This is a genomic window from Gillisella vitis, assembly GCF_001541345.2.
GTDB classification, from domain to species: domain Bacteria; phylum Pseudomonadota; class Alphaproteobacteria; order Rhizobiales; family Rhizobiaceae; genus Allorhizobium; species Allorhizobium vitis.
In genome coordinates this window covers 115,343-173,013 of record NZ_LMVL02000006.1, presented here as the reverse complement: position 1 = coordinate 173,013, position 57,671 = coordinate 115,343, and the positions used below count along the sequence as shown (strand labels likewise).

The following is a 57,671-nucleotide window of genomic DNA, read 5'->3' as shown; positions in this document are numbered from 1 at the left end:
GTTCTGGCGTTCCACAATGGCGTTGCCCGTTACATGTACGTTGCCGGGCGTGAAGGCCTCCTGCCCAAATCCGTCGGCACCACGCACCCGATTTTCCAGAGCCCGCACGTTGGCTCGGTGATTCAGACGGTGATTACCGTGCTGGTCGTGGCGGTGTTTGCCCTCACCGGACAAGACCCGGTGCTGGCGATGTTCTCATGGCTCACCAATGTTGGCACGCTGGCCATTATTCTGCTGATGGCTTTCACCGCCTTTTCGATTGTCGCCTTCTTCAGCCGCAATCCCGGGCTTGAAAACAATCTGCTGGTCACCAAGGTTCTGCCCATCATCACCGGCGTCATTCTGGCGTGGCTGGTCTTCTATATTTCCACCAATTTCGGCAGCATTGCTGGTGCAAGCGGTGTGCTGGCGGTGGTCCTGCCGGGCCTTGTGCTGATTGCTGCCATCATTGGGTTGATCTGCGCCGCACGGTTGAAATCGACTGATCCGGCCCGATTTGCCCGTTTGGGTGCTGGACAGGATGTGTAGCGGATTAAAACGCGCCCAATGGCAGGCACCACGCCTGCCATTGGGGTTTGCAAAACAGTGATTTGCGAGGAATGACATGCAGGATAAAATCAATCAGCTTCGGACGCTTCAAATTCCACCTCAGTCGCTGTTTATCAATGGCGCTTGGCACGCTCCCCTGAGCGATGCCTCAATGGACGTGATCTCGCCCATCGACGGCAGCAAGCTGACGACCATCGCCGATGCGGGCGCACAAGATGTTGATCGCGCCGTCAAGGCAGCCCGCGCCGCCTTTGACAAGGGACATTGGTCAAAAGCAGCGCCCGCCGAGCGCAAAAAAGTGCTGCTGCGCATTGCCGAGCTGATCGAGCGCGATGCACTGGAACTGGCTGTTCTGGGCGTGCGCGACAACGGTACGGAAATCAGCATGGCACTGAAAGCCGAACCGGGCAGCGCCAGCGGCACGTTTCGCTATTACGCCGAAGCGATCGATAAAATATATGGCGAAATTGCCCCCACAGCCGAGGGCGTGTTGGGCCTGATTCACCGCGAACCTGTTGGCGTTGTGGCGGCCATTGTGCCGTGGAATTTCCCGATGATGATTGGTGCATGGAAGATCGCACCCGCCTTGGCAGCAGGCAATTCCGTGGTGTTGAAACCGGCGGAGGGTGCATCGCTGAATCTTCTGAAACTCGCCAGCCTCTGTGCGGAAGCAGGCTTGCCGGAGGGTGTGCTGAATGTCGTAACCGGACGCGGCGCAATCACCGGTGAAGCCATTGGCATGCACGGGGATATCGACGTGCTGGTCTTCACCGGCTCCGGCGGTGTGGGCCGTCGCCTGCTGGAATATTCGGCACGCTCCAACCTGAAACGGGTCTATCTTGAGCTTGGCGGCAAATCTCCCAATATCGTGTTTGCTGATGCACCAGACCTCGACAAGGCCGCCAAAACATCGGCTTTCGGCATTTTCAGAAATTCGGGACAGGTCTGTGTGGCGGGTTCGCGCCTGCTGGTGGAAAAATCCATTCATGAAGAATTTGCGGAAAAACTCGCCCGGATTGCCACATCGATTAAAGTGGGTGACCCCCTGTTGTTGAGCACAGAATCCGGTGCCATCTCCAGTGAAATTCAGCTTGAGAAGGATCTCGGTTTTGCAAAACAGGCCCTTGCGGAAGGGGCGCAACTGAGAGCGGGTGGCGGACGGATTTTGGAAAAAACCGGCGGGTTTTACATGCAGCCAACCGTGCTGGATGTGACGCCGGACATGACCCTTGCGCGAGAAGAGGTTTTTGGCCCCCTTCTCGCCATCATCCCGTTTGAGACCGAAGCAGAGGCCCTGCACATCGCCAATGCAACAGATTATGGCCTTGCCTCTGCCGTGTGGACATCCAACCTTTCGCGCGCCCATAAAATGGTGCGCGGCATCAAGGCTGGTGTCGTGCATGTCAACACCTATGGCGGGGCCGACAACACAGTGCCTCTGGGTGGCGTCAAGCAATCGGGCAATGGCCACGATAAATCACTGCATGCGCTGGACAAATATTTAGACCTGAAAACCGCCTGGTTTCAGCTCTGAGCGCGGAAAATCTCAAGCGAGATAGGCCTTGTGCAAAATCTCCGGGTCCCGCTCCAGAATGGCGGGATCACCACTGTAGACCAGACGCCCGCGTGACATGACATGGGCCACATCGGCAAGCTTGAGCGCAACAGCCGTGAATTGCTCAATCAACAAAACGCCTGTTCCCTCCTGCGCCAGCCGTGTCACCACGCCCATCAGGCGTTTGACAATCAACGGTGCCAGTCCAAGCGACATTTCGTCGGCCAGAATGAATTTGGGTCTGCAAATCAGCGCTTGTCCAAGCGCCAGCATCTGTTGCTGGCCGCCGGACATTGAGCCAGCCCGTTGGGATTTCCGCTCTGCAAGTTCTCCAAAAATCGCGTAGATTTCATCAAGAGCGCGGGCAAGCTCGACCTTCGAATGGACGTGGCCCGCCGCCCGCAGATTGTCGTCTACTGAGAGGCCCGCCAGAACCCGATGCCCTTCCGGGACAGCGGCAATACCGGCGGCCCGCACCAGATTGGGCGATGCGCCAACCAATGGGCGACCGTCGATTTCGATATGCCCGCCCTCCACTGGCAAAACACCCGCCAGCGCCAGGACAAGCGAGCTTTTGCCTGCCCCATTGGGGCCAAGAAGGGCCGTAACCTTGCCCGGCTCCAGCGACAGCGAGAGATCATCGACAGCGAGTTTTACCCCACGACGGATTTTAAGATTGCGAATATGGAGCAGACTCATGCGGCATCCTCCACACCCAGATAAACCGCCCGGACACGATCATCTTTCAGCACCGCAGCCGTCTCCCCATACATCACCAGTGCACCAAAATCGAGAACCATGGTTTTGGTGCAGGTTGCTTGAATGAGGTCAACGTCATGGTCGATCAGCAGTGTCATTGCGCCAGTGTGGTCTGCAATGCCCGTGATCACATCGCGCAGCTTGGCGACCTCGTTCTGGGCAAAACCTGCACCGGGCTCATCCAGCAGCAGGAGGCGCGGTTTTCCGGCCACGCAACGCGCAAGCTCAACCATGCGCCGCTCGAAAGCATTCAGGCTTTCAGCCCGCACGTGTCGCTGCGCCAGAATACCGGTATAATCCAGTGCCGCCGATACCGCCTGCTCGGTTTGGGCACGGCTGAGGCGGAGCGGGTCAAGCACCACCCGCACGTTCTCTTCAACCGTCAGGTCATCCACCACCTGCTCCTTCTGGAACGATCGCCGCAGCCCCCATTGGGCGCGCTGATGCGGCAAAAGCGGTGTTATCGACTGACCAAAGGCCATGATCGTGCCCTGTATGGGACGAACGATGCCGGAGAGAACATTGAGAAACGTGGTTTTGCCCGCACCATTCGGCCCGATAATGCCAACCACGGGAGCGTCCAACTCCACCGTGACGTGGTTGAGGGCAGTCACACCACCAAATTTGACCGTCAGGTCATCGATTTTAATCATGCGCGTCCCCTCATTCTGGAGGCCAGTGCAGCACTCAGATCCTGCAACTGCCCAGCGAGACCACGCGGTGCGGTCATCAAGGCATGGATCAACGCCGCACCAAAGATGATATAGGCGGCATCACCATTGACGCCGAGATCATTGAGAATGGCAGGCACGAAGCGATAGAGAGCGGCGGCGAGAATGGCACCAAACCAGCTCCACGACCCGCCAACGATGGTGAGCGCGAACATCATGATGGACTCTGCTGCCGGAAAAGAACGCGCATCAAGGAGTTGCAGATTGCCAGCCAGCAACACGCCAGCAACTCCGGCCAGAAAGCCCGACAAGGCAAAGCCCCAGATCTTGTAAAACGTGACATTGACGCCAACCGACATGGCAACCGCCTCGGACCGGCGGATCATCGCCCAGGCCCGCCCCGGCTTCGACCGCTCATGCCAGCGGATCAACAAAAAGCCGAGCACCACAACCAGCACACAATAGCTGAAATAGGCGCTGTCAGACTGAGCAAGCATCGGGCGTGGCATGTATTTGACCGATTGGACCGCAAAACCCGAAAACCCGGAGCCGCCATTGGGAAATTGCACCACATTGATCACAATGGCAAAGCCACCAGCCACCATCAATGTAACCAGAGCCAGATAAAGCCCGCGCATGCGCAGTGCCGGATAAGCGAAGATCATCCCGATCAGCGCCGTTGCGACACCACCCAGCACCATATTGATTTCAAACAGCAGGCCCGTGCCATGCGCCAGCCGTAGACCAACCCAGCCCCCGCACCCCATCAGCGCCACTTGGGCCAGAGACACAAGGCCCAGACGGCGATAGAGCAGTGCAATGCTGGCCGAGGTGAGGGTGAAAACAGCAACCGAGGTCAACACTTTCAGCCACAAGGCACCGATCAACAGCGGCAGGCCAAAGGCGACAATGGCCACAAGCAGCCCAAGGGCAAGTGCTGTGCGATTGACGTTTGATCCCGCCGCAACACCGGGCGTGGACATGGATGTTTGCACCATTGTCATCAATCCTCTCCTGAGAACGTCAACTGGCGTCCGCGCTGGAGCCACATGAGGGCGAGAATTGCGATCACAAACGGGGCCGCGACCCGCAACGGTGCCAGTGGTTTGACAAGCGTGAGCATGCTTTCGATCACGCCGATGATCAGGCCTGCGCAAAAGGTCACTGGGATGGATTGCAACCGTCCGACCACGGTGGTGGCAATCATTGGAATGACCAGAAAGGTCAAAACGGCGGGATCAAGGCGCACCAGATCGCCAAACATCAGGCCTGTGAAACCTGCCAGCAGGCCCGACAGCCCCCATGCAACCGCTTCAACACGCTGTATCGGTATGCCCAAGACACTTGCCACTTCCCGATTGTCGGCCAGAGAGCGCATCAACAGGCCCATGCGGGTGCGTGCCAGATAGATCCCCATTCCAAGAGTGACGACCAGCCCTGTCACCAGCGCGATCAGGCGGGTGCCATTGACCCTCATGCCCAACAGATCAACGCTCAACATATCCGAAAACAGGGAGAGCTTTCTGGGTGTGACAACCCACAGCAGGTTCATCACCCCCAAAAGGCAAAGCGCAAAACCAAGTGTCGCAACAGCCTTGACCACTGGCTCGCGCTTGGAAAGTCCCGGTGCAACCAACAGGCCAAACCCCAGCGACAGCAGCAGGCTGACCGCGAGGCAGCCGCCCCAAGCCAGCGGCTCCGGTAGTTTCCACGCCAGAAGCTGCCAAGCGCTCATGGCTCCCACGGCACCAATGGCACCGTAGGCAAAATTCAGCACGCCCGTGGCGCGGTTGAGAATAACAAGTCCAACCCCGCCCAGCGCGTAAAGAGCGCCCACGGCAAGACCGGAAACCAGGAACATTCCGTAGGCACCCATGATCTGCCATCCACTCAGTTGGTGATGCCGAGCGCTTTTTCCTGAGCCCGATAAGGCTCAAGATAGGCGCTATCGACATCAGTACAGGGGCCGACAACCTTGTAACCACCATTGACAAACTGCACCATCATATTGGCGTGGTTGGGCATATGGCGATCCCCATCGCCGACATAATAGGGTCCGCACAGAAGATCCGATTTTTCGTTCTTGATGGCCCGGATCGCGTCCGTCACGGTGGCGCGATTGATCTTGCCGGGATCAAGCTTCAATATGGCATCGGTGAAAAACCGTGCCGAGAGATAGCCCGCCTGACTAAACGTATCGCGTGGATCGCTCTTGGCACCATATTGATCAAGGATTGCCCGCCAATTGTTGGCATCTGGCCCAGTGCCATCAATCGGTGTCAGCTCGGTATTGACATACATCACCCCGGACCATGCATCTCCGAGAAGAGCTGGCACATCCCGATCATAAAGCGGCGTTGAGGAGATCCATTTGAAGGAATCCCGCTGGCCGGATTGCAATGCGACCGACAGAAACGCCGCTGCCATGCCCGCTGGCAGATTGACCAGAATGGTGTCAGGACTATTGGCCACCGCTTCCAGAAAGGCGGAATTCATATCCGCCGTACTGGGATCGATCAGAACGCTGGAGCCTTTGAGTCCCTTGGACGTCATGTATTTTTCCGTCCAGCCGCAAGAATATTGACCAACGGTTGGAATGGTCAGACCAATGCAGGTGACATGTTTGGATTGCAGATTGGCAACCGCCCATTGCGCGGCTCCGACACTGGAGGGCATAGGCCCTTCATTGGTCGAAACGATATTTTTCGATTCAAAGCATTCGGCAACAGCACAGCCGGATGCCATCGACATCACGCCTTCCTGCTCATACAATTTGGCGTTCACACCCATTTCCACAAAGGATGCGGAGCCCACCAGAGCGACGACCTTTTCATCCTTCACCAGTTTGGTGGCGACTTGCGCTGCGGTTTCGGGGTTCCACTGATCATCCTTGACGAGATAATTGATGGGTCGCCCGTTGATGCCGCCATTTTCGTTGACGCAGTTAAAATAGGCCTGAGCAGCCTTGGATGCGGACGAAAAATCATCCGGTCCCGTCTGGCCGATCACAGCGCCAACCTTGATCGGCTCGCCCGTGGCTTTTTTGCCATTGTTGAGACCGCAGGTTGCTGCCGCCGATGCGGTTCCTGCCATGAAAAACAGCGCACCGATAACGGCGGCTCCGGTGAGATAATGCTTGCTCATGCTTTCCTCCCAAAAAGCTGTACGATGATTGCCTCAGGCGGCGTGGTCCTTGCCCAGAATGAAGCGACTGACTCTTTCGCCAATCATGATGGTCGGCGCATTGGTGTTGCCCGAAACCAGCGTTGGCATGATGGATGCGTCTGCCACCCTTAGCTTATCGACCCCGCGCACCTTCAGGTCTTCACTCACCACCGCCATTCGGTCATCTGCTGCGCCCATTTTGCAGGTGCAGGACGGGTGGAAGACGGTTTTGGAGACCGTCCGGATATAGTCGCGCAGCGCCGCCGGGTCCTTTTCAATGCCGGGGGCTGGCAAGACCCGGCGCTTGATCAGCTTGGCAAGCGAGGGCGCTTCAGTGATCTTGATGGCCAGTTCAACCCCGCGCACCAGCGTTTCGAGATCCGCCGGATTGGAAAAGGAATTGGCATTGAACAGCGCCGAATCCTTGGGATTGGCCGAGCGCAGCTTGACCGTGCCGCGCGACTGCGGGCGCAAGAAGCAAGGCCCGATCGAAATACCATGGCCGGGCACGGTTTCACGCTCGGCGAAACCGTTGAACGATGGCAGAACGTGGAATTGAACGTCCGGCTGACCCGTGCCGCTGGTATCCACGAAGCCACCCGATTCCACCACGGTGGAGGTCAGCAAGCCGGTCTTCGTCAGCAGATATTGCAGCATGTGTGAGGCAGCGGCCAAGCCCTTGTCCTGACCGAACATCGAAATCGGGTCTTTAACCTCGGCCTGCACCGTGGCTTCCAGATGGTCCTGATAGTTCTCGCCCACACCCGGCAAATCCACAAGAACCTCAATGCCGTGCGACTTCAAATGAGACGCCTCACCAATGCCGGAAAGCTGCAAAATCTTGGGAGAGGCAATGGCACCGGCGGACAGCACAATCTCGCCCTTGGCAAGAATTGTTTCGCCCGTGGACAGCAAAACACCCTTGGCGGTTCGCCCGTCAAACAGGATCTTATCGACCTTGGTTTTGGTCATAATGGTAAGATTGGCGCGGTTTTCGGCATCGCGCAAAAACGCCTGGGCAGCGCTCCAGCGGCGGCCGTTATAGGTTGTCGCCTGATAAAAACCGACGCCGTCCTGATCTTCACCATTGAAGTCTTCGTTGTATTTCAGCCCCACTTCCTGAGCGGCGCGAATGAACGCCCAGGAAAGCGGATGGCCAAAGCGACGATCCGAGACCTTCAACGGGCCATCCGCTCCATGATAGTCACCGGACAGCCGTTGATTGCCTTCCAGATCGCGGAAAACCGGCAGAACGTGATCATAAGACCATGAACGGCACCCCATCTGCGCCCAGCTATCATAATCCTGCTTTTGGCCGCGCACATAAATCATGGCATTCAGTGAGCTGCTGCCACCAATTACATTGCCTTGCGGCACAACATTGACACGGCCATTCAAGCCCTTGTCCGGCTCGGACGTATAGAAATTCACATCCCGGCCCTTCTCCAGCACCTTGAAGAAGGTGGCTGGAATGTGAATGAATTTTTCCGTGTCCTGCTGACCGCCTTCGATCAGCAGCACCCTGTTTTTGGGGTTTTCCGACAGTCTGGCAGCGGCCACACAGCCCGCCGAGCCACCGCCAATGACAATATAGTCAAATTCGCGCATAATCACCTCCCGCACGGCAGTTTTCAGCCGTCGCGCACACCGTCAAATTCTTGTGAAATCAGCAGAAAACCGATTGAATCGTGGTCAGTTCCTTGAGGCCATCCGCCCCGAACTCCACGCCAATACCCGATTGCTTGACGCCGCCAAACGGCGCATTCGGCTGAATGGCTCCATGCTTGTTGATCCACACCGAGCCACATTCCAACCGTGCCGCCACCGCCTTGGCGGCCACGGGATCACTCGACCAGACAGAGCCTCCCAACCCGGCTGGATTATCGTTGGCCTTGGCAATGACCTGATCAAGATCCGTGTAGCGAATGATGGGCAATGCCGGGCCGAACTGCTCATGGTCAACCAGCTTGGCACCGTGATCGATATCAGCCACCAGAGTGATAGGATAGAAATAGCCCTTGCCATCCTTTGGCGCACCGCCGATCAGCACACGGCCACCTCTATCAACGGCATCCTGCACATAGGAGGATACGATGTCATATTGCATCTTGTTCTGGACCGGCCCCAGAATGCTGTCTTCGGCCAGTCCGTCGCCCAGCTTGACGCTGGCGGCATAGGCAGACAAGGCGTCGCACACCTGATCATAAAGGCTGTCATGCACATACAGGCGCTTCAGGCAGGCACAGGTCTGGCCGCTGTTGATGAACGCGCCCCAGAAGAGACCCTCGGCAATGGCGTTCGGATCGGCATCGGGCAGGACAATCCCGGCATCATTGCCGCCAAGCTCAAGGGTCAGACGCTTCAATGTATCGGCAGCCGAAGCCATGACCTTGCGGCCCGTGGCTGTTGATCCGGTGAAGGTAATCTTGGCGATGTCCTGATGGGTTGTCAGCAGCGCACCAAGTTCATTGCCGCCGGTTACCACATTCAGCACACCCGCAGGCAAGACTTCGTTGATGAGTTGGACCATGCGAATGGTTGACAGAGGCGTATAGGGCGATGGCTTGATGATCACCGTATTGCCCACGCGGATTGCCGGAATGATATGCCAGATGGCAATCATCACAGGCCAGTTCCAAGGCGTGATTGAAGCGACCACGCCGATTGGCTTGCGGTGCAATTCCACCCGCCCTTCCGGGCCATTCTGAAGAACTTCCACTGGCAGATCCAGCGATGCCGTATGACGGGCCCACGCGACGGCTCCACCGATTTCAAAGCGCGAACCCAGACCATTCAGCGGCTTGCCCTGCTCCAGCGTCAAGAGATGGGCAAGCTCATCCGCATGGGCTTCCAGCGTGTCGGCAATCGCCACACAGGCTTGCGCGCGCTCATCCGATGTCTTGGCAGACCACAGCGGAAATGCAGCCTTGGCGGCGGCAATGGCCTGTTCAAGCTGCTCGGGTGAAGCAAGCGGCATAAGACCGGCCACGTCGCCGGTCGATGGATTGGTAACTTCGGCATAGCCTGCCGTCTCGACGGCCTTGCCGCTAATGATCAGCGAATAATGCGACATGACTTCCTCCCATGCACGTTTTCTGTCTCCAGAGTAATCAGCAGAGAGGTTCACGTCTTGGATGCGGGCGCAGCGTGAATTGGACAAAAACGCGGAAATATACGCCCCAGTGCTGTCAGCTTCTGGAGATTACATCCTTTGGAGAGCAATCGAAAAGCTTGCGAAAGCAGCGGTTGAAATAGGAGATATCATTGAAACCCACGGAGTAGGCAATACCGGCAATGGTGTTGTTATCTTCGTTCCCTTTCAGCCGTTGCAATCGCGCACGCGCCAGATTCAGCCGTCTGAGCTTGATCATGCCAGTCACCGTCATGCCTTGCGCGTTCAGATCATCTTGCAGGGTTCGCAATGACACGCCAACGCGATCAGCCAACCATTGCGGCGACAGCCATTCCTCGGTCAGGTGTTCATCGATCAGCACCTGAACAACCTCAAGGCGGCCCATGGTGCTATCCGCCTGAATGAACAGCGCTTCATCCGTATTGCAGGAAAAGGCTTGCCGGGTGGCATTGAAGAACAGCTCCCGCAGATGCGGTGCGCGGGCATCATTGTGGTCGGTTTTCATCATCTTGGCCACGAGGGCCGCCAGCATCACCGACATCGGATCATCCGAGCCAATTTTGCGGGTCACGGACATTCGGCTGGACTTGTCCGACAGAAGCAGTTGGCGTGGCAAATGCACGGACAGATGATTGGAAAACAAACCGCCGAAATAAAAGGTGGATGGCCGGGCGGAATCCACCAAAACACAATCACCTGGGTCCAGCCGCTCCTGCCGCCCCGCTTGTGCTATTCCGCAAGAGCCTTCGAGCTGTAGCAACAGAAAAAGATTGTCGCCACTATCGGCCCGGATATCATCGGGATCACGGTGGATCAGGTCGAGATCATTGGCAACCTGCGCCAGTTCAAGCCCAGCCACGTCACAGACCGTGGCCCCTCCCCTCACCCTGTCGCCGTTCTGCACTGGACGCGGATTGAAACTACCGCATATGGACTTCAGCTTGGCCGACCAGTCCTCAAAATCAAGTGCAGGCCATTGATGTGGAATAAACCCGGATAGGTTTGCCGTTTGCATGTCCGTCTCCTCCCAAAGCCGGTCGTATTTTTAGTATACATGTTAATAATCTGGCAAATCTGGAAAATGTCAATTCTAACTTTCTGGCGTCAGTTCCGATGTTGGACCAGTGGGCAAATCCAGACCGAACCATGGGACGCGCTTCCTCTCCGGTGTCTGCCTGCGATCAGTGTGAGGTTTTGCCCGCCGGAAATACACCGTCGGAACCAGATAGGCTCAAATCTTTTTGTTGCCATTTGTCTTTTCGGAAAAACCGGGCTCTGCGGTTCCCTGATAAACTCTAGGCGCGCTCAGCCTCCGGTGTCGCAACCAGTTTTGCGGCCTCAATATTTGCCAGTGAAAGTGCATCGCGCATCGATTTTCCCGTGGCCAGGGCTGCGGCCATCACGCCGATGAACATATCGCCGGCTCCGTGCGTGCTTTCCACTTTCACCTTCACGGCAGGCAGGACAATTTCGTCTCCGCCTCGGCTTGCATATGCGACACCCGCGCCGCCTGCGGTGACCACAACGTCCGGGAAGTTCGCCAACAGCCTCCTTGCCGCTTCCAATGCACCATCGAGCGTTTCGACAACCGGGACACCCGCCAGTATTTCAGCCTCGATGGCGTTGACGACGATGATGTCGACCAGGTTTTGAAGGTCGGCTGATAAGGCGCGTGCTGGGGCGGCATTGATCAGGACGCGGCCCCCAGCCTGCCGGACGGCCTTTGCCGCGGCGACATTGGCGGCGTCGGGGATCTCGTTCTGAAGCACAAGAACCGTTGTCCGGCTCAGCAGTTCGGCTGCGGCTGCAACATCCTGATTGCCAAGTGTCAGGTTGGCGCCAGATACAATAACGGCACCGTAATCGCCCTGCGCATCGAAAATCGCCACGCTCATGCCGGTGGCGTGGCCGGTAGACGCCGTGGCATTGCGCCTCACGAAGCGATCATCCACCTGTCGGCGCTTGAGATTTGCCAACAGAAACTGTCCGAAGTCGTCGTCTGCAACTGCGCCGATCATGAAGGTCGAGACGCCGGCCTGTGCTGCCGAGACAGCCTGATTGCCTCCTTTGCCGCCGCTTTTGGGGTGCCAGGACGTGCCTGTAACCGTTTCTCCCTGACGTGGACGGTCTGGTCCGAAGACCGCGATATCATAATGCAGGCTGCCAAAAACGGTGACGATAGGCGAGGATGTCATGGAAGGCGATCTTTCCGTTTGGAGGTGACGGCGGACATGGTGCGATCGAGATTGCGCTCGGCGGCCTGATAGTCGCGCTGGGCGACGGCAACGAAAATGGCGTCGAGAATATTGAGCTGTGCGATGCGTGCCGCGGCATTTTCCCCCATCAGAGGTGAGCCTTGTGCGGTGGAACACAGGACCACGTCGGCGGATTGGGCGAGCGCGGAGGAACCGTAATTGGTCACGGCAATGGTGCGGGCGCCGTTCTTGCGGGCAAGTTGCAGGGCCTCGATCACGGCAATCGTATTGCCTGAATGCGAAAAGCCGATGGCGACATCGGTATCGGCAAGAAGCGCCGCCGACATCAGCATCATGTGTGAATCATCGAAGACGCTGGCGCGCACGCCAATTCTCAAAAACTTGTGGGCCACGTCCCGGGCGATCTGCGCCGAACCGCCGACGCCGTAGAAATCCCGGTGTCGAGCCTTGTGCAGCATGTCCGCCGCCTGGTCGAAGGCTGCCATGTCCAGAATGGCGAGTGTTTCCTCAAGGGCGTGGATCGAGGTGCGAAAGACTTTCTGGACGATTTCCAGCGAGGTATCGTCAACCGACAATTCCTGATGCATTTCGGTTGTCGGCTGGCGGTTATACTGGCTGACGGAAGAGCGGAAATCCCGAAAGCCGGAAAAACCAAGCTTCTTGGTGATCTTCACCACCATGGCTTCCGAAACACCGGCATTTTCGGCGATCTGCTTCAGCGAGGTCTCCTCGCTGAAATCTCGCATGCCGAAAACCGTATCCACGACCTTTGCTTCCAGCGGCGTCAGCATTGGCATCATCATGCGAATGCGCGGCCCTACCGCCTTCATATCAAAGCCATCAGCGTTCATTCCCGTCCCCTTGTCGCGCGATCAATCATCATTGCGACGAGGATTATAAGGCCGGTGGCGAGCAGTTGATAGAAGGCCTGGACATTCATCAGCGTCAATCCATTGCGCATGGCGCCAAGGATGATGGCACCGAGAATGGTGCCGACAATACTGCCCTTGCCACCCATCAGCGATGCACCGCCAATCGCGGCTGCCGCAATTGCATCCAGTTCCCAGAGATTGCCGAGAATGGGTTCGGCAGCCCCAAGACGGCCAATCAGGATGAGAGAGGCGAGTGCGGCCAGGCCGCCGGAAATCACATAGGCGGTAATCTTGGTGCGGGCGATTGGAACACCTGCCACGTAAGCGGCCTCTTCATTGCCGCCGACGGCCATCAGGTATTCGCCAATTGGTGTCTTCTTGAGCAGCACCCAGGCGGCGACAGACACACCGGCAACGATCAACACCGGGATTGGCAGGCCGATCAGCGTACCATTGAACAGCGCCCGAAAGCCGGGCGGAATGCCCAGCACCGGATTGCCACCGGTGAAAATCAGCGCAATGGCTCGGTAGGTGCTGAGTGTCCCCAGCGTGACGATAAAGGGTTGCAGGCCGACATAGGCAACGAGCACGCCATTGATAAAGCCACATACCGCGCCGACACCAAGTCCGGCGAGGATAGCCAGCGGGATGGGCGTACCACCCAGCAGCAGCGTCGCGGTCATCACGGCTGCGATGGCGGCGGTCGGCCCGACCGACAGATCGATGCCGCCCGAAATGATCACCAGCGTCATGCCCAGCGCCAGGCAAGCGTTGATGCTGGATTGCTGGAGGATGTTTGTCAGGTTGCGCTCCGACAGGAAGCCGGGAACGAGCGTTGCAAATACCGCCATGATGACGATGAGGCCGATCAGCGTTCCGGCGTCACGCAGCGAGACGGAAAAGCGGCGAAAGGCCGGGGTGGCCGGGGCCGATTGGCTGGTGGCGGATGAAGAGGCGGTCATGGAGAAAAATCCTCTCTGTTTAAGCAGGATGTGCGGCGGCAGATGCGACACCGGCAATCGCTCCTGGAATGGCATGGGCGACAATGGCGCTTTCCGTCAGCTGGTCGCGCCCGATCTCAGCGGCAATCTGCCCTTCCCGCATCACCAGCACCCGGTCGGAGAGCCGGATGACCTCGGGAAGCTCGGAGGACACGACGATGATCGAATGGCCTTCTTGGGCCAGGGTTTCGATCAATTGGTAAATTTCGGATTTTGCCCCGACATCGATACCGCGCGTCGGTTCATCGAACAGCAGGATTTGCGATTTGGCTGCCAGCCAGCGGGCAATAATAGCCTTTTGCTGGTTGCCACCGCTGAACAGGCGGATAGGACGATCCAGCTGAAACGGTCGCAGATTGACCCGCTTCAGCAAATCCTGCGCGCTGGCACGCAGTTTTCCGGCGCGGATCAGACCGGCAGAGGAAAAGCTGGGAAGCGAGGCGAGCGCCATGTTCAGACTGACCGGACGTAGGGGGATGATGCCTTCGCGCTTGCGCTCTTCCGGTACAAGGCCAATACCTGCGGCAATCGCGTCACGAGGATTGCGCAGGCGCACAGTCTTGCCATCGATGGCCATCGACCCCTCGCTCAGACGATCGACCCCGGCGATCAGCCGCAGCAATTCCGTGCGTCCGGAACCGACCAGTCCAGCAATGCCCAGCACTTCACCTTTCTTCAGCGTGAAGGAGACATTTTTAATCTTGGTGCCTGAAGACAGGTTACTGGCTTTCAGCCTGACCTGATCAGTTACGAAGGAATGATGGGTTTCCTGCATCAGTTCACGCCCGACCATCATGGCAATGACCTGTTTTTCCGATGTGGCTTTCATGTCGACGATGCCAACGAGCTTGCCATCCCGCATGACGCTGGCGCGCTGGCAGATACGGAAAACCTCGTCCATCTTATGTGAAACATAGATGATCGACACGCCGCTAGCCGAAAGATCGGCAATCACTTCAGCCAGCCGGTCGAACTCACTCGGCGTCAAGCTGGAGGTCGGCTCGTCCATGGCGATGACCTTGGCCTTATCAAGCAGGGCGCGGCCGATCTCGACAATCTGCCGCTGCGCGACTTTAAGGCTGGAGATGGGTGCTGAGACGTCAATGCTGCGGTCGATCATTGACAGCGCTTCGGCGGCGCGCTGTTCCTGCTCCCGGCGCGAAACGAAAAGCCCGCCCATATGGGTCAATGAATGGCCGAGAAACATGTTCTGGGCAACACTCAGATGCGGCACCTGTTGAAGTTCCTGATGGATCATCGCAATACCGGCCTGTCTTGCATCAAGCGGCTTGCGAAATGCCACAGCGTCGCCATCGACGAAAACGCTGCCGGAGGTTGGCCGGAAGACACCGGATAGAATGCGCAGAAGGGTTGATTTTCCGGCGCCGTTTTCCCCGAGTAGCCCGTGAATTTCTCCGGGAGCAACGTCAAAGCTCACATCCGTCAGCGCGTTGACGCCCGGAAAGCTCTTGGAGATTGTTTCAAATCCCAGTCTCGGCACCATATCTCACCCTCCTCCTGCTAGACACACGATGCCGACCCTGAAAGCCGGCATCGCTCTACGTTTTTGTTGTGCATCGGATTTATCCAAAAGCCGGTTCTTAACTTTCGGTCTGATGCTCTAGCCTCGATTATTTGGCCGCCTTGGCATCTTCCATCAGCACAGCGCGTAGATCGACGCCCTTGCCCTGGTAGCGGGCGAGGTTGTCGGCGGTGATCAGCGCCTGAGGTGTTGCGACAACGCGCGGCAGCTTCTGGCCTGCAACGAGCCGAAGGGCTGTTTCCATGGCCACCTCACCTGTTAGAACCGGAAAGCTGTCGACGGTCCCGGTCAGTTCACCAGCCTTGATCGAGGTATAGGCATCCGAAATACCGTCGGTGCCGAAAACAGCGACCTTGCCCGCAAGCCCTGCCGCCTTGACGGCTTCGACTACACCCAGCGCCATGCCGTCATTGTTGGCATAGAAGCCGATAAGGTCTGGATGCTGGTTGAGGATGTTGGTTGCTGCATCGTAAGACGTCTGGCGGTCCCAATTGCCGGGAACGCTGGCGACGACCTTAAACTTGCTGTTTTCGCCGATGGTGGATTTGAAGCCGTCGGTACGCTGAACAGCGGCATAAACGCCGGCCTGGCCCTCAATAATCGCCACCTTGCCGCCCTGCGGACGATTGGTGATGAACCACTTGGCGACGCGCACGCCGTTGTCGCGCTGAACATTGCCGACATAGTGCTCGGCTTGCGGGATTACGGCATCATTGACGTCAACAACAGGAATATTGGCCGCCTTGGCCTGTTCGATCACCGGCTGAAGATTGGAATCCGTCTGTGGCGACACCAGCAGGACGTTATAGCCCTGGGTGATCATCCCCTCGGCAATCGTCAGCTGGCCAAGCTGGTCGCCTTCGCTTTGCGCCGCCTGATAGGCGACCGGAACATTCTTCGCCTTGCCGAACGCCGCATAGCCCTCACCGAGTGACCGCCAGTATTCGTTGGTCAATGTCTTTGAAACAGCGCCCGCCTTGGTGCCGTCGGGAAGCTTCGGAAAGGGGCCGAATTTTGCTTCCAGCTGCGACCAGTCCATGCGGTCTTTTTCAGTGTCGGAATTGAGCGGGGCAAGCTGCTGCGCAAAGGCTGCGCTGAACAGGAAGCTGGCAGCAAGGCCTGTGGCAAGCGACATTTTTATCATGGTCTTCATTGGTTCCTCCCAGGTGGTATCATCAGGCACGCCTCTGGCGTGCCTTTGGTTACAAAGGCTTGAAATCTTCTGGTATTTGGAGTGTCGGGTCTTAGCCCAGCATCAGTTCCTGCACGATGGCCTGCGCGGACACGGCATCCTGACGGTCGATGGCACCCGACAAACGATTGTCTTGATCGAGGCGATCGACAATCCGCAACATGCGCTTGACGGTCTGGATATTGACCTCGCATTCATGGACGGGATCTAGACCCGTCATGTCCGGGAACGTGTCGAAGTAGATGGCGCCGTCATAGCCGTCCTTGCGGATCTGGCGCAGAAGCTCAATGGTCTGCTGGGTATGGACCGCGCCTACCATCAGGCCATCGTCGCGCTTGGCATAGCCGTCGTTGAGATGAACGCCGAGAACACGGCTATGGCGGGCAATCAAGGCAGCGGCAAAGGCTGGCTGCTCATCGGCGTAGAGCACGTGGGCAAAGTCCAGCGTCACGCCGAGATTGGGCATATCGACGTCCCTGATGGCCAGCAAGGTGGTTGCTGCATCCGGCATCAGGCTGTAGGAGCGAGGCTCATTCGGCTTGTACTCAATGCTGATTTGGCAATCCGGATCATGGGCGCAAACTTCACGGATTCCGTCAATTTCGTGTTGCCACAGCCTGTGATAGTCGGCCTGGAAGGCATAGTCGAACCCGTCCTGACCAAGCCAGAGCGTCATCAATTGGCTGCCTGCGGCGCGGGCCGCATCGATCCCGGCCTTGGTGAGATCGATGGCTTCCCGCCGGACAGCCGGGTCCGGATTGGTGAATGCGCCGATCTTAAAGGCGGGGTTGGTGTAATAGCGCATGGCGAACCCGTTGATTGCCAGTCCCATATCACCAATTTGTCGGGCCAGGACAGCCGGATCTTCGCCAACATGATCGGGATAATTAAGGTCGAGGTCTGTCAGCCCATCGACTTTTGCGGCACGCTTTGCCATTTGCAGCATGGTCGGCTTGCCGGACAGGTCCGGCCATTCTGCCTTCGGGCAGGAGGCAAAGGAATTCAGTCGGGTTGCAAATTTTAGCTTGGTCACGGCTCTGGCTCACTTTGATCACTACACTTCATACTTCACAAAATAATTGTGATTTGTAAAGTAAAAAATGCCACAAACCCCAGCGAATTGCCTGGAGCCGATCTCAGCGGCGCAGCAATGCCTCGATTTCGCTGCGCTCCGGCATGGCGGGCGCGGTTCCCCGGCGGGTCACGGCGATGCCGGCTGTCGCACATCCAAACCGGACCGCGTCGAGCGGAGTAAACCCATCGGCAAGGGCTGCCGCAAAACCGCCAACGAAGGCGTCCCCTGCCCCGGTCGTATCGATGACAGGCCCGGCTGCAATGGCCGGAACCGCGACCGAACAATCGGGGCTATGAAACAACACGCCTCTGCTGCCCAGCGTGATGATAGCAGTACCGACACCGCGCTCCAGAAGCACATCCCCAGCCCGCTTCGCATCATCGATCGTATCGAGCGGAAAACCAACCAATGCGGCGGCTTCGGTTTCGTTGGGAATGATATAGTCGCACAGCGGATAGATCGCCTCTGGAAACGGCTCGGCGGGCGCAGGGTTGAAAATGGTGGTGACGCCAGCCTTACGGGCGATCATCAGCCCGTGGTGGGCCGCCTCGGCGGGCTGCTCCAGTTGCGTCACGAAAATCGCGCTGGTCTCGATGGTTTGCCGCGCCGCCTCGACATCCTCAATGGTAATGGTTCCAGCAGCACCGGGATAGACAATGATGGCATTGTCGCCGGTCTTGTCGTTGACATAGATGAAGGCAGCACCGGTCGGCTGGTTGTCCATAACTGTCAGTTTCGGCAGGACACCGGCATGCGCATAGGTCTTCAACGCCAGATCACCGAACGTGTCTCGGCCGATCTTTGAGATGAAGGAGACGTTCGCGGCCTCCCCGGCTCCTGCCCCGGCCCTTGCTGCCGCCACCGCCTGGTTGGAGCCCTTGCCGCCTGGACCGACGGAAAAGCCGCTGCCGGTGATCGTCTCACCAACGACCGGCAGCCGTGCTGCAAGATAAGCGGTATCGGCGACAAAGATTCCGAGTATCGAAACGCCCTTGCCCATGCTGGTCTCCTTATACCGTGGCGGGTGGGATCACGCCCTTGGTGAACAGGAAGCAGCCGTAGAAGCGGGTTTCCCCGGTCGAAATCACACAATAGGCCTTCTTTGCAAGATCGTAGAATGCAAACCGCTCAATGCCGTACATCGGCGACGGCTTGCCCTCAGCGCGGTCGATTTCCACTTGCACCTCGCGTTGCACCGGCTGGATGTCGTCCGGCGCACCCATGACTTCCATGCGGCCTGCCGAATTTTGCAAGGGTGTATCGAGCGGCAAAACCGACAGCAGGACACGCACGGCCTCGGCCGATGAAAGATTGGCCATGGACAGCGGACGACCCAGCACGGTCTGGCGCGCCACGCTATCGCTGGGGAAATTGGTGTCGGAAATCACAAGCGTATCGCCATGTCCCATGGATCGCAGCGCATGCAGCACGTCAGCATTCAGGGCGGGATGAAGATTTTTCAGCATGGGACATTCCTTGTTTTAACCGATGTTACTGCGATGGATGGCCTATTTGACTGCACCGGCGGTCAGGCCCTTGACGATATAGCGCTCCAGGAAAATCCCGACCAGAACGAGCGGCATGATGGCGGCGGTGGCGATAGCGGCCATGGACCACCAATTGATCCCTTGCGAGCCGGTCTGGCTGGCCACCATGACGGGCAGCGTCTTGGCGTTCGAACTGGTCAGCAGCGCTGCGAAGAAATATTCGTTCCAGCAGAGAATGACCGAAAGGATGAAGGCGGCCACCATTCCCGGCAGGGCGATAGGCAGGACGATCCGCATAAACGCGCCCCAGATCGAACAGCCATCGACCAGTGCTGCCTGCTCAAGTTCGACGGGGATCGTGTCGAACTGGTCCCGCATGATCCAGATGACGATGGGCAGAACCATCAGCGTGTAGACCAGGACGAGACCGGTCAGGGTATCCAGCAGCATCAGGTGTTTATAGAGCACCAGAAACGGCATGGCGAGAACGACGGGCGGCAGGATCAACTGGGAGAGGAAGAAGAACGAGATGTCCTTGTTGCGCAACCAGAGGAATTTGTAGGAAAACCGGCTGAGGCCATAGGCCGCCAGCGATCCGATCACCACAGCCAGAAACGAGGCTCCGGCTGAGGCGACGACGCTGTTGAAGAACCGCCGCATGAATTCGTCGCGCACCGTCGAGGCCACGAATATCGTATCCGGCGAAAGTCCAAGCGATCGCCAGCCCTTCCAGTCCGGCGTAAAATCCACGAAGGGAATGAGGTGGCCCTGGGTGACATTGACCGCGGTCTTGAACGAGGTGGTGATGGTCCAGTAGATCGGAAACAGCGAGATAAAGGCCCAGAACACCAGCGCCGCATAAATCAGCAGGCTGCCCGTCATGAAGTGAGGGCGGCGAAACCTGGTTTCAGGGCCGCTCTGGCGGGTGAGATTGGTTGCCATGGTCTAACCCTCAGTTGGAACGTTGCAGCCAGCGGCTCGTCACCTTCAGGATGAGCGAGACGAAGATGATGATGATGACGAGATAAAACTCGGCCAGCATGGTGCCGTAGCCGACATTCGAGCGGTCGCGATATTCCCGGAAGATGAAGCTGGAGACCGTATCTGTCGCGCCGCCCGGTCCGCCTGCTGTGACATTGATGACGATATCGGCAAGTTTCAGCTGGAAAATGATCCTCAGGATAATCACGGTGACGCTGACGGGCAGCATCAGCGGAAAGGTGATTTCCTTGAAGCTTTGCCAGCCGGAAGCGCCATCGACTTTTGCTGCCTCCTTGATCTCCGTTGGCAAGGCCTGTAACCCGGCCAGAAGCAGGATCATCATGAAGGGGATCGACACCCAGGCATCCATGGCCATCAGCGAGAGACGGGCGAGCCACGGGGTCGAGAAAAAGGCGGGGTTGTCCCATCCGAGATGTCGGGCGAGTGTTGCCGCCGGGCCGAAGCGATATTCCATCAGGGATTTGCCAATCATCCAGCTGACGGCAACCGGGCTCAACATCAGCGGCAGCAGGAAGGCAACCCGAAAGAATTTCCGCGCCTTGATCTCGGCGTTCAAAAGCAGCGCGAGGCCAAAGGCAATGGCATATTGCACCAGAACCGCCAGAACATAATAGACCATGTTCAACAGCGCATTCCAGAAATAAAAATCGGCAAACAGCGCGCGCAGGTTATCGATGCCGTTGAAGCGCCGCCCTGCGGCAGCGCTGAGGTTCCAGTCGGTGAAGGCAATGTAGAGGCCGAACACCGTGGGAAACACCACCATGGCGACCGTAAACAGCACCGCCGGTAGAACGAACACGGCCCGCTGGCCGCCCTCGCCACGGATCATGATCTGCGCGGCGCACAGAGCCACAGCCCAGACGATATAGGCATAGAGCAAGGGACGCCAGCTGACGAGACCAAGCGATGTCACCCCCGCTACATCGAGAATTTGCAGAACGAGCACGCCAAGCAGCAGCACGGTGGCCGCCGCCAGCAGCAGGCGGCCACGCCGGGCGCCGGTTTGCCGCAGTGATACCCTTTCGGTCGGACGAATGACAGGCATGGTCGTGTCGGACATAAGCAAACCCTTGGGCATAATGCCCTGCATAAACCGTGGCCAAAAGTGGCTTTAGGCGGTCAAAAAAGGTCAGGCGACATTGGAAAGCCGCCTGACGCCGTATAGAAATACCAGCGGCAGTTTCCCGCCACTTGTATGGCTCAAACGCCGAGCGAGGCCTTGTAGAGCGATATTTGCTTGTCGCGGCCAAGCTGATCGGTGAGTTTTTCCCAGGCCGCCGCAATGGCGTCGGCGCCTTCCTGGGGCTTCACCCTGCCCGCAAACACCTTTGCCAATTCGTCTTCCGCCACGCTGTAATATTGGAAAATACCGGGAATACGCGGTTCGATGGCAGCGTTCGGATGGTTGTAGGACTTCGACTGGGAGGCGAGATAATTGCTGATGAACGCTTCCTCATAGCCCGCGGCCACCCATTCCTTGATATCGAACTGGCTCTTGCGATAGCACTGGAAGCCGGAGGGATAGGCCGCCGTCCACAAGGCGAGATCCTTGCCACCGAGATGGGCCGCCGCACTCCAGGCTGCCTTCTTTTTCTTCTCGTCCTTGTCGACACGGGCCATGACGTAAACGCCCCAGCCCAGATAGGCCATGTTGGGCGCATAGTTCGGCCCGCTCGCCAGCGTTTCCCACTTTCCGGTCTTGGCATTATAGACATCGTCAGAGCCGGGAAGAATGTCGAAGGCGATGGTATCGCCGACCACCGAACTGTCGCTGGTCTGGGCGCTCTGCCCGACATCACCCCACCAGGAGACCATGGAGCCGGTTCCAGCCAGAAACTGCTGGAACGCCGTGGTGCCCGGATCGGCGTTCAGCTGGTCACCGGCTTCTGAAGGCAGTGCATCGACCACGTCCTGTATAGCGCGCACCCAGGCCGGATTATTGATGCGCGGCTTCATTGTATCGATGTCGAAAAGCCAGGCCTTGTCAGCCGGGTGCTTGGCATAGGCCGTCGCGCGGCTGCCGAGGAAATAGAACCCAAAGCCGCCCCAGGCCTTTGGCGCGTCGAGATAGCCAATGGCATCGGCGCCGGCGATTTTCTTGCCCTTAAGGAACTTGGTGGCTTCCTGCACCTGCTGCCAGGTTTTCGGCACGCCCCATTCGCCCGCATGGCCTTCGGCTTTCCAGGCCTTGGCGAGATCGGCGTCGGTGAAATAATCCTTGCGATAGTTGAAGTTGTGGCAATCGCCATCCACCGAGACGCGGTAGACCTTGCCACCCCAGGTGCCGACCGGGGCCTTAAGGTAATCGACGTAATCATCCATATCGATCTGGGCCTTCACCCAGTCCGGCATTTCCGAGGCAAGACCCTTGCCGCAGACATCACCCTCAAACGGCGCGCCCATTTCCAGAAGGTCGAAATCCACCGTGCCGGTGGCAATCGCCTGTTGAAGACGAGGGTTGTAATCAGCCTGGGCCAGGTCGATCCAGGTGATCTTGGCGCCGGTATAGTCCTCCCAGGGCTTTAGGAAGCCGCGAAACAGCACATTGTGCAGATTCTGATTGTTGAGGCCCATGAAGGACAGTTCGACGCCAGCGAACTCTCCCTTCTTGACGGTCTTCTTTGTGGCCTCCAGGCACAGCTCGCCGACCTTCTGCCAATCGGCATCGGTGGGAGAGCCCTTTCCAACGCCGGGTATTTGCAGAATCTGGGTGCGCAGGGACGCCTCATCGGCAAGTGCCGTTCCGGCATTGCCCAGCAACCCGCCAGCCGCCGCCACAGCCCCAAGACTTGCACCGGTCTTCAGGATGGCGCGACGGCTCAGGCCTATCGCCATCATTCTCTCGTATTCGCTGACTTTCATGTCTGTCTCCTCCCTTGTTCGCCTATGTCAAGTAACTGCTTCCACATGTCCCCTCCCATGGACGGGCGAAAGCAGATTCTCGCGTTTCCCTCACAAACTCTATTCCAACCGCAGCCCCGTTTCACCGTCGAACAGATGGACCATGGCCGGGTTCGGGGTCATGGCGATCACTTGGCCGGATGGCTCTGTCAAACGCTCGCGAAACACGCCGATAACCTTTTGCTGGCCAAGCCGGGCGAAGACCTGGGTCTCCGTTCCGGTCGATTCCAGCACGGTGACGTTGGCGGTGACATCGCCACCAAGCACAAAATGTTCAGGCCGAATGCCGTAGAAAGCCGCTCGCCCGTCAGACCCTGCGGGAGCTGAATTCAAGGGAAGCCGGATGCCCTCTTCGGTCTCGAAAAATGGTGTTGTTGATGCCCGGATATGCCCCTTGATCAGGTTCATCGACGGCGAACCGATAAAACCGGCCACGAACATGTTGGCTGGCGCATCGTAAAGCGTTAGCGGGGAGCCGATCTGCTCGACGCGACCATCCCGCAACACGACGATACGGTCCGCCATGGTCATGGCTTCGACCTGATCATGGGTCACATAAATCATCGTCGTCGCCAGACGGCGTTGCAATTCCTTGATTTCGGCCCGCATCTGGACCCGCAATTTGGCGTCGAGATTGGACAAAGGTTCGTCGAACAGGAAAACCTTCGGATCCCGGACAATCGCCCGGCCCATCGCCACCCGTTGCCGCTGCCCGCCGGAAAGCTGACGGGGATAGCGGGCCAGATAGGGGACCAGATCGAGAATTTCCGCTGCCTTGCGAACGCGCTCGTCAATGAAGGACTTGGTCTCACCACGCATCTTCAGCGCAAAGCCCATATTCTCCGCCACGGTCTTGTGCGGATAAAGCGCATAGCTCTGAAAGACCATGGCGATATCGCGATCCTTCGGCGGCAGGTCGTTGACGACCTTTCCGTCGATGACGACATCGCCAAAGGTGATCGGCTCCAACCCGGCAACCATGCGCAACAACGTGGACTTGCCGCATCCCGATGGGCCGACAAGAACAACGAATTCACCATCAGGGATTTCGACGGAAACGCCATGGATAACCGTCAAGCTACCGTAGGCCTTGCCGACATTGACGATATTCATCGATGCCAAAAGCAGTTCTCCTCCCAGGACAGCGTGCATTGCGCACGCCGTTTAAGCGGTTTTCCGGAAAACCGTAACGGTTGGAGACCTCCCTCTCACCGCCACAGTCCTTACGTCCGGAAAGACGCCGTCTGCGCCGAGAACTTCACACAATCTTTTATTTTGGTAAAGTCCGTTATTGCGTTTCACTCAAATATTTTCGATGCTCACCAAAGTGCAGTCGAAACGGGAGTTTTGGCGACGTTGAACTATGAATTGCGGTGAATACGCCCCTCGTGTTGCCCTGTTTAAGCATCGCCGCATCGGGAAACATCACAAAAAAATGTCAAATCGTGAAGAAATTCACGACAACAAAGGGAAGGCAGGTCAATGCTGAAGGGAATAGATCCGGTTTTGAACGCTGAATTGCTGCATGCCTTGATGCTGATGGGCCACGGCGACCAATTGGTGCTCTGCGATATCAACCATCCGGCAGAGACGATTGCCAAGCACACGACCTATGGCAAGCTCATCAATCTGTCGGGTTGCGGCCTGGAGGTTGCCACGGCGGCGATCCTGACGCTTTTCCCCCTCGATACCTTTGTGGACGCGCCGGTGAAGAGAATGCAGGTGGTTGGCGATCCCGGTGGGCAGATGCCAATCTTTTCAACCATCCAACGTGTGGTGGACCAATCGGAAGGACGGCCGGTCAAGATCGACGCCCTGGAACGTTTCGCATTTTACGCTGAGGCAAAGGCATCCTTTGCGATCGTCAGAACCTCCGATCCCGGTCCCTATGGATGTTTTATCTTCAGTAAGGGCGTCGTTTGATATAAAGGCGCCAAGGCAGAATGACCTATCAGAGGCGTGAATCGATCAGGCTGGATCGATTCAGATAACTCGTTGGACGCTTGCATAGAACCACGCCAGACTCTGGCCATGGAGAAAGAGAACAACAGCCCGGTCCAGCTTCGCCGTATTGATCCGTCGCAGAACATGCGCCGCTTTTACACGCTCGCACTGCAACCGACCCTGTTCGGCGGCGCGTCGGTGATCCGCAACTGGGGTAGGATTGGTACAACAGGCCAGACCCTGATCGAGACTTTTGATCGAAAGGAGGATGCCCAACGGGTGCTTTCGCGCCTGGAGCGGACGAAAAGAAAACGAGGTTACCAGGACGCGGGTCATCTATCTTGAAGACATCAGACATCTTCATGCTTTTTTACAGAGCAGTTGAATTTGAGTACGATTCATCATACATATTCCTCCTAGAGAGACGAAAAGAGCTCTGCCTTCAGCGGTAGGGCATGGAAGTGGTGGATGGTGTGACCGGACAAGTGAAAACACGCGCCAAGGGCGCTGGCTCCCTGGTCGCACAGGTCAGCGAAAGCCTTCGCAAGGCTATCCTTGGCGGGGACTATGCGCCGGGCGATCGGCTTCCCAGCGAGATGGAACTGACCGAGGCCCATGGCGTCAGCCGAACCGTCATCCGTGAGGCAGTCACCGGCCTGCGGTATGATGGGCTGGTGGAGGTGCGCCAAGGGGCTGGCATTTTTGTCCTCAATCATCATCAATCACGCGCCAACCCGTCAAAGCTGGATCGCGCCCGGCTGTCCTCAGATCTTGAGGTTTTGGAGATCCGCACGCCGCTGGAGATTGAGGCTGCCGGGCTTGCCGCACTGCGTCGTTCGCCAGCGCAGGAGGAAGCGATTTTCGACTGCCATGCAAAATTGCTGGCCTGTATCGAGGCCGACCGTTCCATTCGAGAGGCCGACCTGGCCCTGCATATGGCGATTGCTGCTGCCACCAATAATCCGCTGTTTACGCAATTTCTTGAGATGCATGGAGCATCCGCCATCCCTCAGTCCAAAGTGGTCGCGGAAAACCGGGCGGCTGAGCAAACGGCCTATCGCCGCCTCATTCACAGGGAACATCAGGCTGTGGTCGTGGCGATTTCCGACGGCGACGAAAAAGCCGCCCGCGCCGCCATGCAGGATCATCTGCGCGGCAGCCAGTTGCGCTACCGTGATCTGCTCCGTGATCTGCGCGGCATCGGCAGCGAGGCCTGAACTTTCAGGCCTCCGTCCCCCACGCCTCGATCTGGGTCAGCGCCGGAAACGGCGATGGATCGTCGGCTTTCACCAGACTGTGCAGCCGAACCCATTCGGTGCGCGTTTCGGGCAGGTTAAAACACTGGGCGGCAGAGGATTTGACCAGCGCCAACCGCGTTTCTTCTCCACCCGAAAAGCTCAGGACTGCGCTTTCCCACCAGGCATCGTGCGGGAAATCAGCCCGCAGAGTGAGAACCACTTCACAGAGCGTGACCGGGCGGCCAAAAAACAGGGTCAGGGCAGCCTGCGGGTCCCTGTTGATCCCCCAACTGGTGAACGGCCAGAAGCCGTGATTGCTATTGGCTCGCTCACCGTCGATGACATTGCGAACTGCGAAGGCCGCCTCCCCGCGTGTTTCGACATTGGCCTCCACATGCGGAAAAGCTTGAGAATTGGCGTTGTCGTCCAGGGGATTGAAGGCAAGGTTTCTCTGTGCCGCCATCTCTTCCGGCCTCGCCTTCGCAGCGTAAAGCCGGTGCAAATTTCCGCAAAAGGCATGGGGCGGATAAGCGATCTTTCTGGCGCCGAACGGGATGGAAAAACTGAAACGGCCCTGCGGCAAATAGAGGATGGCCGGGGTCATGGCGGCATCGAGCGCCAGACGGATATGACCGGGCTCTGACACGTCAACCAATAGCTGGTCGCCGTCACGGTAGGGCTGGCGATAGACCAGAAAGGCGTCTTGGTCTGCACTGCTCTGCGCCAGATTTCGGCCCGCAGCATCCATCACCGTGAGTGTCACTCTCATCCTCACCTCCTCAAGTAATCGTCAGCGATAAGCGCGATGTCTCAAACGGCAGCAGCGTGCGGAAAACTTTTGCTGGCCATGCCTGCCGTAGCCGGGGATCTTCAATGTCGATGACCTCGATGATAGGCTCTGCCGCACCGCTCACACTGATTTCACCGAGACCATTCAGGATCAGCTTCCCTGCTTCCATATGTGGCGCAATGCAGGTCATCAGTGACAGAACGGCAGGCTTGTCGCCGTCATGCTCATCGATAACCTCGATATGGCTGCCGCGAATGAGTCGGACGCTGCGGCGATAAGAGCGCAGTGCTGCTTCCTTCGGGTAAGCTGCGGCCAGTTCCAGCGAAATGCGTGCCTCCGCTACCTCGAAAGCGGTCTTTACATCGCGTGCGGCACATTCCGGCCCCTCCTGCTGCATCACGCCTGCAAAAGCTGGAAGATTGTGGTAGGCCGACTGCATCGTCCAGATCTCATACCGCTGCGGGGAGAAGGTTTTGGCCGTATAGGTTTCGACGCCGACATCGATGAGAAATGGTTGTCCGTTCTTATAAAGCGTCAGGCTGCCGACATCGTTATGATTATGGCTTTCGCCGTTGTGTCCGCCCTTCACCGCCAGATCGAAACGGCTGTCGCGGGCAATGAAAAGCCCGGTGCCGGGGTAGAAAATATCACCTTTTGCCGCCGGCTTTGCGGGCGCGGGTATAACATCCGGCAACCGTGTCGCTGCCGTCAGCCGGTACCAGAGGTTCCACTCCTTCGACAGCAGCGGATCGGCGGATTGCCGGATATCGGCAGCAGCAAAACCCATCAGCCTTTTCGATCCGACCGCGTCGCCGAACAGATATTCCCGGATGCTACAGGGCTCCAGAACTGCGGATGAATCGGCAAAATTGAAATAATGCCGTCCAGACACATGCATGTTGAGGATGTATTCCGCCATGTTGCGGATCTTGGCTGTTTGCCAAAGCGGACGGCACAGGTCCGGCACGACCTGATCCAGCACGGTCATGGCGCCAAACAAACAGAGAGCGGCATGGCGATAATAGAGCACGCCTTCCTCGCAGGCCCCGTCCTCGGCATAGTCCTTGAGAAAGGCATCGAGACTGCCCAGCGCCTTGACCAGCACTGCGCGGCGGATCTCCTGGCTGGTGGGCAGGGAAAAGGTGGCGATCAGGACGTTCTGGGTGATCCAGGCGGTCCAGTTGTTCATCCGCTCGTTTCCCTGCCCCATCCACCAGAAATGCCGGGTAAGATAAGGGGTGATGATACGGCGGAGGATCTCCTGCTCTATGCGGGCAGGCAGGCGCGGATCGCGTTGCGCAAGGGTCGGTCTCAGCAGCCAAACCAGGGTTGCCAGGTTCGCCGCCGTTTCGGCTGCGAAGAGATCGACCACAGGGTCATCAGGATCGGGCAAGGGCTGGCGCGGACCGCCTCGTCCATAAGCGTTATGCGCTGGCAATTGCCATCCGCTTTCCTCACAGATCAGGATCACACCATCGATAATGGCGTCGATGAAGTCGCCTCCGCCCTCGCCTGTATCCTCGGCGCATTCCGCCAGAACCAGATCGTTCAGCCTCAGGCGGCGGCGAAAATACAGGTCTTCGAAGCGCGAGCGGTTTCCTGTCTGGGTATAGTCACGGTAATGAGAGGCAAGGATTTGCGGCCATTCAGCCTCCAGCGCGGTGCGGCCTGCGGCTTGCAGCGCGGTGAGATGTTCGGCGCCCAATCGTTGCAGCAGTGCATGGACGTCGACACCTGCGACCGGTTGGAAATCGGCAAGGTGGGACGGCAAGCTGCCGATTTGCTCGCTGAACATGGTGTCCACCTTCCCTTCCTCGCCGTCTAACGATCCCCTGCTATCATACCTATTTTCACCTTTCCAGTAAATTTGTCTGATGTTATTGGAAGTTGTTTGACCAATAACCGATCTATGCTATGCAGTGATCGGGAGACGGGTGCAGCCGACAGGCAGACCCGCATGGAACGCTTGAGCATGGCACGATAAGGCTTCGTGCGGGAGGAAAGCTGATGACGGTCATCAGTCCGGTTCTATCTGGCGGCAGCGCCGAGAACGGCAAAGGTGCGAGTTCGAAGCGCCGGGTGCGGATCGTGTCCAGACACCGGCGGCGGATCGAAAATGCGTTGATTGCCTATTCTTTCATTGCCCCAAATTTCCTAGGCTTTGCCGTCTTTACGCTCGGCCCCATCCTCTTTGCCTTTGCGCTGGCTTTCATGCATTGGGACGGCTCAAACCCGATCACTTTTGCTGGGCTCGATAATTTCTGGCGGCTGTTTGACGACAAGGCCTTTATCTCCGCGTTTTGGAACACGGTCATCTATACTGTTGTCTCGGTGCCTGCGACGCTTGCCTGCGCGCTTGGTCTCGCCATCCTGCTCAACCAGAAAATCCGTGGTCGCGATTTCTTCCGCACCGCGATGTTCTTTCCCTATGTTGCGTCACTGGTCGCGGTCGCCGTTGTCTGGAACATGCTGTTCAACCCCGAAATGGGGCCGGTCAACATGCTGCTCTACACGCTCGGCCTCGATCCCAACGACATGCCGGGCTGGGCCGCCGACCGGCATTGGGCGATGGTCACCGTCATCCTGTTCGGTATCTGGAAGAGCATGGGCTATTACATGGTCATCTATCTGGCCGGGCTACAGGGCATCAATGCCGAATTATACGAGGCAGCCGGTCTCGATGGCGCCAATGGCTGGCAGAAATTCCGGCATGTCACCCTGCCGCAGCTGGCCCCGACGACGTTTTTCGTCACGGTCATGCTGACGATCCAGTCCTTCAAGGTGTTCGATCAGGTCTATATGATTACCCAGGGCGGGCCTGGAACCTCGACCCTCGTGCTGGTCTATCATATCTATAACGAAGCCTTCATTTCCTGGGATCTCGGCTATTCCAGCATGATTGCCCTGGTGCTGTTCTTCCTGGTTCTGGCGGTCACCGTCATCCAGTTCCGCCGCCAGAGGGAGGATTGAGCCATGCGGATTGCCGGACGCAGGATCAGGGTTTCGACACTTGCCATTTACGCAACGGTCATCGCCGTCACCATCATCATGTTGCTGCCGTTTGCCTGGATGCTGTCGGCCTCGCTGAAGCTCGACCGCGACGTCTTCGTCTTCCCGATCGAATGGATACCGGCCCATCCGCGCTGGCAGAACTATGTCGATATCTGGACGAAGATTCCGCTGGCGCTGTTCATCTACAACACCTCGAAGCTGACGATCATCGTCACGCTTTTGCAATTGTTGACGTCGAGTTTTGCGGCCTATGCCTTCGCCAAACTGCATTTTCCTTTCAAGAACACGATGTTTCTCGGCTATATCGCCACCATCGCTATGCCTTGGCAGGTCTATATGGTGCCGCAATTCCTGCTGATGCGCGAATTCGGGCTGAACAACACCCATCTGGCGCTGATCTGCCTTCAAGCCTTTACAGCCTTCGGCGTCTTCCTGATGCGGCAGTTCTATATGTCGATCCCGACGGAACTCTGCGAAGCCGCCCGGATTGACGGCATGAACGAGTACCAGATCTGGGCGAAGATCATGCTGCCGCTGTCGAAACCAGCGCTATCGACGCTGACGATCTTCACCTTCGTCACCACCTGGAACGATTTTCTGGGGCCGATGATCTATCTCACCAAGACCGAACTGAAGACCATCCAGATCGGGCTTCGGATGTTCATATCGCAATATTCCGCCGAATACGGGCTGATCATGGCGGCGTCCGTCGTCGCGCTCATCCCCGTGCTCGTCGTCTTTCTCGCTTTGCAGCGCTTCTTCGTCGAAGGCGTCGCATCGACCGGGCTGAAGGGGTGATGTCATGAATGCCATGTTTTCCAACGCGCCACAGCCAATCACCGATCAACAGGTGACCATGGCGCTCGACATCGCGGTCGCCCAGGTGCGACGCAATCTGCCTGACTTCACCTATGCGGCGCAGAACCATTCCAGCGTCTGCAACCGGTATCCGGCGGTGGCCAACGACCAATGGACGGCGGGCTTCTGGCCCGGCGAAATCTGGCTTGCTTATGAGCATAGCGGCGACAAACTGTTTCGCTATGCGGCCCAGATCCAGGTGCAAAGCTTTCTGCATCGTATCGAAAACCGCATTGCCACTGACCATCACGATATGGGGTTTCTCTATTCGCCCTCCTGCATTGCCGCCTGGAAACTGGTGGGCGACGAGGATGGACGCAAGGCGGCACTCCTGGCCGCCGACCAGTTAATCGAGCGCTACCAGCCCATTGGGCAATTCATCCAGGCCTGGGGCGCCAAGGGCAACCCAAACGAATACCGCTATATTATCGACTGCCTGTTGAACCTGCCGCTGCTCTATTGGGCGACTGGCGAAACAGGGGATGAAAAATACCGCGAGATTGCGCTCTCCCATGCGCGCACCACGCTTGCCCATTCGGTGCGGGAGGACTGCTCCACCTATCACACCTTCTACATGGACCCGGTAACGGGTGCTCCGGTACGCGGCGTAACCAAGCAAGGCTATAGCGACGACAGTTTCTGGGCACGCGGACAGGCCTGGGGCATCGCGGGCATGGCCCTGTCCTATCGCTACGAGCGCATTGCCGAATACCGCGACGCTTTTGAGCGGTTGCTGGGCTTTTATCTGCAACGGCTTCCGGACGATCTCGTGCCGGTCTGGGACCTGATCTTTTCGGCAGGGGATGGTGAGCCGCGTGACAGTTCGTCCGCCTCCATCGTCGCTTGCGGCCTTCTGGAAATGGCCGATCTCGTGGAAGACGTGGACGCCGCACGCTACCGCGATCTGGCCCGGCGGATGATGAAAAGTCTGGCCGATCGCTATGCCGTTAAGGACCCGTCCGTTTCCAACGGGCTTGTCCTGCATGGCACCTACTCGAAAAAGACTCCCCACAACACCTGCCGCGGCGAAGGTGTTGATGAGTGCGTGTCCTGGGGTGACTACTATTACATGGAAGCTTTGACGCGCCTGTCGCGCAACTGGTCTTCCTATTGGTGATGCGTGAGGGGTAAATGGCAAGCATTTCGCTAAAAAAGCTCAATAAGTCCTTCGGCGCACTGAAAGTAGTGCACGATATCGACCTTGAGATCGCCGACAAGGAATTCATCATCCTCGTCGGGCCGTCCGGCTGCGGCAAATCCACCACGCTCAGAATGATCGCGGGGCTGGAGGAAATCTCCGGCGGGCAATTGCTGATCGGCGAGGACCTGATGAATGACGTGCCGTCGAAGGATCGCGACATTGCCATGGTCTTCCAGAATTACGCGCTCTACCCGCATATGACTGTCTACAAGAACATGGCGTTCGGGCTTGAGTTGCGGAAAGCGCCGCGCGATGTGATCGAGACAAAAGTGCAGGAAGCGGCAAAGATCCTCGACATCACCCATCTGTTGAACCGCAAGCCCAAGGCGCTGTCGGGTGGCCAACGCCAGCGTGTGGCTCTGGGCCGTGCTATGGTGCGCAATCCGGAAGTGTTTCTGCTAGACGAGCCGCTGTCCAACCTCGATGCCAAGCTGCGCGGCACGATGCGCGCCGAAATATCCAAGCTGCACAAGCGGCTGAACGCCACCTTCATCTATGTCACCCATGACCAGGTGGAAGCCATGACCATGGCCGACCGCATCGTTGTCATGAAGGATGGCCATATCCAGCAGGTCGATACGCCGCAGCGGCTCTATGACCATCCGATAAACATGTTCGTGGCGGGCTTTATCGGTGCGCCGCAGATGAACATGCTCCCCTCGACCATCCGGCGCCAGGGGGATGGTTTCGTCGCCGTTTTCAACGATCATGCCCTGCCCTTGCCGATGACATTCGATCAGAGCCGCATCGCGCCCTATCTGGACCGCGACATCGTTCTGGGCATACGGCCTGAAAATTTTCATGAGCTGGCACCGGGCGATATCGACCCTGCCAATACGGCATCCTTTGAGGCTGTCGTTGAACTGGCAGAACCGATGGGCTCGGAAGTGCATCTCAATCTCGTCGTCGCCGGACGCTCGATCGTCGCTCGCGTGTCGCCGCGCTTCAAGGCCAAACTCGGTGAGCAGGTGCGCCTCACCGCCGACATGACCAATGCGCAATTGTTTGACCCGCAAACCGAGCGGTCGATCCTCTATTGACAGGACAATACCATGCAATGGTTGGAGGCCATCTGGACAAAAGAGGGAAAGGGCATCGCCAAGGATGCGCCGAAGCGCACCGGCCTTGCGTTGTTTTGCGAGATCATCGGGCGCGAATGGTGGGAACTGGTCAAGCTCAACCTTCTGTTTCTGGTCGCCGCGCTGCCCATCGTCACCCTGCCCGCGGCCCTCTTCGCCACCACCAGTATTTGTCGCTCCATGGTGGAGGACCGCAATGTCTACCTGTTTCGTGATTTTGCCGAAGCCTTTCGTCGCTATGTCGCCGTGGCAACGGGATGGGGCCTGGCAACAGTTCTCGCGCTCTGGATCGGCTTTTGCGCAATTACAACCTATGGCGCTCAAGCGCCTGACAGCCTGATCTACGCGGGTCCCCTGGCTGTCAGCCTTGTCTCTACCGGTTTTGTTGGCGTGTGGTCGGCGCATTTCATTGTGCTTACGGTGATGAGCAAGCGCGCCACCCTGGAGATCCTGCGGCTATCGGCGCTGGCAACGCTTCTGCGGCCCTTGCCGACGGTGGCGGCGCTGGTGTTTGTTGCGGCCCTCTGGCTCGTGCATGTGCTGCTCTACCCGGTTTCCGTCTTCATGCCGGCAATGATCAATTTTTCACTTGGAATGTTCGCCATTTCATTCGCCGCGCATCGGGCAGCCGCGCTGGTTCTGGCTGAGCAAGATACTTCGTATCGAACGACAGAAATTTCATAGAAAGCCGCTGGGAGGCGCTTTCAACAAGACACTCAGGGAGGAGAACAGAATGTACAGGCAGACATTTGGGATATCGCTGACCATTGCCACTGCGGCACTGGGAATGGCCACCGCCATGGCAGGAGGGGCGTTCGCACAATCGGCAGCCCCCATCACCCTGAAATGGGCGCTGTGGGACTGGGACAAGGTGGCCTATTACAAGCCGCTGATCGAAGCTTATCAGGCCAAGCATCCGAATGTGAAATTCGAGCCGGTGGATCTCGGTTCGCAAGACTACACGCAGATGATCGCTACCCAACTGACCGGTGGCGCCAAGGATATCGATGTCGTCACCATCAAGGACGTGCCGGGTTACGCAACCCTGGTGCGGGCCAACTCTATCGGCGATCTCTCCGGCTTCATGACCGAGCAGAAGATCGACAAAGCTGGATATGGCGGGCTTATCGAGGAGCTGAGCATCGACGGCAAGGTCTATGCCCTGCCCTTCCGCTCCGACTTCTGGGTGGTCTATTACAACAAGGACATCTTCGACAAGGCAGGCGTTTCCTACCCGACCAATGACATGACCTGGGCGCAATTCGATGAGATCGCGGGCAAGCTGAAGGGCGGCATGGGGGTCAATAAGACCTATGGCGCATTGCTGCACACATGGCGTTCCACCGTCCAGCTTCCAGGCATCATGGATGGTCAGCACACGCTGGTCGGTGGCGATTACGCCTTTCTGAAGCCCTGGTACGCGCGGGCGCTGAAGCTTCAAAAGGAAGGGGCAATCCCGTCCTATGCATCGCTCAAAACCTCCAATACCCACTATTCGGCACTGTTCTTCAACGGGACGGTCGGCATGCTGCCGATGGGTACCTGGTTTATCGGCACCCAGATCGCCAAGGTAAAGTCCGGCGAATCCAAGAGCAAGAACTGGGGCATCGTCAAGTTCCCGCACCCGGATGGCGTTGCCGCCGGCACAACGGCGGCGCAGATTGCGGCCCTTTCGGTCAATAACAACTCAGCCCACAAGGACGTGGCGCTCGACTTCATCAAGTTCGTGACGGGACCTGAAGGTGCGGCAATCATTGCCGACACGGGAACTTTGCCCGCAGTGCGCACCGACGATGTCAGCACCAAGATCACCTCGCTGCCCGGCTTCCCACAGGACGAAAACAGCAAGGCGGCGCTGAAAGCCGGCAAATCCTATCTGGAAATGGCGGTCAGTCCCAATGCGGCAAAGATCGAGGTTGTGCTGAACCGTGTGCATGACGCGATCATGACCGACAACACATCTATCGATGATGGCCTGAAGGAGATGAACGACGGCGTCAAGGCGATCAAATAGTCCACAACAAGTCTGGCCGCAGGTTCACACCTTCCTGCGGCCAATTCATTTGAATCAATTCATGGATATCGATTGTGGTTTACGATCCAGCCCAGGCCAACCCGCTCTACGGCAACCCGTTGCGCAGCCGCGATGATATGGCGAAAGCGCTGCTCGACTTGTTCACGCCGCTCCTGCCCTATTTTTCGCAAGGTGGTGGACGGGTAAGGCTTGGCGCATCCGGCGCGATCTTCGATCATGCGGCAGCTGATCTCGAATGCTTTGCCCGGCCGCTTTGGGGCATCGCTCCCTTTGTGGCGGGCGGCGGCGATTTTCCGCATTGGGATCTTTACCGGCGTGGCCTGGCCCATGGCACCGATCCGCAGCACGAAGACTATTGGGGCGATGTCTCTGATCGCAATCAACGGCTTGTGGAGCTTGCTGCCATCGGCTTTGCGCTCGCCATGGTGCCGCAGCATATCTGGGAGCCTCTGGACGATGCCGCGAAGGCCAGCGTCTCGGCCTATCTGCTCAAGGCCAGAGACCGCGAATACGTCGATAACAATTGGAAATTCTTCCGGGTTCTGGTCGATCTGGGACTGGAGCGGGTCGGAGTAGAATTCGACCACACCAAGACCATTGCCTATCTCGATGAGCTGGAAGGATTCGATATTGGTGATGGCTGGTACCGCGATGGGCCGGTGCGTCGGGTGGACCACTACATTCCTTTTGCCATGCATTTTTACGGGCTGATTTATGCCGTCCTTGCCAGCAAAGACGAGGCCCGCAAAATCCGTCTTCGTGAGCGCGCAACGATCTTTGCCAGGGATATCCGTCACTGGTTCGGCCCAGATGGTGCTGCACTCGCTTTTGGGCGCAGCCAGACCTACCGTTTTGCCGCTGGTGGTTTCTGGGGCGCGCTTGCCTTTGCAGATCTTGACGCCCTGCCATGGGTTGAGATCAAGGGCTATTACATGCGCCATATCCGCTGGTGGTCGGCATTGCCGATTGCCGACCGCGACGGTGTGCTGTCTGTCGGCTACGGCTATCCCAATTTGCTGATGAGTGAGAGCTATAATTCGCCCGGCTCGCCCTATTGGGCGCTGAAATTCTTTCTCCCGCTGGCCCTGCCCGCCGATCACCCGTTCTGGCTGGCGCAGGAAGCCGATGCGCCGTCCTTCAATGCGCCTGTGCCGCTCGAAAAGCCGGGCATGGTGGCCATGCACACGCCGGGCAATGTCGTCATTCTCGCCTCCGGCCAGGAACATGACAAGATGCGCGGCTCCAACGAGAAATACGCCAAATTCGTCTATTCGACCCGCTATACCTTTAATATCGAGGCCAATGATCGCCATTTCGATGCGGCCAGTTTTGATGGCATGCTGGGGCTGTCGGATGATGGCGTGCATTTTAGGATGCGCGAGACGCTTGAAGAGGCGATGATTGCCGATGACAGACTCTATTCCCGGTGGAAGCCCTGGGCGGATGTGACTGTCGAAACCTGGCTCGTGCCACGAAATCCCTGGCATATCCGCATCCATCGGATCGCAACGCCGCGCCGCCTGATGACCAGCGAAGGCGGTTTTGCCATTCCCCGCGCCGACTTCAGCCGCGACCGTATGGAAGAAAGCGCTGGCCGCGCGGTCTGGTTCGGGCAAACGGACATCAGCGCCATTGTCGATCTATCCGACCACCACCGCATCGGCCGCGCCCATGTGTCGATTGCCAATACCAATCTTTTATGGGCGAAAACCAACCTGCCGCAATTGCGTGGCACACTCGAACCGGGCCGAACCGTGCTGGTGACGGCAGCCTTCGCCCTGCCGCTGGGACATGACGCAGACGAGGCGCTTGCCACTCCGCCTACTTGCCCTGATCTCGAGGTGTTGGAGCAGCAGTTTCGAGACGCTGGACGCCGTGTCGCGGCCTTCGATATTGGCTAAGCGTCATGAGCAGGGATAACCACGCCAACGAGGAAGCGGCATCCTTGCGCCGCCAGCGGCTCAATATCCTCACCTGGGAACGGAACGGGCAGGATATCGAGAGCGTGGCCCATCAGGCCCGGCTTCGCCAGCTCCAGACCTATGCCGGCGCAACATTTTCGCCGGGTGTTTATGTGGCGGAAAAGGCTGAAATCCATACCGACAGGCTGGTGATGGGTGCGGGCTCCTGGATTGCCGGTCACGCGCTGGTGCGGGGCGATATCGAGCTTGGTGAAAACGTTTCGATCAATGCCTATGCCTGCATCTCTGGCCGGGTGCGGGTGGGAGATGATGTGCGAATTGCCTCTCATGTCAGCATTGTCGGCTTCAATCATGGCTTCGACGATCTCGAAACGCCGATCTATCGCCAGCCGTTGACATCGCTTGGCATCGAGATCGGCGATGATGTCTGGATCGGCGCCAATGCAGTCATTCTGGATGGCGCCCGGATCGGCAGCGGCGCCATTATCGCTGCTGGTGCCGTGGTCTCGAAAGACATCACACCACAGGCCATCGCTGGCGGCGTACCGGCCCGCGTGCTGCGGATGCGTGGCAAAGACACGACATCTCCCCGCAAAACGGTGGTGGTCGAAGCCGCGCTTGCCGCGATCAATGCTGCCGCTTCGGCTGATTGGCGAGCGGTGGTGGAGCGATATCGTATCGGAGATGATTACAGCGCGCCGGATGCAAGCGGCAAACCCGTTACCAGCGTCCGCCATCTCTGCGACGCCATCGAAATTGCCGCAGCCTTCGGTGATATCGGCTCGATGTTCGATGTCGATGCCACCATAGCCCGCCTGCAAGCCATTCAGGACCCAGAAACTGGGCTTTTCCCGGACCCTTATCGTGCAGCACAACAGCCTCTGCATCACGATCCGATTGCCTTGTACAATGTTTTGGCCGTTGGATACGGTCTTGAGTGCCTGGGATCAGCGCCACCTCACCTCTTCCGGTTCATCGAACGCATGAGTGCAGGTGATCTCGTGCAATGGCTGGATGAGCTGCCCTGGCAAACACGCGCCTGGCATTGCGGCGCGACCGTCGATGCCATTGCAACCGCCTTGCATTTCAACGGTCGCTATTTTGACGCAGGAGCCAACCGGCACAGTTTGTTTGGCTGGCTAAGCCTCAACTGCAATCCAGCATCCGGCCTTTGGGGTACTGAGACACCGGAGGAAGGACTGTTGCAGCCGGTCAATGGTTTTTACCGGCTGACGCGCGGCGCTCATGCGCAATTTGGCATACCGGTTCCTTATCCGGATGCCGCCATCGATTCCGTGATCGCCAATTACCGGGCTCATGACGGATTTCGTGGACAAGGCTTCAATGCCTGCAATCTGCTCGACACGATCCACCCGCTGCTCCTTTGCCTGAAGCAGACACCTCATCGCCGCGACGAGGCGATGGAAATCGCAACCGGCATCATTCTGCAACTGTCTACACGGTGGCAAAGCGGGCAAGGCTTTCCGTTCGCAGACGGTCATCGGCCCGGGTTGCAGGGAACTGAAATGTGGCTCACGACCTGTTGGCTTTCAGCCGAACTCCTGAACCTCTCCAGCAGTCTGTCATTCAAGCCACGAGGTATTCATCGGTATCAAGGGTGAGACAGCATTTTCAAACGCTACTCCCCTCGCCAACCTCTTTGCTGCGAGATGTCGATTATGTCATTTTCTACGTAATTTGAAGTGGCCTCCCGGGGCGTATGATCTCGAAAGGCCTGCCATATTCGGGTAACCGCGCAAAGTGTCGCGATAAGGCCTCTATGTTTTCCTTCTATATTGACCTTCCCGCCTCATCGAACCGGTGAAGGCATCCGTCCATCGGCTTAGCGCTGATGGTTTCACCGATCCTTGGCTCGTAGCTGCCGCTGGTGCGTATGAGCAGCTTTCCATACAGGGCAGAGTCGATGGTGATAAAGGTATCGCTTCCAAGGCATTCCGCAGCCACAACTGCACCGCTCCAGGCGTCCTGGTCCTCTGACAACACGAAATGCTCTGGACGGATGCCAATGGTTGTTGCTCCGTCTCGTTGGGCTGCCTCCCCCGACACGAGGTTCATTTGTGGCGAACCAATGAAGGCAGCAACAAACAGATTGGCTGGCCTGTGATAAAGCTCCAGCGGCGTGCCCAATTGCTCAAGGACGCCCTTGTTGAACACCGCAATTTTGTCGGCCATGGTCATGGCTTCCACCTGATCATGGGTGACGTAAACGGTTGTTGCTTTTAATCTTTTCTGTAATTCCCGTATTTCCGAGCGCATTTGCACCCGCAGTTTGGCATCGAGATTGGAGAGAGGTTCATCGAACAGAAAAACCTTGGGGTCGCGGACAATGGCCCTGCCCATAGCAACGCGCTGACGCTGCCCGCCTGAAAGAGCTGCGGGCTTGCGTTTAAGATATGGTTCAAGACCCAGGACCTCGGACGCCTTTGCCACGCGGGTGTTGATGTCTGCCGCAGAATGCCCTGCGAGCTTGAGGGCAAAACCCATGTTCTCGGCTACGGTCATATGCGGATAGAGCGCATAATTTTGAAACACCATGGCAATGTCGCGCTCGCGTGGGCTCAAGTCATTGATGCGAGTACCATCAATAAAAATATCGCCGCCGGATACCTCTTCCAAACCTGCAATCATCCGTAGGAATGTTGATTTTCCGCAACCGGATGGTCCAACCAGCGCCAGGAACTCCCCGTTCCCGACTTCGAGATCCACACCGTGGATGACCTCCAAGGCCCCGTAATGCTTGCGTAAATTTTCAATCCGCACCACAGCCATGATTTCCTCCCAGACAAATCGCTTGACGCAAAACAAAAGTGATTTAATCTATTTATTGCGTTCAGGGAAGATGCCTGTTGAAGGAGACAGCAGGCATCGGAGGACGAAGCGGGGCGGAGACTTGCCCGCGATTGAGGGTTTAACGCATGGCACTCAGCGGCATGCGACTTTGGGAGGAGCACACATGAAGAAGAACAGGCATGCGTTGACGCTTGTCGCGCTGTTGGTTGCCCCCGTGGGCGGGAATGCCAGTGACATGATCACCGGCGACACGGTTGGCCCGGCTGACGCGCCCAATAAAATGACATTTCGCATGACGACCGATGGTCCGCGCAACAATGATCCGGTTGTCGCTGAAGGCTATGGCAAGCTGTTCAATCAGTTTATTGCCAAGCATCCCGGCTGGCGCATTGAATTGCAGATGATGACGGGGGACATCAGCCAGGAGCAGGCCCGCATGGTGGAGCAGGCCAAATCCGGCAATGCACCTGATTGCGCTGCCGTGGACTCTTTCGTGCTGCCTGTTTTCAAAAAAGCTGGCGTGCTGAAGTCTTTCTCACCGTACTTTACTAAGGAAGAGATCGACCAGCTTTTCCCCTTCATTCGCGAGGGCGTTACCGGAGCTGACGGCCAGATTTATGCCTGGTGGTGGTCGACCGATCTGCGTGTTCTCTATCGCAACAAAGAAATCGTTCCAGACGCGCCGCAGACATGGGACGAGACCAAAAAGGCTGCGCTGCACTCCGTGGAAGAGGGCATGGAAGGCATTCTGTTCAACGGCTCACGCTATGAAGGCACCACCTTTGACTGGCTGGCCAATTTCTGGGCCGAAGGTGGCAAGTTGGTCGATGAGAACGGCAAGCCGATCTTTGGCGAAGGTGCTGAGCGGGAAAAATTCGTCAAGGCGGTGAATTACTACCGCGACCTGGTGGAATCTGGTGCTGCCCCCAAGCGGGTGGCCACCATTGGCAATTATGATGATTTCAATGCCGCCGCTGCCGCTGGCACCACGGCGCTGTTTGTCGGTGGAAATTGGCAATATGGCCAGTTGCAAGCCGCCCTTGAGCCGGAAGAACTGGCCAAATGGACCTTCTCACCCCTGCCCGGTCCCACCAAAGATCAGCGCTCGACCGGCACAGGTGGCTGGACTGTTGCTTCTTTTGCCTCCGATCCGGCGAAAGTGAAAATGTGTGCTGATCTTGCCCGCGATGTCTATATGGGACCTGCCAATGAGGTTCAGGGGCAATTGCCAACCCGCGCGGACCTCTATGAGAAATACAAGATTTTCTCCTCCGACATCAACAAGGCTTTCTCGGAGGCCCTCAAAGTCGGCCAAGCCCGGCCCGGCGCGCCGGTCTATCCCGAAATCTCCAATCAGATTCAGATCATGATGGGCAAGGTATTGACGGGAACGCAAGCCACGGATGCGGCTGTCGATGAAGCCTTCAAAGCTTCGCTTGCGGCATTTGACAGCCATTAACCGCTTGTTGAGACTGCGGAGCCAAAGGGCTCCGCAGCGCTTTGTGGTCTGAATCCAATAGGTGCACTCCATGGCAACACTCAGCTTTCAGGCAGGCAAACAGACGGGTGCCGCCCAAAGTCGGCACCGACCGAAGGCAGCGCCCTGGCTTATGCCGCTGATTTTGGTGCTCGGCATTTTCTACCTTTATCCAGTGCTGGATGTGCTGCGCCTTGCCTTCACCAGAGCAACACTGCTCGGGGATGACGGTGGCTACACCATCACAACATTGATCAACACGTTGACCCGTGCGGAAATTCCGCAGATCCTGTGGGTCACGCTCACCTTCACGGCGGGGTCGGTGGTTGCGCAGCAACTGTTTGGCCTTGTGATCGCATTGGTGGTGGTGCGGGCCGAAAAACGGGGCTTGTTTGGTGCCACAATCCTGCGCACCACGGCGCTGATTGCCTGGGTGGTGCCGGGCATTGCTGGCGGCATTATCTGGAAAATGCTGTTTAACGAGGCTCCGTTTGGCGGGCTGAACAGCCTGCTCCGGCTTGTAGGGGCTGGCCCCGTGCAATGGCTCTCCGATCCCAACCTCGTGATGTGGTCGGTGGTGTTGTCGAATGTTTGGCGCGGCACCGCCTTTTCCATGGTGGTGATGTATGCCGCCATCAAGGCGATTGATCCGGTGCTTTACGAGGCTGCGGCTGTGGATGGGGCGCGGGCCGATCAGCGACTGCGCTATGTCACCCTGCCACAGTTAACATCGGCCATTCTGGTCAATCTGATTTTGATCACCATCCAGACCCTCAACACCTTTGATGCGATCATCTCACTCACCGGCGGTGGACCGGGACGGGCAACCGAAGTGCTGTCGCTCTATACGTTCAATGTGGTGTTTCGCAATTATGATCTGGCGGCAGGCGCTGCGCTCTCCATCCTCATGCTGGTGATCTCGCTGACGCTCGCCTTGATCTATGCCGCCTTCCTGCCAAAGGGAGATGACCAATGAAAGCCCGCACAAGTGAGCGCCTCGGTGATGCGTTGAGCTATCTTTTCATGGCCATTACCTTCGCCTTCTTCGCATGGCCGCTGCTGTGGCTTTTGTCTTTGGCGCTCAGAACCCGCAAGGAAGTGTTTCTGGGCGTCAGCCGCTTCATTCCCAAAGCACCGACGCTGGATAATTTTGCGATGATCCTGTCCTCGGACAAGTTCATCTCCTACCTGTGGAATGCGCTGAAGCTTTCATGCTTGTCGGCGGCAGGCTGCCTGATCGTGGCCCTGCCTGCGGCCTATGCCTTTTCGCGCTTTCAGTTCAAGGGCAAGGGCGCGTGGATGATGGCGCTGTTGTCGGTGCAGATGATCTCCCCGCTGGTGATCATGGTGCCACTCTACCGCTACATGGCGGCGATGGGCCTGCTGGACAGCCATTTCGGCACCACCATGGTCTATGTGGCCCTTGCCGTTCCGGTCTCGACCTGGATTTTGAAAGGCTCGATCGACGGCATTCCCAAAACCCTGGATGAAGCGGCAATGATGGATGGCTGCACCCGGTTTGGCGTGTTTATCCGTGTCATCCTGCCGCTGTCTACGCCCGGCATTGCTTCGGCCTTCATCATCGCCGTGATCAGCGGCTGGTCGCAATTTCTGGTGCCGTTCCTGCTGATCACCAAGGAATCCCTCACCCCGATTGGCGTCGGCATTTTCCAATATGCCGGCACACAAAATGACTCCTCCATCCAACTCCTCGCGGCGGCCTGCCTTGTCTCGGTGGTGCCAGCCATCATCGCCTTCCTCTCGCTCCAGCGCCTTATTCTTGGCGCGATGACCGCCGGAGCCGTGAAGGGCTGAACCCATCTTGTTGAAAGATTTTAGGAAATTATCATGAGCTTAACCTACACCCAACGCCTTGAACGGATCGAAGTTCGCAACGCAGAATTCCAGTTCTGGCGCGCCCGCAAAACAGTCGAACTGATCGGCTGGAATTTCAATGACCAACCCATTGCCGTTGGCGAGGCCTGGCCACACAAGACCCCACCCATTGGCTTCACGGCAGATGTGACCGTGCCGGAAGGCTGGCCGCTGGCAGACACCTATCTTTATCTCAACCTCGGCGGCGAAAGCCTGTTGAGCATCACAGCGCAAGATGGCTCTATCAAGCGCTATGGGCTGGATCCTTACCACCGCGAATTTGCAGCCCCTTCGCAGAGCTTTTCGCTCCATGCGCAATCCGTTCCGCGCCTGCCGTTTGGTGAGCCGGTACGCGCACCCAAGCTTGAACGGGCGGAGCTGTTCTGGATCGATCGTTCCGTGGACCGCATGGGACTGCTGATGCGCCAGATTGCCGAAGCACTCAGGGTCTTGCAAGGCCATGATGTGGTGCCTTATCTGCTGGATGCCGCAGAACAGGCCTTCTACGCCATCGATTGGCCATCAGCGACGGCAGACTATGTGGCGCGCACCGCCCCTGCGGTGATGCAGCAAAAGATCTGGCAACTGCCAGAGCTGAAACCCGACCCGGAAGGTCTGACCGACGCCCAGCGCGCCACACTGGATCAGGCCTATGAGGCGCTGATGGCGCGTCTTGGCGAACTTCGTGAACGCTTCCCTCCGCAGGGCAAGGTGGCATTGACCGGCCATGCCCATATCGATCTGTGCTGGCTGTGGCCCTATGATGAGACCCGCCGCAAAATGCGCCGGACCTTCCACACGGCACTGTCGATCATGGAAACATCGAAGGATTTCCGCTTCAACCAGTCCACCGCGCATTATTACTGGCAGCTTGAGGAGGATGATCCTCACCTGCTCGACAAAATCGTTGAGCGCGCCAAAGACGGCCAGTGGGAAACGCTGGGCGGCATGTGGATTGAGCCGGATACCAATATGCCCACAGGCGAAAGCCTGACCCGGCAAATCCTCTACGGTCAGCGCTATTTCGAAAAACGTTTTGGCACGCGCCACAGTGTTTGCTGGCTGCCGGATTGCTTTGGTTTTGCCGGAGCACTGCCGCAGCTTCTCAAACAGGGCGGAATGAAAAGCTTCTTTACCATCAAGGTCAATTGGTCCGAAAGCAACCACATCCCCGCCGATCTGTTCTGGTGGGAAGGGCTGGACGGCAGCCGAGTGCTGGCCCACTCGTTCGACAATCCCATGGAAGGCTATAACGGCTTTGTGCGCCCGGATTGCATCACGCCGACATGGAAAAATTATCGCCAGAAAGACCGGCACGACACGACGCTGCTGTGCGTCGGCTATGGCGACGGCGGCGGCGGCCCTAGCCCGGAAATGGTGGTGCGGGAAGAACAGCTTCGTGTGTTTCCTGCGATCCCGGAAGCCCGCTGGACCCGCGTGCACGACTTTTTTGAAGATGCCCATGCAATGGCGAAAACCACGCCCGTTTCCGTGTGGAAAGGTGAGATCTATCTGGAGCTGCACCGCGCCACGCTGACCACGCAAAGCGCCATCAAAAAGCTCCACCGCAAGGCCGAGCGCAGCCTGATTACAGCGGAAACGCTGGCATCCCTTGGCCATCTTCTGGGGGCCGCCAAGCCACGTTCGCTGGAGCCGGAATGGCGGGTGGTGTTGAAAAACGAGTTTCATGACATTTTGCCAGGCTCGTCGATTGCCGAGGTTTATGTGGATGCGAAAGCCGAGCTTGAGCAGGTGCTGATTGATGGTGCGGCTGCGCAAAAGGCGGCTGTTGAAGCCATCCTCAAACAAGTGCCTGAAGGCAATGATGGCGCGGTGCTGGTGATCAATCCCACACTGAGCGCCCGACCAATCCGGCTGACGCTGAATGATAAAAGCATAGCAACTGACGGCATGGTACCTGCCCTTGGTGTGAGCGTTTTGCCCGCCGGCGCTCTTGGCCCCAAACCGGGCCTGAAGGCCACGCAAAACACGTTGGAAAATGACATCATCAAGGTGACGCTGGCCGATGATGGTTCCATCGCCTCTATCCTGCACAAAACATCTGGCCGCGAAGCGGTCGAGGGTGGGGCCAACCGGTTGTTTGCCTATACGGCGGATAAGCCGCGCAATTGGGACGCGTGGGATGTGGAAGAGGATTACGGCCAAAAATCCGAGGAGTTGAGCGGATACGAATCCATCGAACTTGTCGAAAACACCGCCCACCGCGCGGCCATCCGTATCAAACGCCGTTGGCGTGATTCCACTATTGTGCAGACCTTGAGCCTTGCTGCCAACGCTCGCCGTCTCGATATTTTCACCGAAATCGATTGGCATGAACGCCGCGTCATGTTGCGCACGGAAAATGGCGTGGCTGTCAGCGCCGCCCGCGCTACCTGCGAAGTGGCCTACGGCGTGGTGGAACGCCCCACCCATTCCAACACCTCGTGGGATGAGGCGATGTTTGAGGCACCTGCGCATCGGTTTATTGATCTGTCCGAGCCGGGGTTTGGCATGGCGCTGCTGAATGATGCCAAATATGGTCACTCGGCCCGTGGCAATGTGCTGGGCCTTTCCCTGCTGCGCTCGCCGATCTATCCTGATCCGTTGGCAGATGAAGGCTATCAATCCTTCACCTATGCCCTGATGCCCCATGAAGGCACATGGTATGAGGGGCAGGTGCGCGAAGAGGCCGATGATCTGAACCAGCCGCTGATTGCCATTCCTGTGTCAGATAAAGCAGCGGGCGAATGGTGCCCTTTGCAAGCGGCAGGGCTGGAGGTTGCTCTCTCGGCCATCAAACCTGCCGAGGATGGCGATGGCCTGATCGTGCGGGTGTATGAGCCAGCTGGTCGCCGGGGCGGCTTCCAGCTTACACCACCTGAAGGTTGGGCGGTAAGCGGCGCACTCAGCATTTTGGAAGAACCAATGGAAGCGGTGGACGCGCACGCGCTAAAACCCTTTGAGGTGAAGAGTTGGCGTCTGTCGAAAACCGCTTGAAAAGGCTTTCGTCCCGCACGTCTATGGTGCATGGTTTCCCCGCCGCCGCAGTCCGGCGGCGAGGAGATTGACGATTACGATGAGTTATTCCGGAGCCAATGGCGAGCAGGCCGCAGCCCTGAACAGGGCCATCATCCTGAACGCCATTCACCGTGGTGGGCCAATTTCGCGCACCGAAATTGCCAAGCTCTCGCGCCTCACAAAGCAGGCTGTCACCCGGATTGTCGATAAACTGCTGGATGAAGGCCTGGTGATGGAGGCGCGCCGCCGGCAAGGCTTGCGCGGCCAACCGGCCATCGAGCTGGAGATTGACCCGGAGGGGGCTTTTGCCATCGGAGCCAATATTGACCGCGATCACCTGACAATTGTGGCGGTGGATGCGGTGGGTAATGTGCGCGGGCGGATTCATCATGAGGCGCGGTTTTTGCTGCCAGATGCCTTTGTAAAGCTGATGGAAGATGCCGTATCGTCCTTCCTGCGCCGCAAGGTTATTACAGAATCACGGCTTGCGGGCATTGGCCTTGCCATTCCCGACTGGCTGGGAGAGGTGCAGGTGATTGGCCTGCCAAACGCGTACAGCCATTGGAGCGGCTTTGACGTGCGTACCGCTCTGTCGCATATCACCGACCACCCCATCTATATCGACAATGACGCCAATGCGGCGGCTTTGGGCGAGATTGAATATGGGCTGGGCACCGAGATGCGCAGCTTTTTCTATATTCTGATATCCGCCTGTCTTGGTGGCAGTCTGGTGATTGACGGTATGCGCCACAAGGGCGCAGGCGGACTGGGTGGCGAAATCGGCTGGCTGCCCACGGCGGTCACAACCGGTCCCTTTGCCGGGGAAACCAGACCGTTGGGCGATATGCTGTCCATGTTCGTGCTGCTCGACTACCTTGCCGACAATGGGGTGGATGTTGCGACACCTGCGGATCTGTTGACGCTGGATGGACGGGGACGCGCCCTTCTCAGCGGTTGGCTGAAGAAAATGGCCATCAACCTTGCCGAAGCCGTCAGCGACATCGGCATGGTGGTGGACCCCGATGGCATTATTCTGGGCGGACGCCTACCTGTGCGGCTGATTGATGAATTGCTGCTCTACGTGCATGAGGAAATCAGTCGTCGAGGAGCCTTGGCCCCAAGCTTACACCGTGCGGCCGCCTCCGAGGATGCCGCAGCCCTTGGCGCTGCCGCCATGGCGCTCGCAGACCGGCTCTGTCTTCCCTCTGCCGATCCAGCGCATCTCAGTCGCTCACCGTTGACGACAGCGATCCGGCCTTCATCGATCAATTCGGTTTTGGCAGCAGCAGTTCGATAAACGGTGCTATGGCAGCACCGTAAGCGGCGTCACGGTCTGGAAAGCTTAAAGGGCGTACGGGCGGTATCCAGGCTGCGGGCACAAAATATCGCTCTTTGCCCAGCCGAGCTTCAGCGATTTTGTCAATCAGCCGATCAATCACATCGGCGGGCAATTGTCCGCCCAGTAGCATGGCTCCCGGTGATATAAAACCTGCAATGGTGACAACACCGTCCAGAAGCCGGCTGGCGGCTTGTTCAATCCAGCGATCAACCTCGCTTTCACCCTGTGCGGCAATGAAAGCCCTGTAAGACGCAGCACTCGCCATCATATCCAGCGTTCCTTCCGCCAGGCCGGGACGCATGGCACCAATTGCGCCCGCTCTGCCATGGGTGCCGCGATAAAAGCGGCCATTGATGATCAGACCCGCCTGCACCTGATCATCAATCAGGACCACAACTAGCCCACCTTCCGGCTCGCCAATGCCAAACAATCTCTCCCCTGCCAGCACCGCTTCGGGTTTGGACAAGGTAAAGCTTGGCAATTCGCCAAAAATAGCGCTCAACCCGTCATCCCTGCCCGCGTTCATTACCACCCCGACACCGATGGGGGCGGGAAAGCCTATCTCTGCCTGCACAATTTGCCTGATAGCCGCAAGCAAGGCTTCATCACACTCAAAGCGTTGATAAAGCACCATATCACCGGCGAGATTGCACAGCGCAAGAGAACCACCATTCTGGCAATGCTCGACACCAAGACCGTACGCGCCAGATGACACAAGCGAAAATTCCGCCGCTTTATAGCGTGCGGTAGTCTGGCGATTGCCTTTGCAGACAAGGCCCGCCGACAGCAGCCGTTGAAGAATGCCGGTAATGGCAGGCTCGGTGAGCTTAAGCCTTGCCGCAAGCTCCTGACGCGTCATCGGCCCTTCGCGTAGCAAAAGCGCCGAAACGGTGCGTCCGTTATGATCTGCGATATCTTCAGGACTGAGGCCCTGAGCATCGCGATCCTCCAAGGGCCGAACCGTCTGATGCCTTACAAGTCGTCGTCCCACACTCAAATTTCCATCGGCGATTTCATTGCAATCTTTGCTATCAGCAAAAAAGAAAGCAAACAGGCTTTGCTGCGTGCAGTCAATCACTCCCGTTCAAGTACCGACAGGCCCTACCTCAGTTTTTTACAATTCTAGGAAATCGCTGGTACAAAATGTGTGGAGCGAACCCGTCAAGCGAAGATAACTGAGCTCGAATGATGCATTCTCTGACCCTTTCTCATCTAAACGATCTGCGATAACCACTATGCTGCGGCTAATAATAACCGATCTACCGTTGAACATTTCGAGGCATTGATGAGCAACACCCAGCGAAATCCCATGGCCCTGGCCATCCATGGCGGCTGCGGCGTGATGAACAAGGCAGACATGCCGGAAAGTGAATGGCAAGCAGCACGCGCCGATCTCAAGCGTTCCTTGCAGGCCGGATGGGCGCTGTTGCAGCGAGGGGCATCCGCGCTGGACGCTGTCGAGGCTGCCGTGATGGTGATGGAAGATTCTGAGCATTTCAATGCGGGCCATGGTGCCGCCTTGAACACGCAGGGCGATCACGAGCTGGATGCCTCGATTATGGATGGCAACACCCTTGAGGCCGGGGCCATTGCCATGGCACGCAGCATTCGCAACCCGATCTGTGCCGCGCGCAGGCTGATGCACAGCGGTGAGACCGTGATGCTGGGGGCAAGTGCGGCCGATGCCTTTGCCAGACAATCTGGCTTGCCCATGGTAGATCAAAGCTATTTCACGACAGACCGCCGGGTAAAAGCACTGGTATCGTTAAAGGCCCATGCGAAAGCCGGAACCGCCGCCCAAGCAAGCGAAGCCGAAAAGCATGGAACAGTCGGTGCTGTGGCACTCGACAGCCACGGCCATCTGGCTGCCGCAACCTCCACCGGGGGCTTCAACAACAAGCCAGCCGGCCGCATTGGCGATACTGCTGTGATTGGAGCTGGAACCTATGCCCGGGATGGGGTCGTGGCAGTCTCTGGCACCGGCAAGGGCGAATTCTTCATTCGCCATGCCGTGGGTCACGAGATTGCCAGCCGCATGCGCTATCTCGGCGAAAATCTGGACGATGCCTGCCAGCACGTTATCTTCACCGATCTTGCCCCGCATCAGATCGGAGCCGGATTGGTGGCAGTTGGCGCAGATGGCTCCGTTACCGCACCATACAACACAGCGGGCATGTTTCGCGGCTGGATCGGCCCGGATGGGCGCATGGTTGTGGCTAGCCATGACACGCTATTTGAAATGCATGTCTAATGACTTTGAACCCAAGGCAGGATTAGCTTCACTCGGTGTCTGAAAACCGGCAGCAGGCCAGGCTTCCTGAGCTGACCGCGATTTATGCCCGGCGCACGAGCCTGAGGAGCAGCAGAAGGACGATCGCCCCGACCGTAGCGTTGACAATCGCTCTGACGATGCCCGTACCCAAGCTGAAACCGAGGCGGGGAAAGAGCCATCCGGCGATGAACGCACCGATGATACCGACAAGGATATCTCCGATCAGACCAAAACCGCCACCACGTACCACCAGGCCGGCAAGCCATCCAGCAAGGGCGCCAACAAGAAGAAATACAAGCAGGCTCTCATTCGACATCATAGGATATTTCCTTGGCTGGTGAGATTAGGCAATGCTTTGCATTGGCAGGATCGCCTTTCCTAATTTCTATAATGCCTATCGTGATCCTGCCCTTGCGTCAAACAGCCAAATAGCCCGACCGTGCTCTTGCTTGGCGGCGAGAGAACGGTTTGGATCGAGGGTACTCAGAGACGTTACCTTCTGATCCACTTTATGGCCGCCATCCCTTTCTCAGTTTTTGATCGAAATGCCGGCCAGCTTCTTGCTGGAATCCACGACATAATTGAGCGGTCACGGACGCCCACCACATTATCGTTCAGTGGTTATGCCCTTTCTTGAAAGTCGGAATCCTCAGCATCAGGCCCACCCATCGACATGTCGAGCACCCAGCCTTTTACGCGAGCCTGCTGGCCTGCAACGGAGTGGCCGGGTTTGGACATCTGGGCCATGGCTGCTGGTTTTGTTGGGATATTGCTCTTGGGCCGGGCCTTCGCCGGGTGGTTGCGTGACGCTTGCACTTTAACGTCAGCAGCATTGTCGACCTTAAAGAAGGCGATGGAGGTTTGAAGCTCCTCGGCTTGCGCTGCGAGTTCTTCTGAGGTGGCCGACATTTCTTCAGAGGCTCCAGCATTCTGCTGTGTCACCTTGTCGAGTTGCTGGATTGCCTCGTTGATCTGCGAAGCACCGATATCCTGTTCACGGCAAGCCGCGGAGATTTCCGAGACCAATTCGGCAGTCTTGCGGATGTCGGGAACCAGACGTGAGAGCATTCCACCCGCTTCCGTGGCAACCTGCACCGTCTGTCCTGACAGGCCACTGATTTCAGCGGCGGCTGATTGGCTGCGTTCGGCAAGCTTTCGCACTTCAGAGGCGACAACGGCAAAGCCCTTGCCATGTTCTCCCGCGCGGGCTGCTTCCACGGCGGCATTCAGAGCGAGAAGGTCGGTCTGTCGAGCAATTTCCTGCACGATGGAAATTTTCTCGGCAATCGTTCGCATCGCAGCCACAGCCCGATTGACGGCCTCACCGGACGCTTCGGCATCCTTTGATGATTGACGGGCAATCTTTTCGGTTTGAGCAGCATTATCAGCGTTTTGCTTGATATTGGCCGCCATTTCCTCCATGGATGCAGAGGCTTCTTCTGCCGCCGCCGCCTGTTCGGTCGCACCTTGCGAAAGCTGCTCTGCACCGGCGGAGAGCTGCTGCGAACCCGCTGAAACATTTTGACTTGCGGATAATGCATCGGCAACAACGCCGCGGAGGCGCTCAACCATGGACACAAGAGCAATTCCCAGCGTGTCCTTGTCTGAAAGCGGCTCCGGCTCGACCGTCAAGTCGCCACTGGCAATCTGGTCGGCGATGGCTGCTGTGTTGCGCAGGTTGTCTACCATAGTGTTGATCGCATTCTTCATGCGCTCATGATCGCCTTCGCATTCGATGTCCACATGCTGCGTGAGATCACCGAAACTCACCTGACGAAGGACGCGATTGCCCTCAGAGATCGGGAGAATGATGGCATCCAACATGCCGTTGATTCCGGAGACCAGTTTGGCGAAATCACCGACGAAATGATCGGCGGCGCCACGCTCAGAGAGCTTGCCGGCTGTAGACGCCCCAATCAAGCGCTGAAGTTCAGTGGTAATCGCCCGTAAATTTCCACGCAACGTCTCGATGGTCTGATTGATGAAAGCCTTCTTGCCGGGGAACTGCTCGAGCGGTGCTTCAAAATTGCCCTCGCCCAGTTCTTTGATGCAGGCCATGGCCTTCTTTTTGACGGTGATGTGGCTGATGACCATATCGTTGACGCCCTTGGCCATTGCGGCAAAGTCGCCCTTGAATTTCTCAACCGGCACAAAGACGTCGATGTCGCCCTTATCGTGCTCGATCGACATCGTATTCATTTCGGAAATCAGGCCTTTGAGATTGGCGCGCAATGTTTCGATTGTCTCATTGATGAAAGCCTTCTTGCCGGGGAACTGCTCGAGCGATGCTGCGAAATTGCCCTCGCCGAGTTCCTTGATGCAGGCCATAGCCTTCTTTTTAACCGCGATGTGGCCTGCGACCATATCGTTGACGCCCTTGGCCATCACGGCAAAATCGCCGTTGAATTTCTCAACCGGCACGAAGACATCAATATCGCCCTTATCGTGCTCGATCGACATCCTATTCATTTCAGAGATCAGGCCTTTGAGATTGGCACGCAATGTTTCGATTGTCTCATTGATGAAAACCTTCTTGCCGGGGAATTGCTCGAGCGGCGCTTCAAAATTGCCTAACCCAAGTTCCTTGACGCAAGCCATGGCCTTTTTCTTGACCGCGATATGGCCATCGACCATGTCGTTAATGCCTTTGGCCATCACAGCGAAGTCGCCCTTGAAGACTTCTGAGGGTAATCTGACATCGATGTCACCCTTGTCATGCTCACCTGACATGCCTGCGATAGATGCTCCGAGCTTCTGCATCGGCTGCATACTGGCCTCAAGTAATTCATTGACAGCAATCAGCATCTCTCTGGCCTCGCCAGTGACGGCATCGAGATTTGCACGCTCGGCTAGTTTTCCGTCTGCGATACTAACTTTGATGCGCTGTATCTCAGCCACAGCCGCATGAGATTTGGAAGATTTCTTCATTTGAGTGTAGAAAGACATTGTATATCCTCTATCCGAAGCTGTTTAGGATTTGCTGTAGCTGATAAGTCGTGGGCGCCCTGCGGCGACCGTCCTGTAAACAACAGACCGGCTAGGTATCTGCTGAAGCCCAAGTAAGTCATCAAAGCCACCAGGGTCGCGCACTTCATCCCTGCGACCAAGCCCGCTTCTTTTTTGATGGACCGCTTCATAAATGCGATAGCCAGTACACTGTTAGCAATGACGAAACCGCGCGCGAATTCCTCTCACAGCTCGAAGCTTAAGAGAGTGTCTAGTCAACTCGGTCTCAAAACGTGATTTTGTGTCGCGTCATGCGAAGGAACATCGCAACTCGATGCTGTGCGATCTCAATTCTAAGATGTAATTGTTAATCATGCCCTAAAGTACCCCTTTTTTTAGTGGGAACTCATGTGGCGCTGATGATTCTGTCTCAGTTTTTTTAAGGGCTTCATAAATGTCTCTCGCTCTACGCATTTATGGGACAATATTGTGAGTTGGCTGGAGCCGCCTATTATTGCCCGATCATCTGCCCTGACGTTTGAGATCCTGGGCGAGGTGTGAAACAACTTCAGTGAAAGCGTTGGGACAGAGACCAAAAACGGGTTCAACGGTCCGGGTTTCTCCGCGGATGTCGCCGATCAGATTGAAAATTGCAGCTTCGCCCATGGATAAAGCTGGTATGAACTCGACGCCCTTGATCACGGCACAGGCCATATTCAACAGTGAACTGCATTTCCACTTGGTGGCGATCCGGTCTGCCTTCAGTCGTGACTTGAAGCGGTTGAACGCCTCAACGTGGGCGAGGATTACGGCGGCCAGCGCATCATAGAGCGGTTGCGAACCGCGACCGAGCTTGAAGCTGCCGAGTGCATGGCGGGTGAGGAAAGTCGCCTTGGTGGCCAGCAGGCATTCAACGCCAATGATCTTCGGCAGGTTATTCAGCACCTGCTGCGCTTTGCGGCACGAGCATGTGACCATGGAGGTATGGTCTTCCTGACTGCTCTTGGTGCGGATGGTGTGGACGACCGAAGGAACGGCTAATATCTTGTTTTGTGAAGCCATGGCGGTGGCAGTTGGGGAGATAATGCCGTAACCGTAGTTAAGCCCGATGGGCTTTCCGGCGAGGTTGGGCGACAGGCCATAATTCAGCGTGGTGTCGCACAGCGCAAACAAACGCCGCTTGGAAATATTGCTGATTTCAATCAGGGCATTGGCCAGAAGATCCATGGCAAAGCGTCGGTTCTATCTCGTCGAGATAAAGCGTCCGTTCGGCACCAAACAATTGATTAAGTCTCTGACACATTTGAGATATTTTCAATTTTTTTAAGTCGAGAATGCGTCAGCATCTTCGAGATTTGGTATGAGAGGGTTCAAGACATTGAAAACGGCCTATGTGACGATCAATGGGTTCGAGGCCATGCGAGCACGACGCAAAGGCCACGCTACGATTTTCAACCTGACAAAATGCATCCGTGGGCGGGTCCACATCGTTGAGTGCTCCTTCGCCCTTCAAAAGGTTTGCAACAGAGCTGGATCGGTATCCGTATTGTCAACCGGATAACAGAGCCAGAAATTGTGGTGCCGCGGCTGACCAAATCTGACGGTTTCTGCATGGGGTATTCGGGAACGTGTCCGACGTCTCCCCTTGCGAAGATCTGAGCGGCTTTATACGAACATCGGCAGAAAATTGCATCGATCACCTGCTGCAAACACTGAAAGCTGCCAGAAATGTCTCTTGGATGTTACGATATCGAGATGCGCAAGCGGAACGCCGCCGTTCTCGTGGTGCTGTTCTCCCATTCAACCAAGCATCATTTCAAGTCTGTCGATTTTCCGGCGGATGTTTTGAGCATTGCGGATAAGGAAGACACCTATTTCACAAACACGCCAGACATTCTGGCGAATTTCATAGAAAATGTCAGTGCCCCCTACGATCTGGTGATGACGATTGGTGGAAGCAAAGGGGGGCATGGGGCGCTGTATCACGGCACTCTTCTCGCACGCAGGATCGAAAAACCTGTTCGTGTTCTCGCCTTCAGCCCGGTTGTCATGCTCTCGGATAATCCGAATGACATACCATATGTGTCCTACCAAAAGCTGATGGAGCGCGCGCAGACGACACCAGAACTGGCAGAAAACCTGCGCCAGTCAACCCAGGTGATAACAGCAGACCCGCCGCCCAATCTCACGGCCTTCTGCATCGTCGGGGCCGACAATCAATGCGACTGTATCGAGGCCAGCCGACTGATTGGCGCACATATCTTGACGCTGCCTATGCATCACCATGAAACGGTCATCCCGTTCCTTTGCGATACCAGCGATGCCAGAGCAGTGACGAAAACCGTGCTGGTGCTGTACGATAGAGCCGCAGAGGAGGCCGACGTTGCGCATCTGCTTGAAAAAGGCAGTGTTGACAAAATGATCGCGGACCTTTCCCGCGTTCCCAAACAGCCTCGCCTCGATGACCTGACGAATCTTGTCATAAAGGGTGATGCCAGTATTGTGAGGCAGGCTGTGACAACGGCAAGCGCCGGATCGTCCCCATCTGAATCCTGATAGGACGCTCTTCACACCTGATCGAATCGACCGAAAGCCTGCGCTTGCATCAATCGCTACCGTCACAGGCATCTCACAAGGACCGAAGCCTTGTCTTGAACGACAAAGCTCCCACGCGGTCGAAAAAAATCTTACGCTATAGTCCCAAACCGAACCGGTTACACGTCTATCTCTCAGCAACCGGACGTGGTGACCCCTTGGGATGCACGTTTGTTATGCTGCATAATTTCTCAAGCCAGAGTTGGTTCATGGAGAAATTATGAAGCAAATATAAGGCGTTACGGCTTATTTTGTGCGTTTTCACAGGACGTGCGTCGCGTAAGCAATGTGTTGGGGAGAGAGGGATGATGCATTTCACACGCGAAACCATGACCGTCCTTGCGGTCCTCACGGCCTGTGCGTGCAGACCCGGCCGTAAGCTTGCCTTCCGGGAACTGACCGATTTGCACAATGGCCCCACCGGAGAGGTCGTCAAAAGCATCTTGCTGTTGCTCCGGCATGAACTGTTGCACCGCGAGCCAGACGGCCGCGTGATGCTCGCCATCAATCCAGCCAGCGTCACACTGGGTGGCATTCTGCGGCTCACCCAACCCGATCTTCTCCAATGGGATAAACAACAAAGCCATAGGCAGCGGAATGTATTCTCGCTCGCCGTTGAAGCCGCCTCAGTGAATTTCGTGCGGATGGCTGACCAGTTCACGCTCGCCGATCTCATCGCGGACCACCCATCCGGGACATGCCACGCGGCATGAACGCCGTATTCGCGTCTTGAATCCTACGGTATCGGGTCTGTTCACGGATATCCATCCGTTGCCTCAGGTCGATCAGGCGTCGGTTTCCAGACTGTCGTCTGCGGGGGACAACTGGGGCACGGGCAACCGCATCAAACGCTCGCGAGCCGGGCGGGCGGTCACGAGGCTACACTCGAGACAAGCGATAGCGGAGCTATCGGGCGAGGCCACGAGGTCCGCGACAGTGAAACGGTCGAGCAGCCTGACAAGAAAGGACGAGGCCGCTGCAACGATGCCGTCAAGCAAGGGCTGCCCTTTGAGAGTCCCGGGTTCAGGCTCTTGCGCGTTGCTGTCGAGGTCCGGCTGGGTGATCCGCAGCACGTCGGCGAGCTTGATGTCCTTGGGATCACGCGCAAGGCGAAGGCCACCGCCCGGCCCGCGATCGCTGGTGAGAAACCCGTTGCGGACCAGAAGAGCGACGACTTGATAGGCATGATCCCTCGTCGCGCCGACCTCTTGCGCCAGATGCTGGGCAGGGTGCTTCGTCAATGGACTTTGCGCGCAGGCTGTCAATATACCGATCGCAATTTCGGATTGCCGCTTCAGGCGCATGGATGGCACTATCAGGTGAGTTACTCGTTGAACCATAGTCGCATATTTGGATGATGGTGACCATGGGCTTCATTGTGCAAAACAATATCAGGCAATGGCATTGCGCATCCATCCGCGCCCGTGCCAGCGCGAAAGCATGAAACCGGCCTTGAGTGTCTCCTCAATAATCAGCGCGTACCAGACACCTTCGACCCCATAGCCCGCCTCCACGCAAAACAGCCAGGCCAGTGGCAGACCGAGCCCCCAAGTCAACCCGATACTGACGAGGACCGGGACCCGTGCGTCGCCGACAGCCCTGAGCGAATGCAGCAGCACTGTATTGAAGGCGAAGCCGGGCTGGATGAAAATCGTCAGCAACAAAAGGTAGGTGGAAAGTTCCAGAACCTCACCGCCCTGTCCGAACAATCCGAGATATTGATCGGACAAGAGCCAGAACAGAAGCGCGATTGCCATCGTGACCACGGTTGCGGCAAGGCTGGAGCGCAGCGCCTGACGATAGGCGTCCTGCCGTCGGCCTTCGCCCCAGCGATAGCCGACGAGCACCTCGTTTCCTTGGCTCACAGCCATGACGACAAGGATGAGGAACGTCATGGCCAGCATGACATAGGTGCGGCTCAAGACACTTGAGACGCCGAAGCCCGCAACAAAGCCGAGCAGGACAAGCTGGTAAAAACCGTAGCCGATATAGTCCGAAACACTGGGAAAGGCGAGGACGAGCATCCGCCGCACGAGCAAGAGCCGCGCCCTGATCGGCCCAGCCACGAAACGAAGACCGAGAGTGTAATAGACGGCAAGGCCGAACATCAGCGCCATTGCAATCCTTGAGCCGAGTGT

The 57,671-nt window shown here is 57.4% G+C and carries 50 protein-coding genes and 2 pseudogenes (2 of these 52 running past the window's edge); 22 read left to right on the top strand and 30 right to left on the bottom strand.

All coding sequences use genetic code 11. From position 1 onward, the window contains the following. On the top strand, positions 1–528 hold the end of the coding sequence (locus ASB66_RS20240) for an APC family permease (RefSeq protein WP_060720063.1). 924 nt of this gene lie to the left of the window's left edge; the window shows 528 of its 1,452 coding nt (coding positions 925–1,452); its start codon lies beyond the left edge, outside the window; the stop codon is at positions 526–528. A 76-nt stretch (positions 529–604) separates the two neighbouring features. Next, positions 605–2,083: an aldehyde dehydrogenase gene (locus tag ASB66_RS20235; RefSeq protein WP_060720062.1), complete on the top strand. Its 1,479-nt coding sequence runs from the start codon at positions 605–607 to the stop codon at positions 2,081–2,083. Between the two features lie 12 nt (positions 2,084–2,095). Here ASB66_RS20235 and ASB66_RS20230 read toward each other — a convergent pair whose 3' ends face one another. From ASB66_RS20230 to ASB66_RS20135, 20 genes are all read right to left on the bottom strand, one after another. Beyond that, positions 2,096–2,803 carry an ABC transporter ATP-binding protein gene (locus tag ASB66_RS20230; protein WP_060720061.1) on the bottom strand — a complete coding sequence of 236 codons (708 nt, stop codon included), beginning with the start codon at positions 2,801–2,803 and terminating at the stop codon, positions 2,096–2,098. Continuing rightward, positions 2,800–3,516 carry an ABC transporter ATP-binding protein gene (locus ASB66_RS20225; protein WP_060720060.1) on the bottom strand — a complete coding sequence of 239 codons (717 nt, stop codon included), beginning with the start codon at positions 3,514–3,516 and terminating at the stop codon, positions 2,800–2,802. The genes ASB66_RS20230 and ASB66_RS20225 overlap by 4 nt, the downstream gene beginning before the upstream one ends. Then, positions 3,513–4,538, bottom strand: a complete 1,026-nt coding sequence (locus ASB66_RS20220; protein WP_060720059.1) for a branched-chain amino acid ABC transporter permease — start codon at positions 4,536–4,538, stop codon at positions 3,513–3,515. The genes ASB66_RS20225 and ASB66_RS20220 overlap by 4 nt, the downstream gene beginning before the upstream one ends. Beyond that, entirely contained in the window at positions 4,538–5,410 is an 873-nt protein-coding gene (locus ASB66_RS20215; RefSeq protein ID WP_060720058.1) for a branched-chain amino acid ABC transporter permease, read from the bottom strand. Before ASB66_RS20215 ends, ASB66_RS20220 begins: the two co-directional genes overlap by 1 nt. A gap of 14 nt (positions 5,411–5,424) precedes the next feature. Beyond that, on the bottom strand, positions 5,425–6,678 hold the full coding sequence (locus tag ASB66_RS20210) for an ABC transporter substrate-binding protein (protein ID WP_060720057.1): 1,254 nt from the start codon (positions 6,676–6,678) through the stop codon (positions 5,425–5,427). 33 nt (positions 6,679–6,711) lie between these two features. Further along, positions 6,712–8,307 carry a GMC family oxidoreductase gene (locus tag ASB66_RS20205; protein WP_060720056.1) on the bottom strand — a complete coding sequence of 532 codons (1,596 nt, stop codon included), beginning with the start codon at positions 8,305–8,307 and terminating at the stop codon, positions 6,712–6,714. Positions 8,308–8,365: 58 nt separating this feature from the next. Then, a complete protein-coding gene (locus ASB66_RS20200) occupies positions 8,366–9,772 on the bottom strand; it encodes an aldehyde dehydrogenase family protein (protein WP_060720055.1) in 1,407 nt (468 codons plus the stop codon). Between the two features lie 115 nt (positions 9,773–9,887). Further along, entirely contained in the window at positions 9,888–10,847 is a 960-nt protein-coding gene (locus ASB66_RS20195) for a helix-turn-helix domain-containing protein (protein WP_060720054.1), read from the bottom strand. A gap of 280 nt (positions 10,848–11,127) precedes the next feature. Next, positions 11,128–12,027, bottom strand: coding sequence for a ribokinase (locus ASB66_RS20190; RefSeq protein ID WP_060720053.1), 900 nt, complete (start codon positions 12,025–12,027; stop codon positions 11,128–11,130). Then, positions 12,024–12,899 carry a MurR/RpiR family transcriptional regulator gene (locus tag ASB66_RS20185; protein ID WP_060720052.1) on the bottom strand — a complete coding sequence of 292 codons (876 nt, stop codon included), beginning with the start codon at positions 12,897–12,899 and terminating at the stop codon, positions 12,024–12,026. Before ASB66_RS20185 ends, ASB66_RS20190 begins: the two co-directional genes overlap by 4 nt. Beyond that, positions 12,896–13,882 carry an ABC transporter permease gene (locus tag ASB66_RS20180; RefSeq protein ID WP_060720112.1) on the bottom strand — a complete coding sequence of 329 codons (987 nt, stop codon included), beginning with the start codon at positions 13,880–13,882 and terminating at the stop codon, positions 12,896–12,898. The genes ASB66_RS20185 and ASB66_RS20180 overlap by 4 nt, the downstream gene beginning before the upstream one ends. Before the next feature lie 19 nt (positions 13,883–13,901). Further along, on the bottom strand, positions 13,902–15,425 hold the full coding sequence (locus ASB66_RS20175) for a sugar ABC transporter ATP-binding protein (RefSeq protein WP_060720051.1): 1,524 nt from the start codon (positions 15,423–15,425) through the stop codon (positions 13,902–13,904). A 127-nt stretch (positions 15,426–15,552) separates the two neighbouring features. After that, the gene (locus ASB66_RS20170) at positions 15,553–16,608 is read right to left on the bottom strand and encodes a sugar ABC transporter substrate-binding protein (RefSeq protein ID WP_411910112.1); all 1,056 of its coding nucleotides are present in this window, start codon (positions 16,606–16,608) and stop codon (positions 15,553–15,555) included. Between the two features lie 100 nt (positions 16,609–16,708). Further along, on the bottom strand, positions 16,709–17,689 hold the full coding sequence (locus ASB66_RS20165) for a sugar phosphate isomerase/epimerase family protein (RefSeq protein WP_114386893.1): 981 nt from the start codon (positions 17,687–17,689) through the stop codon (positions 16,709–16,711). A 103-nt stretch (positions 17,690–17,792) separates the two neighbouring features. Then, positions 17,793–18,731: a ribokinase gene (locus tag ASB66_RS20160; protein ID WP_070166129.1), complete on the bottom strand. Its 939-nt coding sequence runs from the start codon at positions 18,729–18,731 to the stop codon at positions 17,793–17,795. A 10-nt stretch (positions 18,732–18,741) separates the two neighbouring features. Further along, a complete protein-coding gene (locus ASB66_RS20155) occupies positions 18,742–19,197 on the bottom strand; it encodes an RbsD/FucU family protein (protein WP_060720047.1) in 456 nt (151 codons plus the stop codon). 42 nt (positions 19,198–19,239) lie between these two features. Continuing rightward, positions 19,240–20,100: a carbohydrate ABC transporter permease gene (locus ASB66_RS20150; protein WP_234613951.1), complete on the bottom strand. Its 861-nt coding sequence runs from the start codon at positions 20,098–20,100 to the stop codon at positions 19,240–19,242. Positions 20,101–20,170: 70 nt separating this feature from the next. Then, positions 20,171–21,280, bottom strand: coding sequence for a carbohydrate ABC transporter permease (locus tag ASB66_RS20145; RefSeq protein ID WP_060720111.1), 1,110 nt, complete (start codon positions 21,278–21,280; stop codon positions 20,171–20,173). Positions 21,281–21,420: 140 nt separating this feature from the next. Next, entirely contained in the window at positions 21,421–23,082 is a 1,662-nt protein-coding gene (locus tag ASB66_RS20140; RefSeq protein WP_060720045.1) for an ABC transporter substrate-binding protein, read from the bottom strand. A gap of 99 nt (positions 23,083–23,181) precedes the next feature. Beyond that, a complete protein-coding gene (locus ASB66_RS20135) occupies positions 23,182–24,243 on the bottom strand; it encodes an ABC transporter ATP-binding protein (RefSeq protein WP_060720110.1) in 1,062 nt (353 codons plus the stop codon). Positions 24,244–24,603: 360 nt separating this feature from the next. Here ASB66_RS20135 and ASB66_RS20130 point away from each other — a divergent pair, with 360 nt between their 5' ends. From ASB66_RS20130 to ASB66_RS20120, 3 genes are all read left to right on the top strand, one after another. Continuing rightward, a complete protein-coding gene (locus tag ASB66_RS20130; RefSeq protein WP_060720044.1) occupies positions 24,604–25,044 on the top strand; it encodes an RbsD/FucU family protein in 441 nt (146 codons plus the stop codon). A gap of 108 nt (positions 25,045–25,152) precedes the next feature. Continuing rightward, a complete protein-coding gene (locus ASB66_RS20125) occupies positions 25,153–25,410 on the top strand; it encodes a WGR domain-containing protein (RefSeq protein ID WP_060720043.1) in 258 nt (85 codons plus the stop codon). Between the two features lie 110 nt (positions 25,411–25,520). Next, positions 25,521–26,282: a FadR/GntR family transcriptional regulator gene (locus ASB66_RS20120; RefSeq protein WP_060720042.1), complete on the top strand. Its 762-nt coding sequence runs from the start codon at positions 25,521–25,523 to the stop codon at positions 26,280–26,282. 4 nt (positions 26,283–26,286) lie between these two features. On the opposite strand, the gene ASB66_RS20115 is transcribed toward ASB66_RS20120, so the two are convergent. Beyond that, the gene (locus ASB66_RS20115; RefSeq protein WP_060720041.1) at positions 26,287–27,072 is read right to left on the bottom strand and encodes a hypothetical protein; all 786 of its coding nucleotides are present in this window, start codon (positions 27,070–27,072) and stop codon (positions 26,287–26,289) included. Between the two features lie 10 nt (positions 27,073–27,082). Further along, positions 27,083–28,888 (bottom strand): heparinase II/III domain-containing protein, encoded by a 1,806-nt coding sequence (locus ASB66_RS20110; RefSeq protein WP_060720040.1) that lies wholly within the window; start codon positions 28,886–28,888, stop codon positions 27,083–27,085. Between the two features lie 212 nt (positions 28,889–29,100). Between ASB66_RS20110 and ASB66_RS20105 the strand changes: the two genes are divergently transcribed. The 8 genes from ASB66_RS20105 to ASB66_RS20070 all read left to right on the top strand — a co-directional run bounded on the left by ASB66_RS20105 (position 29,101) and on the right by ASB66_RS20070 (position 38,822). Further along, the gene (locus tag ASB66_RS20105; RefSeq protein WP_060720039.1) at positions 29,101–30,063 is read left to right on the top strand and encodes a carbohydrate ABC transporter permease; all 963 of its coding nucleotides are present in this window, start codon (positions 29,101–29,103) and stop codon (positions 30,061–30,063) included. 3 nt (positions 30,064–30,066) lie between these two features. Next, complete coding sequence (locus ASB66_RS20100; protein WP_060720038.1) at positions 30,067–30,903, top strand: carbohydrate ABC transporter permease; 837 nt, start codon at positions 30,067–30,069, stop codon at positions 30,901–30,903. 4 nt (positions 30,904–30,907) lie between these two features. Then, the gene (locus tag ASB66_RS20095; protein ID WP_060720037.1) at positions 30,908–32,080 is read left to right on the top strand and encodes a glycoside hydrolase family 88 protein; all 1,173 of its coding nucleotides are present in this window, start codon (positions 30,908–30,910) and stop codon (positions 32,078–32,080) included. Positions 32,081–32,094: 14 nt separating this feature from the next. Continuing rightward, positions 32,095–33,204 (top strand): ABC transporter ATP-binding protein, encoded by a 1,110-nt coding sequence (locus ASB66_RS20090; protein ID WP_060720036.1) that lies wholly within the window; start codon positions 32,095–32,097, stop codon positions 33,202–33,204. Between the two features lie 12 nt (positions 33,205–33,216). Beyond that, positions 33,217–33,927: a DUF624 domain-containing protein gene (locus ASB66_RS20085; protein ID WP_060720035.1), complete on the top strand. Its 711-nt coding sequence runs from the start codon at positions 33,217–33,219 to the stop codon at positions 33,925–33,927. A 103-nt stretch (positions 33,928–34,030) separates the two neighbouring features. Continuing rightward, positions 34,031–35,257 carry an ABC transporter substrate-binding protein gene (locus ASB66_RS20080; RefSeq protein ID WP_411910113.1) on the top strand — a complete coding sequence of 409 codons (1,227 nt, stop codon included), beginning with the start codon at positions 34,031–34,033 and terminating at the stop codon, positions 35,255–35,257. Between the two features lie 74 nt (positions 35,258–35,331). After that, the gene (locus ASB66_RS20075; protein ID WP_060720033.1) at positions 35,332–37,179 is read left to right on the top strand and encodes a DUF2264 domain-containing protein; all 1,848 of its coding nucleotides are present in this window, start codon (positions 35,332–35,334) and stop codon (positions 37,177–37,179) included. Between the two features lie 5 nt (positions 37,180–37,184). Then, positions 37,185–38,822: an acyltransferase gene (locus tag ASB66_RS20070; protein ID WP_060720032.1), complete on the top strand. Its 1,638-nt coding sequence runs from the start codon at positions 37,185–37,187 to the stop codon at positions 38,820–38,822. Positions 38,823–38,991: 169 nt separating this feature from the next. Here ASB66_RS20070 and ASB66_RS20065 read toward each other — a convergent pair whose 3' ends face one another. Further along, on the bottom strand, positions 38,992–39,990 hold the full coding sequence (locus ASB66_RS20065; RefSeq protein WP_060720031.1) for an ABC transporter ATP-binding protein: 999 nt from the start codon (positions 39,988–39,990) through the stop codon (positions 38,992–38,994). A 184-nt stretch (positions 39,991–40,174) separates the two neighbouring features. On the opposite strand from ASB66_RS20065, the gene ASB66_RS20060 reads away from it, so the two are divergent. The 5 genes from ASB66_RS20060 (at position 40,175) to ASB66_RS20040 (ending at position 47,678) form a co-directional block, all read left to right on the top strand. Next, positions 40,175–41,470, top strand: coding sequence for an extracellular solute-binding protein (locus ASB66_RS20060; protein WP_060720030.1), 1,296 nt, complete (start codon positions 40,175–40,177; stop codon positions 41,468–41,470). A 151-nt stretch (positions 41,471–41,621) separates the two neighbouring features. Further along, positions 41,622–42,464, top strand: a complete 843-nt coding sequence (locus tag ASB66_RS20055) for a carbohydrate ABC transporter permease (RefSeq protein ID WP_114386907.1) — start codon at positions 41,622–41,624, stop codon at positions 42,462–42,464. Then, entirely contained in the window at positions 42,461–43,303 is an 843-nt protein-coding gene (locus tag ASB66_RS20050) for a carbohydrate ABC transporter permease (protein WP_060720028.1), read from the top strand. The genes ASB66_RS20055 and ASB66_RS20050 overlap by 4 nt, the downstream gene beginning before the upstream one ends. 33 nt (positions 43,304–43,336) lie before the next feature. Then, on the top strand, positions 43,337–46,360 hold the full coding sequence (locus tag ASB66_RS20045) for an alpha-mannosidase (RefSeq protein ID WP_060720027.1): 3,024 nt from the start codon (positions 43,337–43,339) through the stop codon (positions 46,358–46,360). 79 nt (positions 46,361–46,439) lie between these two features. Further along, positions 46,440–47,678, top strand: a complete 1,239-nt coding sequence (locus ASB66_RS20040; protein ID WP_114386891.1) for an ROK family transcriptional regulator — start codon at positions 46,440–46,442, stop codon at positions 47,676–47,678. On the opposite strand, the gene ASB66_RS20035 is transcribed toward ASB66_RS20040, so the two are convergent. Continuing rightward, on the bottom strand, positions 47,647–48,711 hold the full coding sequence (locus ASB66_RS20035) for an ROK family transcriptional regulator (RefSeq protein ID WP_081089206.1): 1,065 nt from the start codon (positions 48,709–48,711) through the stop codon (positions 47,647–47,649). The two genes, ASB66_RS20040 and ASB66_RS20035, sit on opposite strands and share 32 nt — an antisense overlap. 294 nt (positions 48,712–49,005) lie before the next feature. On the opposite strand from ASB66_RS20035, the gene ASB66_RS20030 reads away from it, so the two are divergent. Further along, the gene (locus ASB66_RS20030) at positions 49,006–49,971 is read left to right on the top strand and encodes an isoaspartyl peptidase/L-asparaginase family protein (protein WP_081089197.1); all 966 of its coding nucleotides are present in this window, start codon (positions 49,006–49,008) and stop codon (positions 49,969–49,971) included. An 82-nt stretch (positions 49,972–50,053) separates the two neighbouring features. On the opposite strand, the gene ASB66_RS20025 is transcribed toward ASB66_RS20030, so the two are convergent. From ASB66_RS20025 to ASB66_RS26785, 4 genes and pseudogenes are all read right to left on the bottom strand, one after another. Next, a complete protein-coding gene (locus ASB66_RS20025) occupies positions 50,054–50,308 on the bottom strand; it encodes a GlsB/YeaQ/YmgE family stress response membrane protein (protein ID WP_060720108.1) in 255 nt (84 codons plus the stop codon). Between the two features lie 305 nt (positions 50,309–50,613). Further along, positions 50,614–52,515: a methyl-accepting chemotaxis protein gene (locus ASB66_RS20020; protein ID WP_411910114.1), complete on the bottom strand. Its 1,902-nt coding sequence runs from the start codon at positions 52,513–52,515 to the stop codon at positions 50,614–50,616. Continuing rightward, positions 52,489–52,626, bottom strand: a pseudogene (locus tag ASB66_RS27165) (hypothetical protein); the annotation flags it as partial. The gene ASB66_RS20020 and the pseudogene ASB66_RS27165, both read right to left, overlap by 27 nt. Before the next feature lie 834 nt (positions 52,627–53,460). Then, complete coding sequence (locus tag ASB66_RS26785) at positions 53,461–54,165, bottom strand: aromatic amino acid lyase (protein WP_060720023.1); 705 nt, start codon at positions 54,163–54,165, stop codon at positions 53,461–53,463. 133 nt (positions 54,166–54,298) lie between these two features. On the opposite strand from ASB66_RS26785, the pseudogene ASB66_RS26780 reads away from it, so the two are divergent. The 3 genes and pseudogenes from ASB66_RS26780 to ASB66_RS20000 all read left to right on the top strand — a co-directional run. Continuing rightward, a pseudogene (locus ASB66_RS26780) lies at positions 54,299–54,376 on the top strand (IS6 family transposase); the annotation flags it as partial. 317 nt (positions 54,377–54,693) lie between these two features. Continuing rightward, a complete protein-coding gene (locus ASB66_RS20005; protein WP_234613915.1) occupies positions 54,694–55,494 on the top strand; it encodes a hypothetical protein in 801 nt (266 codons plus the stop codon). A gap of 344 nt (positions 55,495–55,838) precedes the next feature. Continuing rightward, on the top strand, positions 55,839–56,246 hold the full coding sequence (locus tag ASB66_RS20000; protein ID WP_060720021.1) for a hypothetical protein: 408 nt from the start codon (positions 55,839–55,841) through the stop codon (positions 56,244–56,246). 72 nt (positions 56,247–56,318) lie between these two features. On the opposite strand, the gene ASB66_RS19995 is transcribed toward ASB66_RS20000, so the two are convergent. Further along, positions 56,319–56,837, bottom strand: a complete 519-nt coding sequence (locus ASB66_RS19995) for an RrF2 family transcriptional regulator (RefSeq protein WP_060720020.1) — start codon at positions 56,835–56,837, stop codon at positions 56,319–56,321. Positions 56,838–56,924: 87 nt separating this feature from the next. Further along, positions 56,925–57,671: the 3' portion of an MATE family efflux transporter gene (locus ASB66_RS19990; protein WP_060720019.1), read on the bottom strand. The gene runs 630 nt beyond the window's last position; 747 of the gene's 1,377 nt are visible here — the last part of the coding sequence; its start codon lies beyond the right edge, outside the window; its stop codon occupies positions 56,925–56,927.

Excerpts from the sequence above, each read along its gene's own strand:
- ASB66_RS20175 (WP_060720051.1), bottom strand. The coding sequence starts at position 15,425 with ATGGTGCCGAGACTGGGATTTGAAACAATCTCCAAGAGCTTTCCGGGC.
- ASB66_RS20005 (WP_234613915.1), top strand. The coding sequence starts at position 54,694 with ATGCGCAAGCGGAACGCCGCCGTTCTCGTGGTGCTGTTCTCCCATTCA.
- ASB66_RS20195 (WP_060720054.1), bottom strand. The coding sequence starts at position 10,847 with ATGCAAACGGCAAACCTATCCGGGTTTATTCCACATCAATGGCCTGCA.
- ASB66_RS20100 (WP_060720038.1), top strand. The coding sequence starts at position 30,067 with ATGCGGATTGCCGGACGCAGGATCAGGGTTTCGACACTTGCCATTTAC.
- ASB66_RS20025 (WP_060720108.1), bottom strand. The coding sequence starts at position 50,308 with ATGTCGAATGAGAGCCTGCTTGTATTTCTTCTTGTTGGCGCCCTTGCT.
- ASB66_RS20125 (WP_060720043.1), top strand. The coding sequence starts at position 25,153 with ATGGAGAAAGAGAACAACAGCCCGGTCCAGCTTCGCCGTATTGATCCG.
- ASB66_RS20030 (WP_081089197.1), top strand. The coding sequence starts at position 49,006 with ATGAGCAACACCCAGCGAAATCCCATGGCCCTGGCCATCCATGGCGGC.
- ASB66_RS20230 (WP_060720061.1), bottom strand. The coding sequence starts at position 2,803 with ATGAGTCTGCTCCATATTCGCAATCTTAAAATCCGTCGTGGGGTAAAA.
- ASB66_RS20160 (WP_070166129.1), bottom strand. The coding sequence starts at position 18,731 with ATGGGCAAGGGCGTTTCGATACTCGGAATCTTTGTCGCCGATACCGCT.
- ASB66_RS20205 (WP_060720056.1), bottom strand. The coding sequence starts at position 8,307 with ATGCGCGAATTTGACTATATTGTCATTGGCGGTGGCTCGGCGGGCTGT.
- ASB66_RS20105 (WP_060720039.1), top strand. The coding sequence starts at position 29,101 with ATGACGGTCATCAGTCCGGTTCTATCTGGCGGCAGCGCCGAGAACGGC.
- ASB66_RS20120 (WP_060720042.1), top strand. The coding sequence starts at position 25,521 with ATGGAAGTGGTGGATGGTGTGACCGGACAAGTGAAAACACGCGCCAAG.
- ASB66_RS20220 (WP_060720059.1), bottom strand. The coding sequence starts at position 4,538 with ATGACAATGGTGCAAACATCCATGTCCACGCCCGGTGTTGCGGCGGGA.
- ASB66_RS19995 (WP_060720020.1), bottom strand. The coding sequence starts at position 56,837 with ATGCGCCTGAAGCGGCAATCCGAAATTGCGATCGGTATATTGACAGCC.
- ASB66_RS20040 (WP_114386891.1), top strand. The coding sequence starts at position 46,440 with ATGAGTTATTCCGGAGCCAATGGCGAGCAGGCCGCAGCCCTGAACAGG.
- ASB66_RS20215 (WP_060720058.1), bottom strand. The coding sequence starts at position 5,410 with ATGGGTGCCTACGGAATGTTCCTGGTTTCCGGTCTTGCCGTGGGCGCT.
- ASB66_RS20055 (WP_114386907.1), top strand. The coding sequence starts at position 41,622 with ATGCCGCTGATTTTGGTGCTCGGCATTTTCTACCTTTATCCAGTGCTG.
- ASB66_RS20170 (WP_411910112.1), bottom strand. The coding sequence starts at position 16,608 with ATGATAAAAATGTCGCTTGCCACAGGCCTTGCTGCCAGCTTCCTGTTC.
- ASB66_RS20050 (WP_060720028.1), top strand. The coding sequence starts at position 42,461 with ATGAAAGCCCGCACAAGTGAGCGCCTCGGTGATGCGTTGAGCTATCTT.
- ASB66_RS20145 (WP_060720111.1), bottom strand. The coding sequence starts at position 21,280 with ATGTCCGACACGACCATGCCTGTCATTCGTCCGACCGAAAGGGTATCA.
- ASB66_RS20190 (WP_060720053.1), bottom strand. The coding sequence starts at position 12,027 with ATGACATCCTCGCCTATCGTCACCGTTTTTGGCAGCCTGCATTATGAT.
- ASB66_RS20200 (WP_060720055.1), bottom strand. The coding sequence starts at position 9,772 with ATGTCGCATTATTCGCTGATCATTAGCGGCAAGGCCGTCGAGACGGCA.
- ASB66_RS20065 (WP_060720031.1), bottom strand. The coding sequence starts at position 39,990 with ATGGCTGTGGTGCGGATTGAAAATTTACGCAAGCATTACGGGGCCTTG.
- ASB66_RS20045 (WP_060720027.1), top strand. The coding sequence starts at position 43,337 with ATGAGCTTAACCTACACCCAACGCCTTGAACGGATCGAAGTTCGCAAC.
- ASB66_RS20225 (WP_060720060.1), bottom strand. The coding sequence starts at position 3,516 with ATGATTAAAATCGATGACCTGACGGTCAAATTTGGTGGTGTGACTGCC.
- ASB66_RS20080 (WP_411910113.1), top strand. The coding sequence starts at position 34,031 with ATGGCCACCGCCATGGCAGGAGGGGCGTTCGCACAATCGGCAGCCCCC.
- ASB66_RS20085 (WP_060720035.1), top strand. The coding sequence starts at position 33,217 with ATGCAATGGTTGGAGGCCATCTGGACAAAAGAGGGAAAGGGCATCGCC.
- ASB66_RS20090 (WP_060720036.1), top strand. The coding sequence starts at position 32,095 with ATGGCAAGCATTTCGCTAAAAAAGCTCAATAAGTCCTTCGGCGCACTG.
- ASB66_RS20060 (WP_060720030.1), top strand. The coding sequence starts at position 40,175 with ATGAAGAAGAACAGGCATGCGTTGACGCTTGTCGCGCTGTTGGTTGCC.
- ASB66_RS20180 (WP_060720112.1), bottom strand. The coding sequence starts at position 13,882 with ATGACCGCCTCTTCATCCGCCACCAGCCAATCGGCCCCGGCCACCCCG.
- ASB66_RS20110 (WP_060720040.1), bottom strand. The coding sequence starts at position 28,888 with ATGTTCAGCGAGCAAATCGGCAGCTTGCCGTCCCACCTTGCCGATTTC.
- ASB66_RS20095 (WP_060720037.1), top strand. The coding sequence starts at position 30,908 with ATGAATGCCATGTTTTCCAACGCGCCACAGCCAATCACCGATCAACAG.
- ASB66_RS20140 (WP_060720045.1), bottom strand. The coding sequence starts at position 23,082 with ATGAAAGTCAGCGAATACGAGAGAATGATGGCGATAGGCCTGAGCCGT.
- ASB66_RS20150 (WP_234613951.1), bottom strand. The coding sequence starts at position 20,100 with ATGACGGGCAGCCTGCTGATTTATGCGGCGCTGGTGTTCTGGGCCTTT.
- ASB66_RS20235 (WP_060720062.1), top strand. The coding sequence starts at position 605 with ATGCAGGATAAAATCAATCAGCTTCGGACGCTTCAAATTCCACCTCAG.
- ASB66_RS20115 (WP_060720041.1), bottom strand. The coding sequence starts at position 27,072 with ATGAGAGTGACACTCACGGTGATGGATGCTGCGGGCCGAAATCTGGCG.
- ASB66_RS20000 (WP_060720021.1), top strand. The coding sequence starts at position 55,839 with ATGATGCATTTCACACGCGAAACCATGACCGTCCTTGCGGTCCTCACG.
- ASB66_RS26785 (WP_060720023.1), bottom strand. The coding sequence starts at position 54,165 with ATGGATCTTCTGGCCAATGCCCTGATTGAAATCAGCAATATTTCCAAG.
- ASB66_RS20185 (WP_060720052.1), bottom strand. The coding sequence starts at position 12,899 with ATGAACGCTGATGGCTTTGATATGAAGGCGGTAGGGCCGCGCATTCGC.
- ASB66_RS20210 (WP_060720057.1), bottom strand. The coding sequence starts at position 6,678 with ATGAGCAAGCATTATCTCACCGGAGCCGCCGTTATCGGTGCGCTGTTT.
- ASB66_RS20155 (WP_060720047.1), bottom strand. The coding sequence starts at position 19,197 with ATGCTGAAAAATCTTCATCCCGCCCTGAATGCTGACGTGCTGCATGCG.
- ASB66_RS20130 (WP_060720044.1), top strand. The coding sequence starts at position 24,604 with ATGCTGAAGGGAATAGATCCGGTTTTGAACGCTGAATTGCTGCATGCC.
- ASB66_RS20070 (WP_060720032.1), top strand. The coding sequence starts at position 37,185 with ATGAGCAGGGATAACCACGCCAACGAGGAAGCGGCATCCTTGCGCCGC.